At 43.5% G+C, this 57,671-nt stretch carries 51 protein-coding genes and 1 other annotated feature (3 of these 52 cut by a window edge); of the genes, 50 read left to right on the top strand and 1 reads right to left on the bottom strand.

Features of this window, described 5'->3' with window-relative positions:
• From lonB to MHH46_RS25435, 37 genes are all read left to right on the top strand, one after another.
• Positions 1-1,037 carry the 3' portion of an ATP-dependent protease LonB gene (lonB, locus tag MHH46_RS25615; RefSeq protein WP_038573063.1) on the top strand. 673 nt of this gene lie to the left of the window's left edge, so only the last 1,037 of its 1,710 coding nucleotides appear in the window; its start codon lies off the left edge, out of view; the stop codon is at positions 1,035-1,037.
• 234 nt (positions 1,038-1,271) lie between these two features.
• Positions 1,272-3,635, top strand: a complete 2,364-nt coding sequence (gene lon, locus MHH46_RS25610) for an endopeptidase La (protein ID WP_076129428.1) — start codon at positions 1,272-1,274, stop codon at positions 3,633-3,635.
• A 12-nt stretch (positions 3,636-3,647) separates the two neighbouring features.
• Positions 3,648-4,316, top strand: coding sequence for a ribosome biogenesis GTP-binding protein YihA/YsxC (gene yihA / locus MHH46_RS25605; protein ID WP_036685063.1), 669 nt, complete (start codon positions 3,648-3,650; stop codon positions 4,314-4,316).
• Between the two features lie 104 nt (positions 4,317-4,420).
• Positions 4,421-5,203, top strand: coding sequence for a tyrosine-protein phosphatase (locus tag MHH46_RS25600; RefSeq protein WP_076137818.1), 783 nt, complete (start codon positions 4,421-4,423; stop codon positions 5,201-5,203).
• 135 nt (positions 5,204-5,338) lie between these two features.
• A complete protein-coding gene (locus tag MHH46_RS25595) occupies positions 5,339-7,330 on the top strand; it encodes an S-layer homology domain-containing protein (protein WP_076194523.1) in 1,992 nt (663 codons plus the stop codon).
• 119 nt (positions 7,331-7,449) lie between these two features.
• Complete coding sequence (locus MHH46_RS25590; protein ID WP_036685072.1) at positions 7,450-8,229, top strand: YveK family protein; 780 nt, start codon at positions 7,450-7,452, stop codon at positions 8,227-8,229.
• The gene (locus tag MHH46_RS25585) at positions 8,210-8,896 is read left to right on the top strand and encodes a CpsD/CapB family tyrosine-protein kinase (RefSeq protein WP_036685074.1); all 687 of its coding nucleotides are present in this window, start codon (positions 8,210-8,212) and stop codon (positions 8,894-8,896) included. Before MHH46_RS25590 ends, MHH46_RS25585 begins: the two co-directional genes overlap by 20 nt.
• 41 nt (positions 8,897-8,937) lie before the next feature.
• Positions 8,938-10,770 carry a nucleoside-diphosphate sugar epimerase/dehydratase gene (locus MHH46_RS25580; protein WP_076194520.1) on the top strand — a complete coding sequence of 611 codons (1,833 nt, stop codon included), beginning with the start codon at positions 8,938-8,940 and terminating at the stop codon, positions 10,768-10,770.
• Between the two features lie 24 nt (positions 10,771-10,794).
• Entirely contained in the window at positions 10,795-11,481 is a 687-nt protein-coding gene (locus tag MHH46_RS25575; protein WP_076194518.1) for a hypothetical protein, read from the top strand.
• A gap of 2 nt (positions 11,482-11,483) precedes the next feature.
• Complete coding sequence (locus MHH46_RS25570; RefSeq protein WP_076194515.1) at positions 11,484-12,509, top strand: copper amine oxidase N-terminal domain-containing protein; 1,026 nt, start codon at positions 11,484-11,486, stop codon at positions 12,507-12,509.
• Between the two features lie 92 nt (positions 12,510-12,601).
• A complete protein-coding gene (locus tag MHH46_RS25565; RefSeq protein ID WP_076194513.1) occupies positions 12,602-13,267 on the top strand; it encodes a sugar transferase in 666 nt (221 codons plus the stop codon).
• Between the two features lie 38 nt (positions 13,268-13,305).
• Entirely contained in the window at positions 13,306-14,073 is a 768-nt protein-coding gene (locus tag MHH46_RS25560) for a glycosyltransferase family 2 protein (protein WP_076194511.1), read from the top strand.
• A 28-nt stretch (positions 14,074-14,101) separates the two neighbouring features.
• Complete coding sequence (locus MHH46_RS25555; protein ID WP_256717245.1) at positions 14,102-14,701, top strand: DapH/DapD/GlmU-related protein; 600 nt, start codon at positions 14,102-14,104, stop codon at positions 14,699-14,701.
• A 168-nt stretch (positions 14,702-14,869) separates the two neighbouring features.
• Positions 14,870-15,877, top strand: coding sequence for a glycosyltransferase family 2 protein (locus MHH46_RS25550; protein ID WP_076194508.1), 1,008 nt, complete (start codon positions 14,870-14,872; stop codon positions 15,875-15,877).
• A gap of 35 nt (positions 15,878-15,912) precedes the next feature.
• A complete protein-coding gene (locus tag MHH46_RS25545) occupies positions 15,913-17,058 on the top strand; it encodes a hypothetical protein (protein ID WP_076194505.1) in 1,146 nt (381 codons plus the stop codon).
• Positions 17,059-17,104: 46 nt separating this feature from the next.
• Positions 17,105-18,295 (top strand): CDP-glycerol glycerophosphotransferase family protein, encoded by a 1,191-nt coding sequence (locus MHH46_RS25540; protein ID WP_076194502.1) that lies wholly within the window; start codon positions 17,105-17,107, stop codon positions 18,293-18,295.
• A 30-nt stretch (positions 18,296-18,325) separates the two neighbouring features.
• Positions 18,326-19,582 (top strand): oligosaccharide flippase family protein, encoded by a 1,257-nt coding sequence (locus MHH46_RS25535; protein ID WP_076194500.1) that lies wholly within the window; start codon positions 18,326-18,328, stop codon positions 19,580-19,582.
• Positions 19,583-19,641: 59 nt separating this feature from the next.
• Positions 19,642-20,052 carry a glycerol-3-phosphate cytidylyltransferase gene (gene tagD, locus MHH46_RS25530; RefSeq protein ID WP_076194498.1) on the top strand — a complete coding sequence of 137 codons (411 nt, stop codon included), beginning with the start codon at positions 19,642-19,644 and terminating at the stop codon, positions 20,050-20,052.
• Between the two features lie 63 nt (positions 20,053-20,115).
• Entirely contained in the window at positions 20,116-20,994 is an 879-nt protein-coding gene (gene rfbA / locus MHH46_RS25525) for a glucose-1-phosphate thymidylyltransferase RfbA (protein WP_076179300.1), read from the top strand.
• Positions 20,995-21,014: 20 nt separating this feature from the next.
• Positions 21,015-21,575 (top strand): dTDP-4-dehydrorhamnose 3,5-epimerase, encoded by a 561-nt coding sequence (gene rfbC, locus MHH46_RS25520; RefSeq protein WP_076129409.1) that lies wholly within the window; start codon positions 21,015-21,017, stop codon positions 21,573-21,575.
• Between the two features lie 28 nt (positions 21,576-21,603).
• Complete coding sequence (rfbB, locus tag MHH46_RS25515) at positions 21,604-22,599, top strand: dTDP-glucose 4,6-dehydratase (protein ID WP_076194495.1); 996 nt, start codon at positions 21,604-21,606, stop codon at positions 22,597-22,599.
• A 78-nt stretch (positions 22,600-22,677) separates the two neighbouring features.
• Entirely contained in the window at positions 22,678-23,247 is a 570-nt protein-coding gene (locus MHH46_RS25510; RefSeq protein ID WP_405132529.1) for a YdcF family protein, read from the top strand.
• 650 nt (positions 23,248-23,897) lie between these two features.
• A complete protein-coding gene (hemA, locus tag MHH46_RS25505) occupies positions 23,898-25,295 on the top strand; it encodes a glutamyl-tRNA reductase (RefSeq protein ID WP_076194493.1) in 1,398 nt (465 codons plus the stop codon).
• A 5-nt stretch (positions 25,296-25,300) separates the two neighbouring features.
• Complete coding sequence (gene ccsA / locus MHH46_RS25500) at positions 25,301-26,128, top strand: cytochrome c biogenesis protein CcsA (RefSeq protein ID WP_076129405.1); 828 nt, start codon at positions 25,301-25,303, stop codon at positions 26,126-26,128.
• 5 nt (positions 26,129-26,133) lie between these two features.
• A complete protein-coding gene (locus tag MHH46_RS25495) occupies positions 26,134-26,781 on the top strand; it encodes a bifunctional precorrin-2 dehydrogenase/sirohydrochlorin ferrochelatase (protein ID WP_076194490.1) in 648 nt (215 codons plus the stop codon).
• A 702-nt stretch (positions 26,782-27,483) separates the two neighbouring features.
• On the top strand, positions 27,484-28,437 hold the full coding sequence (gene hemC / locus MHH46_RS25490; RefSeq protein WP_076129403.1) for a hydroxymethylbilane synthase: 954 nt from the start codon (positions 27,484-27,486) through the stop codon (positions 28,435-28,437).
• 5 nt (positions 28,438-28,442) lie between these two features.
• A complete protein-coding gene (cobA, locus tag MHH46_RS25485; RefSeq protein ID WP_076194557.1) occupies positions 28,443-29,990 on the top strand; it encodes a uroporphyrinogen-III C-methyltransferase in 1,548 nt (515 codons plus the stop codon).
• An 895-nt stretch (positions 29,991-30,885) separates the two neighbouring features.
• Positions 30,886-31,884, top strand: coding sequence for a porphobilinogen synthase (hemB, locus tag MHH46_RS25480; RefSeq protein WP_076129402.1), 999 nt, complete (start codon positions 30,886-30,888; stop codon positions 31,882-31,884).
• An 82-nt stretch (positions 31,885-31,966) separates the two neighbouring features.
• On the top strand, positions 31,967-33,268 hold the full coding sequence (gene hemL / locus MHH46_RS25475) for a glutamate-1-semialdehyde 2,1-aminomutase (RefSeq protein ID WP_370511266.1): 1,302 nt from the start codon (positions 31,967-31,969) through the stop codon (positions 33,266-33,268).
• On the top strand, positions 33,265-34,200 hold the full coding sequence (locus MHH46_RS25470; RefSeq protein ID WP_254857109.1) for an RluA family pseudouridine synthase: 936 nt from the start codon (positions 33,265-33,267) through the stop codon (positions 34,198-34,200). Before hemL ends, MHH46_RS25470 begins: the two co-directional genes overlap by 4 nt.
• 331 nt (positions 34,201-34,531) lie before the next feature.
• The gene (locus tag MHH46_RS25465) at positions 34,532-35,899 is read left to right on the top strand and encodes a LysM peptidoglycan-binding domain-containing protein (RefSeq protein ID WP_076194487.1); all 1,368 of its coding nucleotides are present in this window, start codon (positions 34,532-34,534) and stop codon (positions 35,897-35,899) included.
• 194 nt (positions 35,900-36,093) lie between these two features.
• Positions 36,094-36,377, top strand: a binding site (T-box leader).
• A gap of 103 nt (positions 36,378-36,480) precedes the next feature.
• On the top strand, positions 36,481-39,180 hold the full coding sequence (locus MHH46_RS25460; RefSeq protein ID WP_076129400.1) for a valine--tRNA ligase: 2,700 nt from the start codon (positions 36,481-36,483) through the stop codon (positions 39,178-39,180).
• Positions 39,181-39,185: 5 nt separating this feature from the next.
• Positions 39,186-40,562, top strand: a complete 1,377-nt coding sequence (locus MHH46_RS25455) for a folylpolyglutamate synthase/dihydrofolate synthase family protein (RefSeq protein WP_076129399.1) — start codon at positions 39,186-39,188, stop codon at positions 40,560-40,562.
• Positions 40,563-40,568: 6 nt separating this feature from the next.
• Positions 40,569-41,945, top strand: a complete 1,377-nt coding sequence (gene murC, locus MHH46_RS25450) for a UDP-N-acetylmuramate--L-alanine ligase (RefSeq protein ID WP_036685137.1) — start codon at positions 40,569-40,571, stop codon at positions 41,943-41,945.
• A gap of 209 nt (positions 41,946-42,154) precedes the next feature.
• Positions 42,155-43,321, top strand: a complete 1,167-nt coding sequence (locus tag MHH46_RS25445) for a diguanylate cyclase (RefSeq protein WP_076129397.1) — start codon at positions 42,155-42,157, stop codon at positions 43,319-43,321.
• Between the two features lie 33 nt (positions 43,322-43,354).
• A complete protein-coding gene (locus MHH46_RS25440; protein WP_076194484.1) occupies positions 43,355-44,512 on the top strand; it encodes a GGDEF domain-containing protein in 1,158 nt (385 codons plus the stop codon).
• Between the two features lie 337 nt (positions 44,513-44,849).
• Positions 44,850-46,037: a glycosyltransferase gene (locus MHH46_RS25435; protein ID WP_076194482.1), complete on the top strand. Its 1,188-nt coding sequence runs from the start codon at positions 44,850-44,852 to the stop codon at positions 46,035-46,037.
• Positions 46,038-46,129: 92 nt separating this feature from the next.
• On the opposite strand, the gene MHH46_RS25430 is transcribed toward MHH46_RS25435, so the two are convergent.
• On the bottom strand, positions 46,130-47,116 hold the full coding sequence (locus MHH46_RS25430) for a diaminopimelate dehydrogenase (protein ID WP_076194479.1): 987 nt from the start codon (positions 47,114-47,116) through the stop codon (positions 46,130-46,132).
• Between the two features lie 216 nt (positions 47,117-47,332).
• Between MHH46_RS25430 and MHH46_RS25425 the strand changes: the two genes are divergently transcribed.
• Entirely contained in the window at positions 47,333-48,571 is a 1,239-nt protein-coding gene (locus MHH46_RS25425) for an SPOR domain-containing protein (protein WP_076194477.1), read from the top strand.
• Between the two features lie 199 nt (positions 48,572-48,770).
• Complete coding sequence (locus tag MHH46_RS25420; protein WP_036685144.1) at positions 48,771-49,016, top strand: DUF4321 domain-containing protein; 246 nt, start codon at positions 48,771-48,773, stop codon at positions 49,014-49,016.
• 34 nt (positions 49,017-49,050) lie between these two features.
• Positions 49,051-49,647 (top strand): nucleoside triphosphate pyrophosphatase, encoded by a 597-nt coding sequence (locus MHH46_RS25415; protein WP_076186081.1) that lies wholly within the window; start codon positions 49,051-49,053, stop codon positions 49,645-49,647.
• A gap of 25 nt (positions 49,648-49,672) precedes the next feature.
• Positions 49,673-50,362 (top strand): DNA repair protein RadC, encoded by a 690-nt coding sequence (gene radC, locus MHH46_RS25410; protein WP_036685147.1) that lies wholly within the window; start codon positions 49,673-49,675, stop codon positions 50,360-50,362.
• A 38-nt stretch (positions 50,363-50,400) separates the two neighbouring features.
• Positions 50,401-51,435, top strand: a complete 1,035-nt coding sequence (locus MHH46_RS25405; RefSeq protein ID WP_036685150.1) for a rod shape-determining protein — start codon at positions 50,401-50,403, stop codon at positions 51,433-51,435.
• A gap of 62 nt (positions 51,436-51,497) precedes the next feature.
• Positions 51,498-52,376, top strand: coding sequence for a rod shape-determining protein MreC (mreC, locus tag MHH46_RS25400; protein ID WP_076129391.1), 879 nt, complete (start codon positions 51,498-51,500; stop codon positions 52,374-52,376).
• A complete protein-coding gene (gene mreD, locus MHH46_RS25395) occupies positions 52,376-52,906 on the top strand; it encodes a rod shape-determining protein MreD (protein WP_081386380.1) in 531 nt (176 codons plus the stop codon). Before mreC ends, mreD begins: the two co-directional genes overlap by 1 nt.
• Before the next feature lie 79 nt (positions 52,907-52,985).
• Entirely contained in the window at positions 52,986-53,645 is a 660-nt protein-coding gene (gene minC, locus MHH46_RS25390) for a septum site-determining protein MinC (RefSeq protein WP_036685154.1), read from the top strand.
• A 5-nt stretch (positions 53,646-53,650) separates the two neighbouring features.
• A complete protein-coding gene (minD, locus tag MHH46_RS25385) occupies positions 53,651-54,445 on the top strand; it encodes a septum site-determining protein MinD (protein WP_036685156.1) in 795 nt (264 codons plus the stop codon).
• Positions 54,446-54,646: 201 nt separating this feature from the next.
• Positions 54,647-55,543, top strand: coding sequence for a M23 family metallopeptidase (locus tag MHH46_RS25380; RefSeq protein ID WP_076194474.1), 897 nt, complete (start codon positions 54,647-54,649; stop codon positions 55,541-55,543).
• Positions 55,536-56,378 carry a M50 family metallopeptidase gene (locus MHH46_RS25375; RefSeq protein ID WP_036685160.1) on the top strand — a complete coding sequence of 281 codons (843 nt, stop codon included), beginning with the start codon at positions 55,536-55,538 and terminating at the stop codon, positions 56,376-56,378. Before MHH46_RS25380 ends, MHH46_RS25375 begins: the two co-directional genes overlap by 8 nt.
• Positions 56,379-56,432: 54 nt before the next feature.
• On the top strand, positions 56,433-57,671 hold the 5' portion of the coding sequence (locus tag MHH46_RS25370; protein ID WP_076129388.1) for an Rne/Rng family ribonuclease. The gene runs 3 nt beyond the window's last position; only the first 1,239 of its 1,242 coding nucleotides appear in the window; the start codon lies at positions 56,433-56,435; its stop codon lies beyond the right edge, outside the window.
• Positions 57,655-57,671, top strand: partial view of a hypothetical protein gene (locus MHH46_RS25365; protein WP_155288184.1) — the beginning only. Its footprint extends 151 nt past the window's final position; the window shows 17 of its 168 coding nt (coding positions 1-17); the start codon lies at positions 57,655-57,657; its stop codon lies off the right edge, out of view. Before MHH46_RS25370 ends, MHH46_RS25365 begins: the two co-directional genes overlap by 20 nt.

The following is a 57,671-nucleotide window of genomic DNA, read 5'->3' as shown; positions in this document are numbered from 1 at the left end:
ATATTCATGATATTTTTCAAAATGGATTGCCTGCTGATTTCCGGCTAGTTGGCGCTACTACGCGCTCTCCGGATGAGATTTCACCTGCGCTGCGTTCGCGCTGCATGGAGATTTATTTCCGCCCGCTGCTGCCGGATGAGATTGCCGTCATCGCGCGTGACGCGATACAGAAAATTGGGCTTAAACCAAGTCCGGAAGCAGTCACTGTGGTGCAACAGTATGCAACCAACGGCCGGGAGGCAGTTAACATGATCCAGCTGGCTGCTGGGTTAGCTTTAACTGAGCAGAGAGATACACTAAATGCTGCTGATGTGGAATGGGTGGCAGGCAGCAGCCAGCTTCCGCTGCGTACGGAACGCAAGATTCCTTCGGCACCACAGATTGGATTAGTGAACGGTCTTGCTGTGTATGGACCGGGTATGGGGACTTTGCTCGAAATCGAAGTTTCCGCAGCGCCTGCTGTGAACGGCCAAGGCAGATTGAACGTGACAGGTGTGGTGGATGAAGAAGAGATCGGTGGAGGCTCCCGCACAATTCGGCGAAAAAGTATGGCAAAGGGCTCAGTTGAGAATGTATTGACCGTACTGCGTACGATGAATCTGGAGCCCGATCGTTATGATCTACATGTGAATTTCCCAGGGGGTACACCGATTGACGGACCTTCTGCTGGAGTAGCGATGGCAGTAGCAATTGTCTCTGCTATTCGTGGACTTCCCGTGGATAACACGGTAGCGATCACAGGCGAGATAGGCATTCATGGTCGAGTTAAGCCAGTGGGTGGAGTAATTGCCAAAGTAGAAGCTGCTTTTCAAGCTGGAGCCACTACAGTGCTTATTCCAAAAGAAAACTGGCAGTCGCTCTTCGCTGACCTCGCACCATTACGCGTAATTCCAATGGAAACAGTAGAAGAGGTGTTCCGTCATCTGTTCGGTGCCGATACAGCTGATGTAAGGCTGCCTGCAGTTGCTGGAGAGCTGTTCTCCGCTGCACCTTCACTCCTAAAGGCCGATGCGGCTGGTGAATCTGCAAAGGGTTAAACTAAATTGATCTCTAATTCGAAGAATAAGGTGAGATTTGTCGCTGTAAAATAAAGGAGGCTGCAGGCAATTCTGCTGCTTCCTTTTTAAATGCTACAAGAAACGTTGTATCTATTTATGGAAAAGCAAGTCGGTTCTTCTTGAAATCTAAGGACTCTGTTGGTGTTTTGGGGCTGCTTTTGTTAGAATGAATGCATATGAGATTAATTGAGAGCCATGGGAGGTGCGAAAGCGATGATGACAAATAAAACAAAAGGTCGTCGTTTTCCTTTATTGCCGCTAAGAGGGCTTCTTGTGTACCCAAGCATGGTTCTTCACTTGGATGTGGGCCGTGAGAAGTCAGTTCGGGCGCTAGAGAAAGCTATGGTTGAAGATAATTTGATTCTTCTTTGTTCCCAGTCGGAAGTGAATATTGAAGAGCCAGGTCAGGACGATATTTTTCGGGTCGGTACTGTCGCCAATGTGCGGCAAATGCTGAAGCTTCCAAACGGTACGATACGTGTACTGGTTGAAGGTGTAGAACGGGCCGAAATTATTAATTATATCGATAATGATGAGTACTATGAGGTTATGGCGCGTGAGCTGCCGGAAGATGAAGATAGCGATCAAGAATGTGACGCGCTGATGCGTACAGTACTCAATCAGTTCGAACACTATATTACGTTATCCAAAAAAGTGACCCCAGAGACCCTCGCTGCTGTATCCGATATAGAAGAGCCTGGTCGACTTGCGGATGTCATTACGAGTCATTTATCGCTAAAGATTAAGGATAAGCAAGAAATTCTCGAGACGATTGATGTCAGTAAACGGCTGGAGAAGCTTCTTGATATTCTTAATAATGAGCGTGAAGTGCTGGAGCTTGAACGTAAGATCAATCAACGTGTCAAAAAGCAGATGGAAAAGACGCAGAAGGAATATTATTTGCGTGAGCAAATGAAAGCGATCCAGAAAGAACTCGGCGAGAAGGAAGGCCGGGTAGGAGAAGCGGAAGAGCTGCGGACGCTAATGGAAGAGAAAAATGTTCCAGAACGTGTGAAAGAAAAGATGGAGAAAGAAATCGATCGGCTGGAAAAAATGCCAGTCAGCTCTGCGGAAGGCGGCGTTATTCGCAACTATGTAGATTGGCTGCTCAGTCTCCCTTGGAGTGAACAGACAGAGGATGATCTTGACATCAAAAAGGCCGAGCAGGTACTTGATGAGGATCACTACGGTTTGGAAAAACCGAAGGAACGGGTATTGGAATATTTGGCCGTTCAGCAGCTGGTTAAGAAGCTTAAGGGTCCGATTTTATGTCTTGTAGGTCCTCCAGGGGTGGGGAAAACCTCACTGGCTCGTTCCATCGCCCGTTCGCTCAATCGCAAGTTCGTCCGTATCTCGTTAGGCGGTGTACGTGATGAGGCGGAGATTCGAGGTCATCGCCGGACTTATGTAGGTGCGATGCCGGGCCGGATTATCCAAGGCATGAAGACGGCGGGTACGATTAATCCGGTTATCCTATTGGATGAAATCGATAAGATGGCTGCGGATTTCCGTGGAGATCCATCTTCAGCGCTGCTTGAGGTGTTGGATCCAGAACAAAACAACACGTTTAGTGATCATTTTGTAGAGCTGCCGTTCGACTTGTCGAACGTAATGTTTGTAACAACAGCGAACGTAGTGCATAATATTCCGCGTCCTTTGCTGGATCGGATGGAAATGCTGTTCATTCCAGGTTATACGGAACTGGAGAAACTGCAAATCGGCAGCCGTTATCTATTGCCTAAGCAGAAGAAAAACCACGGTCTTGCAGAAGATCAACTGATTATCGAAGACGATAGCTTATTACGCATTGTCCGCGAATATACCCGTGAATCCGGTGTTCGTAATTTGGAACAGCAGATTGCAGCATTATGCCGCAAAGCTGCGAAACAAATCGTGTCTGAGGAAAAAGAGAAAGTGGTCATTCTTCCTGACGACATCAAGGATTATCTTGGGGCTTCTAAATATCGTTACGGTATGGCCGAGCTTGAAGATCAGATCGGTACGGTCACTGGGCTGGCTTGGACTGAGGTTGGCGGCGATACATTGCTGATCGAAGTTACGGTTGTGCAGGGAACAGGTAAACTAACCCTCACCGGACAGCTTGGCGATGTAATGAAGGAGTCGGCACAGGCCGCATTCAGCTATACTCGTTCGAAGGCGGAGGAGCTGGGGCTCCAGCCCGATTTTTATGAGAAGATTGATATTCATATCCATATTCCGGAAGGTGCAATTCCGAAGGACGGTCCGTCTGCAGGGATTACGATTGCAACCGCATTGATCTCCGCGCTCACGAAACGTTATGTTTCGAAGGATGTGGCGATGACAGGGGAAATCACCTTGCGGGGACGTGTACTGCCAATTGGTGGATTGAAAGAGAAATCCCTTGCGGCTCACCGAGCTGGATATAAAAAGATCCTTCTTCCCAAAGACAATGAACGGGATTTGAAAGATATTCCTGAGAGCGTACGTAATGATGTTGAGTTCGTACCGGTATCTAATATGGATCAGGTCTTGCATCATGCGTTAGTTGAGCATCATAATGAAATTAGCAGTGAGCCACCGAGTAGTGTGCATTAGAAAGGAAGTCCTATGAAAGTTAATATTGCCGAATTTATTATCAGTGCCGTTGGCCCTGATCAGTACCCTGATGATTCCTTGCCAGAGGTTGCTCTGGCAGGGCGTTCCAATGTGGGGAAGTCTTCCCTCATTAACCGAATGATTAACCGTAAGAATCTGGCTCGGACAAGCTCCACGCCTGGTAAGACACAACACATGAACTATTACCGTATCAATGAAGACAGCATGTATTTTGTTGACTTTCCAGGTTACGGGTATGCCAAGGTTTCCAAGACGCAACGCGCGGTATGGGGTAAAATGGTTGAAAAATACCTCTCTGAGCGCGATACGTTGAAGCTTGTTCTGCTTATTGTGGACCTGCGGCATTCGCCTACCAGCAATGATAAGATGATGTTCGACTGGTTGAAGCATTATGATCTTCCTATGTGCGTTGTAGCGACCAAAGCGGATAAAATTCCTAAGACACGCTGGCAAAAGCATATCAAGACCATGAAGCAGGAGCTGGGCGTGCTGCCAGGGGATAATTTTATTCCATTCTCCTCGGAAATTGGTCTCGGCAAAGACGAGCTTTGGGGCTTAATCGATGGGTATATTCGCCCTTCTGAGAATGAATCTCCGGATTCAGAGGATGCTGAAATGATAGCAAATGAATCTCAGCAAGAGGAGTCAACCGAAGCGTAAGATATGAACTCATTTACAATCAAGCAACCATTCCTGGTGGGAATGGTTGTATTTTTTTGTTGATAAAACTAAAATTTCTATGGAAAAGGACCGATAGATAACATATGATAGATATTCATTGCCACATCTTACCCTTTTTGGATGACGGAGCCTCTGATTGGGAAGCTGCTCTTGCCATGGCGCAAGACGCCCACAGAGAAGGGATTACTTCAGTCATCGCCACGCCACATCATGCCAACGGTCAATATATGAATAATGCCCCCAAGATTAAAGAAGCTGTGGAGATGATGAATGAGAGACTTCGTCAGGCTGGTAATCCACTGCTTGTTCTTCCAGGTCAAGAGATCCGTATCTACGGTGAACTTCTGAATGATCTGGAGCGGGGGGAACTGCTGAGTCTTGCAGATTCGCGGTATATTTTACTGGAAATGCCTTCTTCACGAGTACCACGTAACATGGAAGAAATCTGCCACGAGCTGATCATTCAAGGGTTCGTTCCGGTCATCGCCCATCCGGAGCGCAATGCTGAAATAGCTGCTGATCCTTCTAAACTAGAGAGACTGATAGAGCTAGGATCACTTGGGCAGGTAACCGCACAGAGTCTTGCAGGCGTTTTCGGGAATAAGCTACAGAAATTGTCGCTGGAGCTATGCCGTAGAAATGCAGTACATGTGTTGGCCTCTGATGCACATGACAGTGTTCATCGTCCTTTTGGATTAAACGCTGCTTATGTGGTTATGGAGAAAGAATTAGGCCCTGAGATGCGTGACTATGTTCGCGGCAATGCTCAGCAAATTATGACCAATGGCGAGGTTATTCATGGAAAACACGTACAAACAAGGGGAAACCGACAAAAATTGTTTGGATTTTTTTTCCGAAAGGGCTGACTAATCTACCTAATAGTGGTAGAATGGGTTTTATTGGGTGATTTAATGCTATACGTAATAGCGTAGCATTTGGGCGAATTGTTCTAGGTCTATGGTAGTACAGTATTTTAATACATAAGAAGAGGTGGATATTTAGTGACTTTGAAAAAGAAACTAGTAGTATCAACATTAGCAGCAAGTATGGTAGCAGCATCCGTAGCGGGTCTTCCGTTGGGAAGCCTTGTAGCAGTAGGCACAGCATCTGCGGCTACAGTTAGTAGCAGTACAGCAGTTAAGGATAAGGTTCTTGCTGTTTACAAACAATTGACCGCAACAGATGCAGTTTATCTCTACAATTTGAAGACTGAGGTTGCAGCACTGAATGAGAAAGAATTTACAGAAATTTTTGCTCCAGTACTGAACAAGCTTTCACTGGATGGAGAAGAAACAAAAACATCACTTAAATTGTTCCAAAGCGTTACTAGTGTAGTCTACGATGTCTATGGAAATGACTTCTCCGGAATCCAAGTGATCCGTAACGATGACAAAAACATTGCTTTGGTAAGCAAAATTGCAGCTAAAGCGGGTGTGTCTGGACTTACTGTTGATAGTGTTGCTGAATTCTTGAGCAGTATTGAAACAGAACTTCGTGATCTGGTAAGCAGCAAGTCAACTTCAGATTTGTTGGCAATTCTCACATCCGAATCTGGTTACGATACTTTGCTGAATGAAGCTATTGCGAAAGTATTGAGCCATACAACAGGAACAGGAGCACTCACAGTAAGTCAAGCGTTGGACAAGCTTGGAGTTACTGCTAGTGATGTGAAAGAAACACTGAAAAACCTGAACAATAATATTAAATCCGCGAAACCTGCGGCGAAATCACTTGCATTTGCTTATATTAAAGCCTACGGATTAGGCGATAATGGCAACGGTAATGGCAACGGCAACGGTAATGGTAGTAGTGGAAGCGGAAATGGAAGTGTTACAACGCCTGTAGCTCCTGTTCAAACTCCAGGAATCTATGACGTATCTAAGCTCGTAAGCATTGTTGACGGTAAAGCAACCTTGAAATTGGTTGATGCTGATGTAATTAAGGAATTTGATAAACTGGTTGCAGCGAACCCTGGTAAAACTGGTCTTACTTTGACCCTGAATCTGGGAACAGTAAACGCTACTACAGTTGAAGTTCCACTTTCCCAAGCCATTATTGAAGCTGCAAAAGCTAAAGGTATTGCGAATATCGCCGTTACTTTCAACGGTGTAACTGTAACGATTCCTGTAAGCCAATTCAGCACAGCGATTTCATTGACAGTAACTACAGCTAAACCAGAAGTTGTAACTTCCGTTACCAAGCTGAAATTGGCTTCGGATGTGTACGAATTCACACTTAGTGTGAACGGTGTAGTACAAAGCACATTTAAACAACCAATTACTATCAAACTGCCACTTAAGAATACTGATGGTCTTGATAAAGAATTGCTTTCCGTTGGTAAGCTTGTATACGGCGACCTGCAATTCCAAGGTGGAGTTCTTGATGGAGATTTCATCGTAGAACCACGTGATACATTCTCTTCTTACGCAGTACTTGAGAATAAAGTCTCCTTTAATGATATTGCTGCTGTACAAGCATGGGCTGGTAGACAAATTCAAGTCGTAGCTGCTAAAGGTGCAATTGAAGGAGTCGGAGCAGGTAAATTTGCACCGAAGAGCAACGTAACTCGTGCTGAGTTCTCCAAAATGTTGATTCGTGCGCTTAACCTGGAAAACAACTCTGCTGTACAAAGCTTTAGCGATGTAAGTTCAACTGCTTGGTATGCACCATATGTAGCAGTTGCAGCAGAAAAAGGGATTATTACTGGACGCAGTGCGGCCAAATTTGATCCTAATGCAACTATTACACGTGCAGAAATGGCAACAATGATCTCCCGTGCGTTGAAATCTATCAATCCTGATGCAAAAACAGATTCTACTGCAATCAGTAAATTCTCTGATGCTGCTAAGATCAGCGCATCCCTAAGAGATGGCGTAGCATTTGCAGCAAGCCACAACCTGGTTATCGGAAATGCTGGTAAGTTCAACCCGAACGATACAGCTACCCGTGCTGAAGCAGCAGTAATTATCTACCGTACTATTAACTTCAAGTAAATAAAACTTATAGTATACAGCCTCCTCTCATGTAGGTGAGAGGAGGCGATTTTTTTGCAAATAGGGAAGATTTGAACAGGCATCGAAATATTTCAGAAATAGCTTGGGGGTAATTTCACTTGTCATCACAAGAATTGGATCTTCGCGATTATTTTCAGATCGTCAGGAAGAGACTATGGCTCATTTTCAGCATAGTTGTATTGGTGTGCGGTATTGCTGGTGTATATAGTCTGTATATTAAAAACCCGGTATATGAGGCATCCACGAAGATTATCGTTAACCAAACACCGACGCAGTCAGCGGTGGGGCAGCTTGATTTAAACCAGATTAATACCAATATTCAATTAATTAATACGTATAAGGAAATTATTAAGACTCCGGCCATCCTTGATATTGTTACAAAGGATTATCCGCAATTCAATATTACTGCGGAAGAGCTATTAAAAAAGGTTAATGTGAGTTCCGTAAATAATACGCAGGTGATGACACTTGTCGTTCGAGATAATTCTTATCAGCGGGCTGCTGAAATCGTGAATGCCATTTCACTTGTGTTCAAGGAAGAAATTCCAAGTCTATTTAATGTGGAAAATGTATCGATTCTGAATGAAGCTAAAGTGAATCCAACTGTTGAGCCACGGCCGGTAGAACCGAATGTTTTACTGAACATGGCTATTGCTTTTATCGTCTCTTTGATGATTGGATTAGGGATTGCCTTCCTGCTGGAATATATGGATGACACCCTGAAGACAGAAGCTGATATTGAGAAGTATCTTGGTTTGCCTACCATAGCTATGATTACAAGATTGGGTCAAGATGAAAGCAAGCAAGGTGCCGCACAAACACAGAAACAATCATCCAGAAAGGCGGGGGACCTCGAACATGTCACAGCTTCCAAATAAACAACGCCATCTGATCACCGTTACGAACCCACGCTCTCCTGTCTCTGAAGCGTTTCGCGCATTGCGCACGAATATTGATTTTTCTTCTGTAGATCAGACTATTCAAGTGATTATGGTCACTTCCTCCGGGCCGGAAGAAGGTAAATCTACGGTATCTGCTAACCTGGCGGCAGCTTACGCACAAGCAGATAAAAGAGTATTGTTGATTGACGCCGATTTGCGGAAGCCAACGGCACATAAGACTTTTACACTAAGTAACCGTTTTGGTTTATCCTCTCTACTGTCTCAGCAGGCAGTTCTTGAGGACACTGTCCAAGATTCCGGTGTTAATAATCTTTCAATCATGACCTCTGGACCAATCCCGCCCAACCCGGCGGAAATGATGGCATCTAATCGGATGAGCACTCTTTTACAGGATTTGCGTCAGCGGTATGATGTCATTCTTATTGATACTCCACCATTATTAGCGGTTACGGATGCACAAATTGTGGCCTCGAAGAGTGATGGCGTTATTATGGTTGTCAGCTATGGTAAGGTGAAACGCGATATCGCAGTAAAAGCTAAAGCTAATCTTGATCGCGTTGGTGCAAAAATGCTTGGTGTTGTTCTCAATAATGTAAAACGTAAAGCTAGTGAAGGGTACTATTACTACTACTATGGAAATTGATTTATTCATAATTAAAAATGTTATTTTTGGAGGCACTGAAAATGACAGCGAAATCTAGAGTGGTTCTTTTATTCTTCATTGATCTTGCGATCATTTGGTTCAGTATTGTGACATCTTATTTGTTTCGGTACCCTAACCATGCTCTTCAGGAATACGTTGTACAGATGCTGCAATTTGGTTTGATTGCAACATTTGCATTTGGTGGAAGCCTGATATACTTCGGTCTTTACCGAAGAATGTGGCAATATGCCAGTATCGGTGAGATTATATCGGTTTCTAAAGCTATTGTAGTAGGGTCTTTATTTTCATTTGCACTGGCGTATCTAATTTTGCCGGATAGAGTACCTCTTGCCATAGAAGTTCGGTCCATGGAGACTATTCTTTTATTAGTAGGTGGAGTTCGATTTTTATGGAGAGTACTTCATAATGACCGAATCAATTACAAAGACACTAAGACCCATACACTAATTGTAGGTGCTGGTGATTGTGGGTTATTAATTGCTCGGGAAATGATGGGACCCTCTTTTGCACATACCAAATTAATCGGTTTCATTGATGATAATGCGAATAAATACCATATGTATATATTGGGTGTTCCTGTATTAGGTAATCGATATGCTATCCCAGCTATTGTGAAAGAAAGAGAAATTCATGAGATTATCATCGCCATGCCCTCTGTTTCACGTACTGAGATTTCTGAGATTATTAATCTTGCCAAAAAGACTGGAGCAAAGCTGAAGATTATACCGGCTCTTAATGATCTGATCGCTGGAAAAATATCAGTTAAGAAACTTCGGGATGTTAGCGTAGAAGATTTATTAGGTCGTGAACCGATCGTAGCTGATTTGAACAGTATTTTAGGTTATGTACATCATAAGACGGTGCTAGTTACGGGGGCTGGGGGCTCTATTGGTTCAGAGTTATGCCGGCAGATTGCTCCTTTTGGTCCGGACAAGCTAATGTTACTTGGACACGGTGAGAACAGTATTTACACAATTGAAATGGAGCTTCGTAAGAGTTTTCCGGAGTTGAACATTGTAACCGTGATAGCAGATGTGCAGGATCGCAGTCGGATGATGGATGTATTCAGTGGCCATAGACCGCATGTGGTCTTTCACGCAGCAGCACATAAACACGTTCCTTTAATGGAGCGTAATCCTTCGGAAGCCATTAAAAATAATGTTTTTGGGACCAAAAATGTTGCGGATTGTGCAGATAAATATGGTGCCGAGAGATTCGTAATGATCTCTTCTGATAAGGCGGTTAACCCAACCAGTGTAATGGGTGCCACTAAACGGATTGCGGAAATGTATGTGCAGAGCCTGCACACCACAAGTCAAACAAAGTTCTCTGCTGTGCGTTTTGGGAATGTTCTTGGCAGTCGTGGTAGTGTGATTCCAGCCTTTAAGCAGCAAATCGCTGCCGGAGGGCCAGTGACTGTCACTCATCCAGAAATGGTGCGTTATTTCATGACGATTCCGGAAGCTGTTCAGCTTGTCATCCAATCTGGTTCTTTCGCCAAAGGCGGAGAAGTGTTCATTCTGGATATGGGAGAGCCGGTTAAGATTCTAACGTTGGCGGAAGACTTAATTACGCTCTCTGGATATGAACCCTATAAGGACATTGATATTCATTTCTCCGGTATTCGTGAGGGTGAGAAGTTATATGAAGAGTTGCTTACAGATGAAGAAAATCTAGGTTCTACTGATCATGGAAGAATCTTTATCGGTAAACCTAATGTCATAAGTCTGAACCAGTTAGAACTGGAGTTTAAACGTTTGGAACGTGTTCTCGCTGAGGAACCAGAAGTCATCCGCGAAATAATCAATCAGATTGTACCGATGCAGCCCGTTGCCCAAGTTGCTATTAGCTAAGTAATTCATAAAGGAGGATATAAAGTGTTCAACAAACGATGGAAAAAGATCCTTTTATGGACGCTGTCAGTTATTGTAGTACTGGGTGTTGGTGGCTTGTTCGCCGCGAATTATGCTGTCGATAAGCTGATGAATTCAATGGTAGATGGTTTTGATCTGGAGTCTGAGGATAATGTTGGTGGTGGTCAGGATCACGGAACAGCGCCAACTGATACAGTTGATGATAGTAATGTCGATCCTGTAGAGTCCGCGGTGCCTACTACTCCACCAGCAAATGATGAGGGAAGTAGTAATCAAAGTAGTAAAAATAACGATAAACCTAGTGGAGAAACAACAGCTTCTACTACTAGTGAACCGACCAAAGCTCCATCATCAGAACAAAAAGATGGTTATACAGCACAGGTCTCCACGGATAAAGCTAAGCAAATTCAAGAGAATGTAACGATTAAGGATAAAGCTGATGTAGCTTCTATTGTGCTTGGTCAACTTAGCGTATCCGATATTAATCGTCTTAAAGATTTGGCAAAGGGTGGCTTAACACTTGATGAAAAGCGGGAAGCACGTAGCATAATTCTTGGTAAAGTATCCGAAGAGCAATACAATGAGCTTTCTCAAATTGCTAAGAAGTATGGTGTTAGTCAAGGGAAGTCACGTGACCAAATTATTGCTGAAGAAGAACAATTAAAAGCGAAAGAAAAGGGAAGTGAATAAATATGTCTAAAGCAACACTATCAGTCGTGGCTTTATCATTAATTGCTTCAATTGGTTTAGCACCCTTAACAGCATCCGCACCTATCTCAGTATCAGCAGCGTCAGTACCAAGTGCAACGACTAAGGCTGCAAATCCTACGATTAAAGTGCAAAGCATGAACGTGAATTTGATTTTTGATGGCGTGAGCATTCAACCACCCGTAGGTCAGTATGTATTCATGTACAACAATACAACGTATGTTCCATTGCGCTTTATGTCATATGCCTTGCAGAAGAGTGTAGCTTGGGATGCTAAAAACATTAAAGTTACAGTTGCAGAGCCTAGCAGCTCAGAGCTAGTTGTGATTAAAGAATATCTAATGAATGCAAAGAACGGGAATAGTACTTCAGCAGCAGCGAAGAATATTGTCCTCAATCAAGTTAAGGCAAGTTATGTATTTAACGATGCAACCAAGGCTTTGCCTACAGGTCAATCTAGCTTCATCCTGAATGGTTCCTTATATGTGCCTCTACGTTTTTTATCGGAATCTGTAGGTCATAACATTAGCTGGGATCAGAAGACGAAGACTATTACTGCAGCTTCCAAGGCTTATCAGGAACAAACCACTAATGGATCGACAAACAATGACAATGTTAAGGACCCATCTCCAGTAGCGACACCAGTGCCAACGGATACAACAGGTGCACCAGGTGGTGGTTCTGCAGGAACTGGAAAGGTTTCATATGAAACTATCACTAGTGACACAGAAGCTAAGCTTTCGGCGCTTAAAAATCAAAGCCAATCGACATTAATAAGTATTGGGTTTGAGTATCTTGGAGCGACAGATGAAGCGAGTAAGAAAAGCATTAAAGAAAAAGGGTTGCAACAGCTGGCCTCATTTACTGCTAGCTTCAATAGTATAGTTGCTGACACTGAACAAAAACTGAACAGCAACGGCTATAGCACGGAGATTATTAGTCAATATAAAAGTGAATTTGAGGCACAGCTTCAGGCGGGTAAAGATATAGCCGAGAAGATGGCGAATTAAGAGAGTAGTAAGAAGATCATCTCTATGCTCATTTGGCATAGAGATGATCTACATATATGGAGAAATAGTAACTAAAAGGATCAGGTGAACTTATGAGACCTTATGTTTACACGAAACAAACCATAGATTTTCTATTAGCTTTAATTGGGATGCTAGTGTTATGGCCAGTCTTTTTAATCATTGCGATCGCAATTAAGACAACTTCCAAGGGCCCTATATTATTTAAACAAAAACGTTTAGGTAAAAATAAATCGGAATTCTACATACTAAAATTTAGAACAATGCGTACAGACACACCACAAGACATGCCGACGCATCTACTGGAAGATCCTGATTTCTTTATTACTAAAATAGGCAAGTTTCTAAGAAAAACAAGCTTGGATGAATTACCTCAGATTATCAATATCCTAAAAGGTGAAATGAGTATCGTGGGACCTCGTCCTGCATTATGGAATCAATATGATTTGATTGCTGAACGTGATAAATATGGAGCTAATGATATTAAACCTGGATTGACTGGATGGGCTCAGATTAATGGCAGAGATGAACTTTCTATTGAGCGGAAAGCTAAACTGGATTGTGATTATGTAAAACAAATAAGCTTTGTAATGGATGTAAAATGCTTTTTTTTAACTATTGTTAGTGTAGTGAAAAGAGATGGTATTGTAGAAGGTGAAACTGGAAATTTAGGATTTAATGAAGTTACCATACGTAAAGAAAAAGGCACTGTAGAAAAATCAAATACTATAAGCTTTTGAATGACAATAAATAAGAAATGGGAGGATGAATTAAAAAAATGAGTTTGACAATCTCTGCTAGTATAGTTACTTATAATAGTGAATCTCAAATCAGGGGAGTTCTTTCTTCCTTAGCGAATAGTAATCTATCACATAAACTTGAGGTGTATGTGATAGATAACTCATCAAGTGATAAGACAGTTGATATTGTGAAAAACGAATATCCAAATGTCAATTTAATTACATTAGATTCGAACATTGGATTCGGAGCAGCTCATAATAAAGTATTATCTTTGATAACTTCCAATTATCATTTGATTGTAAATCCGGATATTTTCTTTTCTACAGATACACTAGAAGAAATGGTTAATTATCTTGATAATATGAAAGATATTAGTATGGTGTCGCCGAAAATTAAAAATGAAGATGGAACTGAGCAATATCTTCCTAAAGTCAATCCCAAGTTTAAATATTTTATTGGTGGAAGGTTTGAAAAATATGGTGGGATTTTTGCGAAGTGGAGAGCTGAGTATACTAGGAAAAATGAATTAATAATAGCTCCAGTTGATATAGATTTTTGTACAGGGTGCTTTATGCTTGTTCGTACAGATATATTGTGGGAAGTAAATGGATTCGATGAAAGATACTTTTTACACTTTGAAGATGCTGACTTAACACGCGAAGTTAAAGTGAAAGGGCGAGTTGTATTTAATCCGAATTTTGAAGTTACACATCTTTGGAAGAGAGATAACGTGAAGTCTTTAAAAGTATTCTGTATAGCACTAAATTCTATGTATAAGTATTTTAGAAAATGGGGACTTAATTAATTTAAACTTTATATAGGAGAGATTAATAGTGGGAGCTGACAGGACAAGTAATTATGGGTTTAGTGAACTAATAACCAATGGAATTTCATTTTTATATACCAAATTATTTTGGAAAAAGGCTAGACTTATACGACTACCTATTCGTGTGAGAGGTAAAAAATGCATGACATACGGATCTGGTTTTACTACAGGGTATAATTGTCGAATTGAAATGAATGGAATAAAGGTTAAGGACAAACTAGTTATAGGTTCTGACTGTGTAATTGGAGATTTAGCACATATTGTCGCTAACTATAAAGTGGAGATTGGAAACGGAGTTCTTATGGCTTCGAGAATATTTATTACGGATACAAATCATGGTGAATATAATCAAGGAAGTAATGTATCTGTACCAAATGTACCTCCTAATAAACGGCCTCTGCATTATAAGAAAGTTGTGATTGGAAATAATGTTTGGTTAGGTGAGAATATATCTATCTTACCAGGTGTTAATATAGGTCATGGGAGTATTATTGGAGCCAATTCTGTTGTAACAAAAAATGTTCCTGAAAATAGTATAGCTGTGGGCAATCCAGCCAGAGTCATAAAGCAATTTGATGAAAAAAAGCAATTATGGGTCTCAACATAGAGTGCATTTCCTAATATAATTTGATGAAAGCAAGGAACATCCATCTTTTTGGAAACTTCTTCACTTTTTTCTTTTTGGAAATGCCGACTTGATCTGCGTTAATGATGAGGAAGATAATCTTATTATAGATTGTATAAGATCTATATTTGCTAGGACGGAGAATTTAAGATGCCTAAAATTAGTATAATAGTTCCTGTTTATAAGGTAGAACCATATTTAGAACGTTGTGTAGAGTCCATCTTAGCTCAAACATTTCAAGATTTCGAACTAATTTTAGTAGATGATGGATCACCTGATAATTGTGGAGCTATTTGTGATGCTTTTGCGAGGCGGGACAATCGCGTGAGAGTAATTCATAAAGAAAATGGAGGTTTAAGTTCGGCAAGAAACATCGGAATAGATGTTGCAGAGGGGAAATATATAGGATTTGTGGATAGTGATGATTGGGTTACAAAGGATATGTTTGAATACCTCTTAAATATACTTGAAGAATATGATTGCGATATATCTTCTGTTACATATGTATTAACAAATGGAACTAGTAAATTCAATCAACCACCTATAGAGGTGAAACTTTATGAAGGTAATGAAAGTTTGCAATATTATTTATTTGAAGGGATGTCTAAGCGTATTGCTGATTACCCTGTATGGATTAAATTATATAAAAAAGAATTATTCTCCGATTTAAGATTTCCCACAGGACAATTATTTGAAGATGGAGCTACTAATTTCATACTGTTACAAAAAGCAAAACGTTATATTAAAAGCAACAAAATATCATATTTTTATTTTCAGGATGGCTCAAGCATTACAAGGAGTGGATTTAAGGAGAAGGATTTTGATATTTTAATTGTTGGAGATCAGTTAGTGGAGCTAGCTTTGTCTATACAAGATCCAACAATTTTAAAGCTTGCAAGAATGAAGCAAGCTAGGTCATACTTTTCTCTTTTATCAAAAATCGCAGTATATGGATTTGCTGATAATGTTTCAAATAAAGAGGAAATCATCGCAAAACTTACAAAAGATTTAAGAACTAGTTATTCATTATTAATTAAATCTCCAATGCCTGTGAATAGAAAACTGATAATGAACTTATTATGTATTCATATTAATTTATTGAGTTTCCCAATAAGTGTTTTTAAGAGGGTTAAAAGTCTTTTTTTCAGATTAAACTGATTTAGTAAGAGAAGTGACAAAGAAGGGGCATTATAATGTTATTACAAAAAACAGGAACTTCTTCTGTGGTTATTAAACTTTTGGTTTATATGATTTTTTTATGTTCATATATATTGCCTACATATTATTTTGAGAGTAATGGATATCCAATTATAAAATTTATTTATTTAGCTTTTATATGTATTCTTTATCTACTGATGTTGAAAAAAATTAATCTATTTGAGTTATTCTTTATCATTGCTATATTAGGATTGGCTCTTATAACAAAATCATTAGATTTCTTTCAATTCATTGGGATCGTAGTACTTTATAAAATAATTGAATATAAGAATGAGATAAAGAAAGTTCTTCAAACTTCAAAAATCATTTGGGTTGCTCTAATTGCAACTATAGTATATAGCCTGATGTATATAGGGGATGGAAGATTAATTCATACATCGATAAAAGAAATAAACCAATCTGGGTTAGCTATATTATTTCTGGCATTAATCATCCGAAAAAGGAATAAAAATGTTGGTAACTTAATTCTATTTCTTGGTCTCTTTACTTTATCGAGAACCTATTTATTGGCATTTCTTATCTTATTATTAATAAATTTTCCGATTATTAAATCTAAACTCATCACACATAAATTGATTATAAGGACATCGTTTATAAAAATATTAACGTTATCATCTGTTTTATTGTTATGTATCGCATTGGTATATGATTTTCTTTATAGAACTGGTAAATTGTATATTTATGATAGTAATTTTACAAGGTTATTTAATATTGCGGATATGTCAAATTATTTTAGATTTATAACTAATAAAAATCTTGTAATGATATTTAAGAGTGAACCGAAATTCTTATTAACAGGAATGACAGAGAATGACTTTTACATTTACAGCTTGAATCTGGCAAAAGAGTTAGGACAAGCCTATAGATATACTAATCCACATAATTTTGTTTTCTCATATTTGAAAATATATGGTGGATTTTCAGTTTTTGTTTTTTTATATATTTCAAGAATACTTAAGAAGATTGTTGATGAAGCTAATTATTCAATTTATCTTACTCTTATAGTCTATGCAGTTTTTTTAAGTGTTGGTTTTAATCACTACTGGTTGTATCTCTCCTCATTTGTTTTAATACTTTATGCAAAAGAAGATGTAATAGAAGGGAACGAAATCATCAACTAATAAAGGACATCGTTATAAAAAAGAAATATCAGAAAGTTGGATGGAGATGAAAAACAAAATAAAGAAGCTAATACCTTTTAAAATACAATTGCTTTTTTATCGCTTATTAAATGGAAATTTCAATTATTTATTTTGGCTTTTTCCTATTCAAAACAATAAAATAGTAGTTTGTAATTTTTTCGGAAAATCTTATGGGGATAATGGAAAATACATAGTCGAAAAATTATTAGAAGAAAATAAAATGGATTACGAGGTAGTTTGGTTACTTAATAATAAAAATCAATATCAATATCAATATGAAATACCTAACTATATTAAAGTTGTTGAATATAAATCTCTTAAAGGATTATATGAATTAGCAACAGCAAGGGTTTGGATTGATAATACAAGGAAGGTATTTTATCCTCCTAAAAAAAAGAATCAATTTTATATTCAAACTTGGCACGGAGGAATATCCTTGAAAAAAATAGAGCGAGATGTCGAGGATAAATTAAGTAATGCATACCTTCACTTATCAAAACATGACTCTAAGATGACGAATTTATTACTTTCAAACAGCGATTTTTGTACTGAGTTATACCGAACGGCTTTTTGGTATAAAGGAGATATATTAGAATGCGGTTCACCAAGATGCGATATATTAATGCATAATTCATTAGAAATAGAAGAAAAAGTTAAACGTCACTTTAATATTAATAGCTCATCACAAATTCTTACTTATGCTCCCACTTTTAGAGTGGATTCTAATACAGAGATATATAATATTGATTTTGAACAATTAATTAGTGTTCTGAAAAAAAAATTTGGTGGTGAATGGATTGTTTTAGTTAGATTACATCCTAATTTATCAGCGATGAGCAATTTTATGGAATATACATCTTCGATAATTGATGCGACAAATTATGCTGATATGTATGAAATATTGGCAGCAAGTGAGATTCTATTAACTGATTATTCAAGTACAATGTTTGAATTTTCTTTCATGAATAAACCAGTGGTATTATATGCTCCAGATATTAATTCTTACGTAGAGGATAGGGACTTTTATTTTGATATTCATACTTTACCGTATCCCTTAGCAGAAAATACGGATCAATTATTAAAAATAATAGAACGATATGATTCAAATAAATATAAAATACAAGTTAATGAGTTTTTGTTAAAGTTAGGAATAAAAGAAAATGGTGATGCTTCAAATCAGGTTGTAAAAAAAATCAAACAAATCATAATGAAATGATGAATTTCGTTAGAAAGCGTGACTAACTTTATGAGTAGTGAGAAAAATAAGACACTTATAAATAATACTATTATGCTCTATATTCTAACATTTTCAAATTATTTTTTTGGGTTTATTACTATTCCTTATCAAACCAGAATACTGGGTCCTGAATACTTTGGAAAATTAGGATTTGCAACGGCTGTTTCTATATATTTTCAATTAATATTAGATTTTGGATTTATTCTTTCAGCAACTGCAGATGTGGCTAAACATAAGGATAATAGAGAAAATTTATCTAAAATTATGACAGCAGTAACAATATCAAAGATATTTCTTGCAATTGTTTCTCTCCTATTGTTATTAATATTTTGCGCAATAGTTCCTCAGCTAAGAAATGACGTATGGTTGTATATTTTGTTTTTTATTTATGTTGTGATAAATTCAATGCTACCGGATTATTTATACAGAGGTTTAGAAAAAATGAAGATTATTACATATAGAACAGTGGCTGTGAAACTTTTCTTTACAATAATGATTTTTATTTTTTTGAAAGAAAGAAGTCAATATTATCTTGTGCCAATACTAAACATAATTGGCTCAGTAGGAGCTGTGTTTATTGTTTATTTTCATGTATTGAGAAAGTTGAAAATTAAGTTTATAAAGATTGACTTTACGTTTATATGGGAGACTTTTGTGAAATCAAGTTTTTATTTTCTCTCAAGAATTGCTACTTCTATATATGATGCATCTAATACATTTATTTTAGGTTTTATTTATCCTACTGGAAATATAGTTGGATACTTTACTTCTGCCAATAAATTAGTTGCAACGGCTCGTGGAGGATTTGCACCAATTGCTGATAGTTTATACCCATATATGATCAAAAATAAGAATTACAAATTACTTAATAAAATATTAGTATTATGTTTACCGTTAATTATAATTGGGTGTATTATAATTGGGATTTTCGCTGAATCTATTTGTGTTATGTTGTTTGGACAAGAATTTAGAGACGCAACACCAATACTAAGATTACTTTTACCACTTATAGTTCTAGCTTTACCAAATTATTTATTAGGATTTCCAACATTATCTCCATTAGGATTAGCAAAATACGCAAACATCTCTACTATATTTGGTGCAATTATACAAATCATGGGATTAACATGTATGTATTTATTTGGGATATTGAATGTTTATAATATATGCATATTAACCTGTATAACAGAATCTTGCGTTCTACTAATACGTTTGTGGGTTATTATAACTAAAGATAAGCTACTGGTGAATCAAAAAAATAATTAATCTATATGCTTTATAATTCTTTAGAACAAATATTAGATGAAATTTTGGGGGGATTCCTAATGAAAAAAGTTATTACTTATGGAACATTTGATTTACTACATTATGGACACATAAATATTTTAAAGGGAGCTAAGGAACAAGGGGATTATTTAATCGTTGCTTTATCGACTAACGAATTTAATGAGATTAAAGGAAAACAATGTTATTTTTCGTATGAGGAAAGAAAAAAACTTGTTGAATCAATTCGATATGTAGATTTGGTGATTCCTGAAAATAATTGGGAACAAAAATCTCTTGATATAACTGAATTCCAAGTAGATACTTTTGTTATGGGAGATGACTGGAAAGGAAAGTTTGATTATTTAAAAGATGTATGTGAAGTCATATATTTGAGTAGAACACCTGAAATTTCAACAACGAAAATAAAGAATGAACTGGGCTTAAAGAATGAAGTCTCATTGAAAATTTAAAACTACATTCCAGTGTAATTGTATGGCTAGAAAGAAAAAATATTTATAAAGGAGATTTAATTCATGAAAGGCATTATCCTAGCAGGCGGCAGCGGTACGCGCCTATACCCATTAACAATGGTCACAAGTAAGCAGCTTTTACCTATTTACGACAAACCAATGATTTACTATCCACTATCCACATTAATGCTAGCGGGTATTAAAGAGATTCTTATTATTTCCACTCCAGAGGACACGCCTAGGTTCGAGAGCTTATTAGGTGACGGTTCCCAATTTGGAATATCATTACAATATATAGTGCAACCTACACCTGACGGTTTAGCTCAGGCATTTATTCTGGGTGAGGATTTTATAGGTAGTGATTCAGTTGCCATGATCCTTGGAGATAATATCTACTATGGAAATGGAATGCGGAAGATGTTGCAACGTGCTTCTTCTAAACAACAAGGAGCAACGGTGTTCGGATATCACGTGCAAGATCCAGAGCGATTCGGTGTTGTAGAATTTAATGAAGAAGGTAAAGTATTGAGCGTAGAAGAAAAACCAACACAGCCAAAATCTAACTACGCAATTACTGGTCTATATTTTTATGATAACAGAGTTATTGAGATTGCTAAGAACGTTGAGGTCTCTTCACGTGGAGAATTGGAGATTACCTCCATTAATGAAGCTTACTTAAATCTTGGTGAGCTTGATGTGGAACTTCTAGGTCGGGGATTCACCTGGTTAGATACAGGAACTCATCAAAGTCTTGTCGACGCAACTAACTTTGTACGGACTATTGAAGATCATCAAGGAATCAAGATCGCCGCTCCGGAGGAAATTGCATATATTAATGGATGGATTACTAAAGAACATTTGTGGAATTGTGGAGAGAAGTTAAGTAAGACGGGGTATGGTCAGTATTTGATGAAAGTAGCTACAGGTAAAATACAATACTAATAACTGAAAGTGTGGCAGTGATGAAAATTACAGAAACCTTATTGCAAGGCGTATTAGTCGTTGAACCGGCTGTTTTTGGGGACCACCGCGGTTGGTTTATGGAGACGTATAGCGGAGCTAAGTTTAAAGAGCATGGAATAGATATGGAGTTTGTACAAGATAACCAATCCTACTCTGCGACTAAAGGAACATTACGTGGTTTGCACTATCAATTACATCCCAAGGCACAGACGAAATTGGTTCGTTGTACACGTGGTGCTATTTTTGATGTAGCCGTAGATATCAGAAAAGGTAGTCCTACCTATAGTAAATGGTTCGGCATTGAACTGAATGCTGAGAACAAAAAGCAACTGCTGATCCCAAAAGGATTCGCACATGGATTCATGACACTAACAGAAGACGTAGAGGTTCAGTATAAGTGCGATGAGCTTTATGCCCCGGAATGTGATGGGGGTATTCTGTGGAATGATCCTTCTATTGGCATCGAATGGCCTCTTCATATTACACCTGTATTATCTGCCAAGGATGAGAAGGCGCCTTTATTAAAAGATGCTAATTTGAATTTTTTTTACAATAACTAATAAAGCTAATAGATCGGGAGTGCGTTCATTGAGTAAGCAAAAGATGCTGGTTACGGGTGGTGCCGGATTTATTGGAGGCAACTTCGTACAGTATATGGTAGATAAATATCCGCATTATGATATTGTGAATTTGGATTTGCTAACTTATGCGGGTGATCTAACGAAACATAAGGATATTGAGTCCAAATCCAATTATCGGTTTGTTCAAGCTGATATTGCTGACCGGGAGGCAATATTGTCTCTTTTTGAGTTGGAGAAATTTGATTATGTTGTTCATTTTGCTGCGGAGAGTCATGTGGATCGCTCAATTAGTGATCCTGCGATATTCGTTCGTACGAATGTTATGGGGACACAGGTACTACTGGATGCAGCTAAAAAATTCGGCATTACTAAATTCCTCCATGTCTCTACGGATGAAGTGTATGGTGAACTCGATTTTGATCCTACTGTATTTTTTACCGAAGAAACACCTTTGCAGCCTAACAGTCCTTATAGTGCTAGTAAAACGGCGTCTGATTTACTAGTCCGTGCGTATTATGAGACCTTTGGTTTACCAATGAACATAACACGCTGCTCGAATAATTACGGACCGTATCATTTTCCTGAAAAACTGATTCCACTGACCATCTCAAGAGTATTAAATGAAGAGAAGGTTCCTGTATACGGAGACGGGAAAAATATTCGTGACTGGCTCCATGTCTGGGATCACTGTGCGGCCATTGACCTTGTCGTGCACGAAGGAGTAAGTGGTGAAGTTTATAATGTGGGTGGTCATAATGAGAGAACTAATCTTGAAGTAGTTAAGACGATTATCAGTACCTTGGGAAAATCTGAAGATTTGATTGAATTTGTAACAGATAGATTAGGACATGATAAACGCTACGCCATTGATCCAACGAAACTTGAGAATTTAGGTTGGAAGCCAACTTATACTTTTGAGACCGGAATTGCGCAGACGATCCAATGGTATATTGATAATGCTGAATGGTGGCAACAAATCCTTAGTAACGAATCGCATAAGTGATTTATGCACGACTTAACGGTTAAGAAAAGAAAAGGTAATTTAATGAATAAAAGATTTGTCCTTTTCGTTTGCTTGCTATTGTTAATTACTGGTTTATTCAGTGCAGGCCGTTTCTTAGCTCTATCTGAACCTCCCAAGCAAGCCGATGTCATCATTGTCCTAAGCGGAGGCCAAGGTCGTGTGGAAAAAGCAGCTGAGTTATATAAAGCAGGCTATGCTCCTTATATAATTCTTTCCAATGCTAAAGAGTCGACGAGTAAATCGGGTGACATGGTCCAAACCGCCCTAGCTTTAGGCATACCCCAGGACGTTATTTATACCGAGAACGCGGCGGATAGCACTTATCAGAATGCCGAGTACACTCTTCCTATAATGAAAGAATACGGTTTTAAATCTGCGATTGTTGTTTCCTCTGACTTTCACATGCGGAGGGTGAAATTTCTTTTTGGTCGTGTGTACAAAAAATCGGAGATTGAGCTGACATATGTGGGTTCTGCATCAGGATATAACGCTAAACGCTGGTGGAGTGACCGAAAAAGTAGAGAAACAACGTTCAACGAGTATGTGAAAATGATCGGCAACACCTTTGGTTACAATGGTCCGGAGGCAAAAAGTACTCTTGATCAGATTAAGAACTGGTTTCGCTAATCTGCTGTAGAATGTTCACTATAATCCGACAAAAACAGTTTTTTTCTTATCTTGGCTTAAGGCGCATTACGACAAACAATATTGTTTAATAGTTTTATACTTAGAACTATATCAATATTATTCTCGTGGGAGAGACGCCAAATGCCTAATTACTATTTTAAAGAAATATGGACGCCTTTAAAATTAGTGAATATTCGTTTTTATCTAGATGATGAAAATCGTGTTTGGGTTAAAGTTTGGTCTAAGCATCGGCGACTTCTAAAAAGAGTAGAGTCTACTATATAACTTCCGAGGTCTATCTCTTTTGGCTGAGAAGTTTTAAGTCACTGAGCAGTGACTTATTTTTTTGGAGAACGGAATTTTTGACGATTTTAAGAACTAGTAGGCCCTAATGTTTCCTTTTTGCTATCACAACCTTATAAATTAGCTAAAAATAACTCATCCTAACCGTAGCGAACCTACGGTTTTTTATTTATAATAATTATTATCTGGATTTCATAAAGCGTTCAAAAAATCTGTAAAAAGTCTTATTTTCGTGTGATATACTTAACACAGTGTTTTGAGATGTTGTGAAAGTGAACGGTATGTAAGATATTAATTTATATAATTGGATTTCAGCAACTTATAGAGACTAGGATGGTGAACTATCGATGCACATCGTCGTCGTTGGCCTGAATTATCGTACGGCTCCCGTGGAGGTTCGGGAACAGTTTGCTTTTGCGGAAAGTGATCTTCCGGCAGCGCTCCATCAACTGATGAAGACGAAGGGTGTGCTAGAAGGGGTCTTAGTAGCTACCTGCAACCGTACGGAAATTTATGTGGTGATGGACCGCCTTCATATGGCTGGTTATTTCATCCGCGGCTTTATGGAGCAATGGTTTGGTGTGAAAAGCGAGCAATTTGCTCAGCATATGTATATTTATGAAGACGAACAGGCGATTGCGCATTTGTTCCGCGTGACTTGCGGCCTGGATTCCATGGTGATTGGGGAGACGCAGATCCTGGGACAGGTGCGGAGTTCTTTTCTCACAGCTCAGGCTGAGGGTGTAACTGGAACTTGGTTCAATCGGTTGTTCAAGCAAGCGGTGACGCTCGGCAAAAGAGCACATAGTGAAACGTCAATCGGCGAGAGCGCAGTATCGGTCAGTTATGCGGCTGTGGAGCTGGGCAAGCGGATTTTTGGCATGTTCACTGGGAAAAAAGTGCTGATTCTCGGCGCCGGCAAAATGAGCGAGCTTACCGTGAAGCATCTATACAGTAGTGGTGCGGCAGAAGTGATTGTCGCTAACCGTACGCTGTCGCGTGCGATTGAATTGGCGGAGAAGTTCTCGGGTAAGCCGAGCACGATTGAAGATGCGTTAACAACTCTAAATGAAGTAGATATCGTGATCAGCTCGACAGGAGCAGACGGGTATGTGCTTACGGCTGATAAGGTAGCGCATGCTATGAAACGCCGCCCTTCGCGGCCGCTTTTTATGATTGATATTGCTGTACCACGTGATATTGATCCTGCGGCGGCAAGTGTGCCGGATGTTTTTTTGTATGATATTGACGATCTGGAGGGCATTGTGGAGAATAATCTGGAAATGCGCCGAAGTGAAGCTGCGAAGATTGAAGTGATGATCAGCGAAGAAATGGATGAGTTCCAACTGTGGCTCAAGACGCTTGGGGTAAGACCGGTGATCCGGGCGCTCCAGGATAAATCGAATACGATTCATGAAGAAACGATGGAGAGTCTGTTCAACAAGCTGCCCGAGCTGGACGAGCATCAGCGGAAAGTGATCCGCCGCCTGACTAAAAGTATCGTGAACCAGATGATGCATGATCCGATCAATGTAATTAAAGAGCTGTCCGGCGGTAAGCAAGGGAATGAAGCTCTTGATTATTTTTCCAAAATCTTTGCGTTGCAGGAACAGCTCAAATCCGATTCAGATGATGGAGACATTGCCCCGGTGAAGCAGTCTAGTTCTGGAGAACGTACGGCTGGCAGCGCTGATTTCTCTGTGCCTAAAACGGCGCTTGCTCCGGCAGGCTTGCTGGGTGGGTGAATAATATGCAACTGCTGAACGGAATATATGATGCCGCTCTGCTGGTCTATGCCCTGAGCCTGCTGTTTGTTTTCTCGGATTGCCTTAAAAGGAGTCCGGGTGGGAAGCGGTTAGGCACGGGGCTTCTTGTTGTTGTGGGTCTTTTGCAAGTTGCAGGACTTGGAATTCGTTTCTCTCAGGAGAAAGGCCTGCCTATTTTTACACCTTATGATTTCTTGTTTTGGTTTGCGTTTAGTATTGTGCTGACTTCGCTTGCGGTGGCGTTTACACGTGGTGGCGAGTTTACGATTTTGCTGCTCAGTATGGCCGGGTTTAGTGTTTTTCTGCTTAATCGGGTCTGGCTGACGGCGGGTGGGCATACGCTCGAGACTTGGAGTGCGGTGTATGGCTGGCTGACGATGCATGTGATTTTGGCAAATTTGAGTTTTGCAGCACTGACGTTAGGGACGGTTTTTGCAATATTATACTTGTTCCTGCACACCAGACTCAAAAGCAAGAAATGGAGCGACCGGATCCGTCGTTTGCCGAACCTGGAGACTACAGATAAATACTCTTATACCGCTATTTTGGTGGGCACTCCTTTGCTGGGAATATCGCTGGTGGTGGCGGGTTTATCTATAGTTTCTGAGGGACGGACGCTTTTATTGAAGGATTTAAAAGTATTAACGACTCTTATCGGTCTTGGGATTTACATATTTTATATTATCTTTAAGAAGTCCGGGCGGAAAAGTGGAGTAAGTATGGCTCGCTGGGCGATTTTAGGATATGCTTTTATTATCTTAAATTTTCTGTTGAATTCTTGGTCTGATTTTCACGGTTGGAGCGGGGAGTGAAGGGCATGACGCGTTATTTACCCATAATGCTGGATTGTGAAGGGCAGCCCTGTGTGGTTATTGGCGGTGGTGTCGTGGCTGAACGTAAGGTGAGCGGGCTGTTGGAAGCTGGAGCGGCGGTTAAGGTGATTAGTCCTTCTTTGACAGATCCGCTTGATTCTCTAGCTGAAAAAGGTCTTCTGATCTGGATGGACCGTACTTATGCTCCCGGAGATCTCCGTGGGGCCTTTCTCGTATATGCAGCCACTAACGATAGGGCGGTTAATGAAGAGGTTGCGCGGGAGTCTAGACGGCTTGGAATTCATGTGAATGTGGCCAGCCATGCGGAAGCGGGAAACTTTATCACGCCCGGAGTGGTTCGGAGGGGACGTTTGACGGTAGCTGTATCTACTTCGGGTGCTGGCCCGCTTGCGGCAACGAAGATCAAAAATGTGCTTGAAAAAGCGCTGGATGCGGCGTATGAGCCATATTTGGATTTTGTGCATGCCATGCGAACCCGGATTAAGGAAAAAGAACCTTCTGCTGAAGTTCGTGGAAGGCTTTTGAAGAAGCTTGGCACGCTGGATGTGTTGAACGAGATGAGTAAGGGTACCTTCATAGCGTGGAGCCCGGAGGATATGGACGCTTGGATTGCTCAGCAACGGGTGGAGTAAAAGTGCGCGTGGACACTGTAAAGATTAGAAAATTGGGTTAGATTAAGATATGAAGTGGATGAGCGGTTTTGAGTAACATGATATATGGCTGATTTGGCTCGTAGTAGCTTAGATGGCGGAATGTACGGTATAAATCCCGTTGAATGGAGCTTAAGTATCTGAGATGGTGAAATGTACGGTATAAATCCCGTTGAATTGAGCTTAAGTAGCTGAGATGGTGGAATGTACGGTATAAATCCCGTTGAATTGGGATGGAGTAGCTTAGAGGGTGGAATGTACGGTATAAATACTGTTGAATTGGGCTTAAGTAGCTGAGATGGCGGAATGTACGGTATAAATACTGTTGAATTGGGCTTAAGTAGCTGAGATGGCGGAATGTATAGTAACAATGCCCTCTAAATAAGCAACAGTCGTCGAAGGAGCTAAAAGAAAGGCAAAAATGCCTTTAAATTGAGCAACAACAGCCAATTTAGCAAAAAGAGAGGCAAAAATGCCCTATAAATGAGCAACAGTCGCCGAATGAGCTAAAAGAAAGGCAAAAATGCCTCAAATTTGGTGGGGATCATCCGAAGTAGCGAATTCAAAGGCAATAATGCCTTTTTTAGAGTGAGAGTAGTTAATTGGTTAGTTTGGGTTTGGATTTCTAGTGCAAGGTTCTGCGGTGAAGAGTAAGAGGCGAACGTTACCAGGAGGAATGGACAAATGCGTAAGGTTATAGTGGGGAGTAGACAGAGCGCGCTTGCGTTGACGCAAACGGGACATGTGATTGCTGATCTGGAGCGACTTAGCGAGGAGCATGGTTTTGGTTTTACTTTTGAAGTGAAAAAGATCGTCACCAAAGGTGACCGCATTCTTGACGTTACTTTATCGAAGGTAGGCGGCAAAGGGTTGTTCGTGAAAGAAATCGAGCAAGCGATGCTGGAAAAAGAAATCGACATGGCGGTGCACAGCATGAAGGATATGCCATCCGAGTTACCGGATGGGTTGATCAATGGTGCTGTGCCGAAGCGTGTCGATCCGCGTGATGTTTTGATCTCTAACGGAGGCGTCTCGCTAGACGAGCTGCCTCAGGGTGCACGCGTAGGCACAAGCAGCCTACGCCGATCTAGCCAGCTCGCTGCGCTGCGGCCTGATCTGGTCATTGAGCCTGTGCGCGGCAACATTGACTCGCGGCTGCGCAAGCTGGAGAGCGGCGAATACGACGCAATCCTGCTGGCAGCGGCGGGGCTGTCGCGCATGGGCTGGCAGGATCGCGTGAGCGCCTACCTGCCGCCGGAGGTTTGTCTGCCCGCTGTAGGGCAGGGCGCACTCGGCATCGAATGCCGCGCAGATGACGCTGACCTGCGGAAGCTGCTGGCATTATACAACGATGCCGATACGGCATTGACGGTAGCGGCGGAGCGCACGTTCCTTGGCGTGCTGAATGGCGGCTGCCAAGTGCCGATTGGTGCTCATGCGGTGCTTGACACAGCCGCCAAAGCTGCTACCGCTGAGCACAAAGTAATCTCGTTAACGGGGATGGTGGGAACACCGGACGGTTCAACGATTTTGAAAGAAACTTGCACGGGGATTGACCCGGTACAGCTCGGCGAAGAAGTCGCTAAAAAGCTGATTGCAAGAGGAGCGGAGAAGATACTGTCAGACGTTAGGGGATGAGTGGATTGACGGGGAAGGTTTATTTGGTAGGTGCAGGTCCCGGGGACGCAAAGCTGATTACTGTGAAAGGCCTCGAGTGTATCCAAAAAAGCGACGTGTTGGTGTATGATCGCTTGGCAAGTCCTAGATTGCTGAAATGCATGAAACCCGGCGGGGAGAAGATTTATGTAGGTAAGCTGCCGGATCGCCACACGATGAAGCAGGAAGAGATTAATCAATTGTTAGTTGATTTGGCTTTACAGGGGAAAACAGTGGTGCGGCTTAAGGGTGGGGACCCTACGATTTTTGGCCGGGTGGGTGAAGAAGCGGAGCTGCTGCGCAAAAATGGGATCTATTACGAAATCGTACCAGGCATCACGTCAGCGATCAGTGTACCTGCCTATGCGGGTATACCTGTTACGCACCGCGATCATGCCTCTTCCCTATCGATTATCACCGGGCATGAGAGCCCGGATAAACTGGATCATTCCATTCATTGGGATAAAGTAACGAATGCCACGGGAACGTTAGTGTTTCTGATGGGCGTAGCTAAAATAGGTTATATCAGCGCTCAGCTGATCAAGCACGGGCGGCCGCCAGAAACACCAGTGGCACTTGTGCGCTGGGGCACCCGCGCGGATCAGGAGACGCTGACGGGAACCCTCGCCGATATTGAGGCGAAGGTGAAGGCGGCGGATTTTCAGCCGCCGGCAGTCATCGTCGTCGGCGACGTGGTGCTGCAGCGTGAGCAGCTGAAGTGGGTCGAGGCGATGCCGTTATTCGGCAAACGCATCGTGGTGACACGGGCTCGCAGCCAAGCAAGCGAGCTGGTGGATAGAATTGAAGAACTCGGCGGGGAACCCTACGAGTTCCCGGTGATCGAGACGATCATGCCGGAAGGGGCAGAGAAGAAGGCGAAGATTGCAGAGGCGTTTGGCGCGCTGGAATCGTACGACTGGGTATTCTTCACTAGCCCGAACGGCGTGGAGTTTTTTTGGCGCCACTTGGCGGAGCTGGGGGCGGACATTCGCGGGCTACACCGCGCGCGTATTGCAGCGGTGGGGCCAGGCACAGCCGCCGCGCTGGCGCAGCGCGGGGTGATTGCTGAGGAACTTCCGGCGAAGTTTCAGGCGGAAGGTCTGATTGAGACGTTCGGTCCCCAGCTGCTGCCGGGGCAGAACGTGCTATTGCCGCGCGGCGATCTGGCGCGGGACTGGCTGCCGGACAAGCTGAGAGAGCTTGGCCTTCAGGTGACAGACGTGGATACCTATGAGACGGTTGTCACGGGTGAGGATGACGTCGAGCTGCTGAAGCTGCTAGAGGAAGGTCGCGTTCACGCGGTAACCTTCACCAGCTCGTCAACCGTGCGTAATTTCATACACATCCTGAAACGGATGGGGCTTGAAGATCCGCTCCCGCTGCTTGCAAACGTGAAAATCGCCTGCATCGGCCCGTTAACGGAGCAGACTGCGGTAGACGCGGGACTGACACCGGGACTCTTGTCTGAAGAGGCAACCATAGATGGTTTGGTGCAGGAGCTCTGCCGCTGGAATGCGGAGACTCAGCTGCAGTAGCGCTCGGATCGAGGATAGAACGAAGCAATAGTTTACTGGTGAGCTTAACTTACGTAGCTTACTTTCTGGTGGGAAGGTAAAAGCTGATTACTCCGCGGGGAGAGTAGTAGCTGTTCTACGGAGAAAGGCAGTGCCAGCTTAGAAATATAGCGCTCAGCTTATATTTAGTTAGATTATAGGCTAGAGTTTTGTTCGTAGTTACTAAATAGTTTGTAGTTACATGTGAGTTCGTGGTTACTAAATAGTTCGTGGTTACATGTGAGTTTAGAGTTTGTTCGTAGTTACTAAATAGTTCGTGGTTACATGTGAGTTTAGAGTTTGTTCGTAGTTACTAAATAGTTCGTGGTTACACGTGAGTTGGTAGTTATTAATGAGTTCGCGGTTACTTTTACTAACTAACATTTGTTAGTTTACTCGCCGTTATATCTACACTCAAAAGTGCCACATCGCTACCTTCAAGTAACATATAAATTGAACCCGAACGTAGTTACTTATGGAGTTCGGAGGATAATATTTGGTTGTAAACTAACTGGTATGTAGAGAATATGCAGTAGGTTAATGTGAGCAGATCTGCTTGAGGTTTAGGTTTAGTTGTACTTCATACAATTAAATTTTCTATATATCAGCTAAAGTGGAGTTTAGTTGTAGTATGTGCAATTAAATATCCGCTAAATGAGGAATCTTCGCACTTTTGTAATAAATAACTGTAGAGAATGCAACTAAAGCTTACAATTAGGACAAAACATCGAGATAGTTGCACAAACTACAACTATACGTAGTTAGCCAGTGGTCGGCGGTTTGGTTGTAGCTAATTTAGACTTGGCTGCGGCTAGTTGTAGTTTGCTGCCAGACACATAATTTGGTTTTATATTTTATTTTTCAGGAGGATGAACAAATGAGCTTTCCAATTACACGTCACCGCCGTTTGCGCGGTTCTGCTGGAATTCGTGGCATGGTGCGGGAGACGATACTGAATGTGCTGGATATGGTACAGCCTATTTTTGTGACTTATGGAACAGGTGTGAAGAATGAGATTAGCTCGATGCCGGGTGTGTATCATTTTTCGCTGGATACGTTAAAAGCAGAGGTGGACGAGATTGCCGCACTAGGCATCCCGGCTGTATTGTTGTTCGGGATTCCTGAGACGAAGGATGCTATCGGTTCTTCCGGTTTTGCAGAGGATGGAATTGTGCAAGAGGCTACTCGCTTGATCAAGCAGTGGTACCCAGAGCTGTTGGTCGTTGCAGATACCTGCCTTTGTGAATTTACGGATCACGGACATTGTGGAATGGTGCATACGCATACGGTGAATGGTGTGGTCCATGGCGATGTTATCAACGATGCCTCGCTGGAGCTTTTGACTCGTACGGCGGTATCCCAAGCAAAAGCTGGAGCAGATATTATCGCCCCTTCCAACATGATGGATGGATTCGTTCACGCAATTCGTGCGGGACTTGATGAGAACGGCTTTGAGCATGTGCCGATTATGTCGTATTCGGTCAAATATGCTTCGGCATTTTATGGCCCTTTCCGCGAAGCAGCGGATTCAGCACCACAGTTCGGGAATCGCAAAACATATCAAATGGACCCTGCCAATCTGCGCGAAGCACTCCGTGAAGCAGAATCCGATGTGCTGGAAGGCGCGGATATGTTAATGGTGAAGCCAGCTCTGGCTTACCTAGATGTGATTCGTACGATTCGTGATCAGTTTGATCTTCCTTTGGTGGCTTATAATGTGAGTGGAGAATATTCCATGGTAAAAGCAGCGGCATTGCAAGGCTGGATCGACGAGCAAGCCGTTGTGCTGGAAATGCTGACGGGCATGAAACGTGCTGGTGCGGACATTATTATTACTTATTTTGCAAAAGATGCAGCCCGCTGGCTGCGCGGCTAATCTTCATCACACCGACATCGCGGCAGCTAATATATGTTTGTACAAGCTTGTGTAACCAAGAAGAGAATAGGAGTGAAGATACATGAGTAATGTGCCAATGGCGCGTAAAGAGGAAGCGTCCCGGAAGGCTTTTGATGAAGCAAAACAATATATTCCCGGCGGGGTGAACAGCCCTGTACGGGCGTTTAAATCCGTAGGTCTGACTCCGATTTATGTGGATCATGGGATAGGTTCGCGTATTTTTGATATCGACGGCAACAGCTTTATCGACTATGTGCTCTCATGGGGTCCGCTGATTATGGGTCATGCGCATCCTGAGGTTGTGAAGGCATTGCAGGAGACAGCGGTAAAAGGGACAAGCTTTGGCGCTCCAACGCTACTGGAAACGGAAATGGCAAAAACCGTTGTTGAACGAGTGGCATCTGTAGATATCGTACGCATGGTTAACTCTGGAACGGAAGCTACGATGAGCGCGATTCGTTTGGCACGTGGTTACACTGGACGCAGCAAAATCTTGAAATTTGAAGGCTCCTACCACGGTCACGCGGATAGTCTGCTTATTAAGGCTGGCTCTGGTGTAGCTACATTGGGCTTGCCGGATAGCCCGGGTGTCCCAGAAGGCGTTGCAATGAATACCATTACGGTTCCTTACAATGATTTGGAGTCCACTCAGATTGCTTTCGAACGTTTTGGCAATGAGATTGCCGCAGTGATCGTAGAGCCGATTGCCGGCAACATGGGCGTGGTTCCACCGCTTCCAGGCTTCCTGGAAGGGCTTCGTAAATTAACTTCTGACAATGGTTCGCTGCTTATTTTTGATGAGGTTATGACAGGCTTCCGTGTTAATCGTGGCTGTGCTCAAGGCTTGTTCGGGATTACTCCGGATATTACTTGTTTTGGCAAAGTTATCGGCGGCGGACTTCCAGTGGGTGCTTATGGCGGCAAAAGAGAGATCATGGAGCAAATCGCTCCTACTGGACCGATTTATCAGGCGGGCACACTTAGTGGTAATCCTTTAGCGATGGCAGCCGGATATACTACGCTCAAGCTGTTGACCCCGGAAGTATATGATCGTCTGGAACAATTGGGTGCACGTCTGGAAGCGGGTTTGAAAAAGAATTCAATTGAGACTGGCATTCCGCTCACTATCAACCGGGTAGGATCAATGGTTTGCCCATTCTTTACTGAAGGACCTGTAATCAATTTTGAAACGGCTAAGTCCAGTGACACGGATCTTTTCCGTCGTTATTTTGGTCATATGGTAAACCAAGGCATCAGTGTGCCACCTTCACAGTTTGAGGGGATGTTCATATCGGCTGCACATAGTGAGCAAGATATTGATGATACCATTGAGGGCCATTATAATGCCCTGAAGGCCCTTTGAGCATCGGAGCCGGAGAAAGAACCGGTGGTGGCGCTTGGACCCGGCGTGGAGAGTGGCTGGAGGTAACACCCGGCAAAATCATTACTGGAGCCGAGGATACGCAGGCAACGATTGACAAGTGGCTGTTAGAAACTGTAGGCATGCCCGAGAAACTTCATCTGCGGTTACGCCGCGAGGGAGGCATTCAGTGGAAAGGCGACCGGCTTCGGCTGGCGCTTTTTCCCGATCGTGAAGCGGGGCTTGAACCGATATGGGAAGAGCTTGAGGTGCTGTATGAGGATGATTTTTGCCTGGTAGCTCATAAACCAGCTGGGCTGGCGGTACATCCCGATGGCAGTGGAACAGGTGTAACTCTGGATCACCTCGTAGCTGCGCATTATATCACTTCCGGCGAAAATGTGGCTGTGCGCCATATTCACCGCTTGGACAAAGATACAACGGGTCCGGTGATGTATGCGAAAAATGAGTTCGCACAGTTAGTCCTGGACGAGAATATGCGTGAAAAAAGCATCTCGCGGCACTACGCCGCGATCGTTGAAGGCATCGTGCCGCCCGCGCTTAAGGTGATCGATGCCCCGATTGGGCGCGATCGGCATCACGCTGCGCGCAGACGGGTCTCGCCCGGCGGACAATCTGCCGTGACGCGAATCATCGAGCGCGAGGCACTGCATGGCGGAAGCCTAGTGCATGTGCAGCTGGAGACTGGACGGACGCATCAGATTCGCGTTCATCTCAGCCATATGGGTCATCCCTTGTATGGGGATGAACTATATGGCGGTCCGATCTGGGCTTCCAGCGCTGCCGGCCGCCATGCCCTGCATGGCGAGGCATTGTCCTTCCGCCATCCTTGGAGCGGAGAACAGCTGGAAGTTAGCGATCCGTGGCCGGAGGATATGCTGCAGCTGCGAGAGCTGCTGTCTGAAGCACCCTGACAGATACGTAAGTGGCTAAGGAACAGTAGAATCAGCAAAAGCTGGTTCTGCTGTTCTTTTTCTATTTTTTCAGAAAAAAAACATCTATCCATGTCTTATTAATAAAAGCAGCATATAATACTTTGTTCTTACGAAGTAGTGCATCTATCAGCAGGCTGAGGGTTTGGTGAGCTCTTAAATTCATGAAATTTATTAGCATCCTGTCCGGTTAGTACTACCAAAGTTGTCATGCCTCTCTGTTTGAAGCATATACATGTGGGGAGTAACATTTTGGGCTTATGCTCTGGGCCTGTCTCAGGGTTAGATTATGCCAAGAAGGAGGACATATCCCGTGTTTGATCAGTCCCACGGCTTGCGGTTTGATATTTACGAACGCATTCACCTTTCGGAAGAGCTTCCGGGAATAGCTGAGCTGGAGGAGGTTGAACTACTTCCGGAAATTCAGGTGATTCAGCGGGAGGATCGGGCCGAGTTATATGGTCAGCTGTTGCTTACCGGGCTTTACCGGAGTGAAGATGACCGAACACAACGTCTGGAGCATGCCATTCCCGTGGAAATCACTGTTCCGCTTACACGCGTCAGCTCAATTGAAGATATTGGGGTAGAGATTGAGAATTTTGATATCGATCTGCTCACGATGCGCACTGTGAATATAACAGGTGTGTTATCGCTGCGGGGGATCGGTGGTGCGGACCCTCAACCTCAACCAGCCTGGCAGCAAGAGGAGTATACAGTCGCCTATTCTCCTGTGAATGATGACAGGGTAGAAGCTACTACGGAGCTACAAGAACAGGAAAATGATGCACTTTATGAAAATTCTCAGTGGACCTTCGGTGAGGATGCCTCACAGGTTGCTGTAGAAGAACATGAGCATGCCGAAGCGAATGAACAGGAAGCAGAAGAATCATTAGTCTCAAGTGGAGCCGCTCATACGTCCCCTGTAGTCAATTTCTCATCCGGTCAGGAGAAGGACAAGGGAGCTAAAGCACGGACACATAGTCTGGAGTCCCAAGTTGAGGATGCTAAAGCGGGTTTATCCGATTACTGGTTTAAAGCCGAGGCCCAGAACAAAGAGGTTGAGGTGTCTCAGCTGAATCAAGCAAGCTATGTGAGCGAAGAGAACCAACAGTCGGCAGAGGAATATTTTACTCCTAGAGAGACCGCTGTTCTAGCCGTTAGTGCAGATGCAATTCAGGATATCCCTGTGTTCGCTTCTGAAAATGAGGCTAATAATGAGCTTCCTAAGCAAGAAGAGAATACTGCGCCGATTAATGAGAATGCGAACGAAGTTTTTGTTTCACAAGAGAGTGTGGCTTCTCATGAGGAGAAACAAGATCTTAAGATCGCCTTGGGCAGTAAAAAAGAAGCAGAAATTCCGGAAAAAGAACATCTCACCTTCTCCTCTTTACTAAGCTCCAGTCGTGTCCGTAAAGAGCAGGAAGCTCTGCAGTCGGAAGGAAACACATCTGCAGCAGTGGACGTTCCAGAGGTTGGCAATAATACGGAATGGAAGAGCAGATTCATTGCCAGCGCGGATGGAGCTAACATGTTCCGCAAAGTTCGGCTGTGTATTGTGCAGCGTGAAGAAACACTGGATACCATAGCAGAGAAGTATCAGCTAAGTGCGCGGGAGCTGGTAATGTATAATCGCTTATCCGGGCAGAGTGTAGAGGAAGGTCAAGTGTTGTACATCCCGTAATCGAATCGTGATGCGTACACACATGAATAGGTGAATCCCGATCAGGTATTAGGATCGGGATTTTTGCTGTTTCATTGTTGGAAGGGATGCTTCAGAAGAAATAAGTCGAAATTCAGCCTAAAGTCCCGCTGCAAAGGCGTATCCAGGTTGACTAGGGGGGGCTCAAAATGTATTATGGAGTAAGCAATATCTAAGTAAAGACTGGGAACGGGAAGAGTAGGCGGTCAGCCCTTCAGAGAGCGGAATTGCAAGTGCTGTGACATTCCGTAGGAAACAGCCCCCGAAGTCGCCCCGGAGTCGCCCTTCTGAGCTTATCTTCATACCTGTGAAGGATAAGTTAGGTTGTGGCCGGTAGCAGCCGTTATCTGTACGAGTGTCGCGCTAAGCTTCTGAATCCGTAGGGTAAGAAGTGTAGTTTTATTTTTCATTGGCGCGAAACAAAGGTGGTACCGCGAAAGAATGACCTTTCGTCCTTTGAGACGAGGGGTCTTTTTGTTTTTTTCAGAGACCTGTGTGCTCTATACAGCAACTTTATTAACAACTATAAGCAACTACAAGTAAACTAGTGGAGGTATCAGAGAATGGCTGACCAAAACCATCTAACAGCGGCAGATGCTGCTGCTACGAATGAATCTAAAAACGAGATGCCAACAACGTATGATCCGAAGGCAGCAGAACAGAAATGGTATTCCTACTGGACAGAGGGCGGATATTTCCGTGCAGGCCAGCGTCCGGATGCTAAAGCCTATAGTATTGTGATCCCGCCGCCAAACGTAACAGGAATGCTGCACATCGGGCATGCGCTCGATTTCACATTACAGGATATCCTGATTCGTACTAAACGGATGCAGGGCTTCGATACGCTTTGGTTACCAGGTACGGACCACGCAGGTATTGCAACACAAACGAAGGTAGAGCAGAAGCTGCGCGAGCAGGGGATTTCTAGACATGACCTCGGACGTGAGAAGTTCCTGGAGCAGGTGTGGGATTGGAAAGATAAATACGCGAACACCATTCATGAGCAGTGGGCTAAAATGGGACTTTCCCTTGACTACTCCCGCGAGCGTTTTACCCTCGATGAGGGTTTGTCGAAGGGAGTTCGCGAGGTATTTGTTAAGCTTTATAATAAAGGCTTGATCTATCGCGGTAAACGTATCATCAACTGGGACCCGGCGGCTCGTACGGCGTTGTCGGATATCGAGGTTGAATATAAGGAAGTTAACGGTCATCTGTACCACCTGCGTTACCCCCTTAAAGATGGCAGCGGACATATCACTGTAGCGACCACACGTCCGGAGACGATGTTGGGTGATACGGCAGTTGCTGTTCATCCTGAGGATGATCGTTATAAAGATCTGATTGGTAAAACCCTGATCCTGCCGATTATCGGCCGGGAGATTCCAATTATCGCTGACGAGTATGTAGATAAAGAGTTTGGTAGCGGTGCGGTTAAGATCACGCCAGCTCATGATCCAAATGACTTCGAGGTAGGTCAACGGCACAATTTGCCGCAGATCAACGTAATGGATGAGAGCGGTACGATGAACGAAGAAGCAGGACCTTACCAAGGTCAAGACCGGAGTGAATGCCGTAAGGCCATCACGGCGGATCTGAAGGAGCAAGGCGTTCTGATCTCTATTGAAGATCATGTGCATCAAGTTGGACACAGTGAACGTTCAGGAGCGGTTGTTGAGCCGTACCTGTCCACACAATGGTTCGTGAAGATGCAGCCGCTCGCCGAAGCTGCCATCAATGCACAGAAGGATGGTAATGGGGTTAACTTTGTACCTGAACGGTTCGAGAGAACCTACCTGAACTGGATTGAAAACGTACGCGACTGGTGTATTTCCCGTCAGCTTTGGTGGGGGCATCGTATTCCGGCTTGGTATTCTGAATCTACCGGTGAGCTGGTTGTGGCGAATGACGAGGAAGAAGCGCGCCGGATCAGCGGCTTAACCGACCTGAAACAGGACGAGGATGTGCTGGATACTTGGTTTAGCTCCAACCTCTGGCCGTTTGCAACCCTAGGCTGGCCGAATGAAGACAGTGCAGATTTCAAACGTTACTATCCGAACGATGTGCTCGTAACGGGCTACGATATTATTTATTTCTGGGTAGCGCGGATGATCTTCTCGGCACTGGAATTCACCGGAGAGAAACCATTCTCGGACGTATTGATGCATGGTTTGGTACGGGATGCTGAAGGACAAAAAATGTCCAAATCACTCGGCAACGGTGTAGATCCGCTTGAGGTTATCGAGAAGTATGGCGCAGATGCTATGCGTTATATGATTTCTACCGGCAGCACAGCGGGTCAGGATTTACGCTTCCGCTGGGAAAAGGTAGAGCAGGCGCGTAATTTCGCTAATAAGATCTGGAATGCGTCACGCTTCGCCCTCATGAATCTTGAAGGAGTTAGCTTCGAGAATATTGACATTACTGGGGAGCTAACTACGGCTGACCGTTGGATTTTACACCGTCTGAACGAAACTTCTCGTGAAATTACGCGTCTAATTGACTCGTACGAGTTCGGCGAGACCGGCCGCCAGCTGTACAACTTCATTTGGGACGATTTGTGTGACTGGTATATTGAGTTCGCGAAGCTGTCGCTTTACGGAACGGATGCCGCAGCCAAAGCGAAGACACAGTCCGTACTTGCTTATGTACTCGACCGCACGATGCGCTTGATCCATCCGTTTATGCCGTTTATTTCGGAGGAAATCTGGCAGCATCTGCCGCATGAAGGAGAGACAATCACTTTGGCTGCTTGGCCTGAGTATGATGCTGCTCTGGAGAACCCGCAAGCGGTAGCGGAAATGAACCTGCTGATGGATGTAATCCGGGCAGTTCGTAATATCCGTGCTGAAGTAAATGTACCGATGAGCAAAAAGGTTGATTTGATTATTAAAGCGAGCAATGAGGAAACACTGAGCATCATTACTCGTAACGACAACTACATCGGACGTTTCTGCAATACCTCTTCTTTCGAAGCTGGCCTGAATCCGGAAACGCCAGACAAGGTAATGTCCGCTGTAGTAACGGGAGCGGAACTGCTTCTGCCTTTGTCGGGGCTGATTGATATTGAACAAGAAATCGCTCGTCTGGAAAAAGAAGTGCAGACGCTGAACAGCGAAGTAGAACGCGTAGAGAAAAAGTTGAGCAATCAGGGCTTCGTGGCCAAAGCTCCCGCAAAAGTTATCGAAGAGGAGCAGGCGAAGCAGGCAGATTATTCTGCCAAACGTGAGAAAGTACTTGCCCGCATAGCAGAGCTGAGAGGATAAGAGACATGGATGACCTAAATCGGGGCGGGAGCACCGCCCCTCTTGCGACATATACCGAAGCGGTTAACTGGATCAAGGGCCTGATTCCTTTTGGAATCCGGCCAGGTTTAGACAGAATTGAGATGTTGATGGACAAGCTGGGAAACCCGCACCGTCGGCTGAAATTTATTCATGTGGCGGGTACCAACGGCAAAGGCTCCACCTGTGCTTTTTTGACAAGCGCACTTTTGCAAAGCGGCTATTCTGTCGGCACCTTCACGTCTCCGTATATTACGAAGTTCACGAACAGGTTCCAATATAATAATACGGACATTCCTGAAGAAACTCTTCTTGAGCTAGTGAATACCCTTCGTCCTTTGGTAGATGAGATTGCAGAAACGGAATTTGGCTCACCAACGATGTTTGAGGTAACTACAGCTGTGGCCATTCTATTTTTTGCGGGTGTTTCTTGTCCGGATGTTGTCGTATGGGAGACTGGGCTTGGGGGAAGGCTGGATGTAACGAACATCGTTACTCCGATCGTGTCGGTGATTACAAATGTCGGCCATGACCATATGGATATTCTGGGAGATACGCTTGAGAAGGTTGCAATGGAGAAAGCCGGGATTATCAAACCCGGTGTGCCTGTTGTTAGCTGCGTAAATCAACCGGAAGTCGTGGCTGTACTCAAGGAGAAAGCGGCGGCTTGCCGCTCTACTCTTTATCTTGCCGGAGAAGATTTTAGCTATGAAGCTACTGGAATCCATGGGGATGTGCAGACCTTTAACTTTAAGGGTCCCTTCCGTTCGCTTGAACTTGGGATTGTGATGAAAGGCGAACACCAGATTAGCAATGCGGCGGGAGCCATGATGGTTCTTGAAGTTTTGCGCCAGTATATGGCGTTCATGCTAGAGGATGAAGATGTTCTGGAAGGATTGCGTCATGCATTTTGGGCTGGAAGGCTGGAAGAGGTAAGTAAATCTCCGAGGATCGTACTGGATGGAGCACATAATCCGGAAGGCGCGGAGAGCCTTGCCAAAAGCCTGCCACAGCTCTATAAATACGGTAAATTAAATTTACTTATGGGAATGATGGCAAATAAGCATCATGAATCCTACTTTAAGCATATACTGCCTATAGTGGATACGCTCATCCTGACCGAACCGGATTTCCAGAACAAAATGGACGCGGAGCATCTGCAGGTTATCGCAGAAAGTCTGCGGGATAAATATGCCAAGGAAAACTTGGTAATCATAGTAGAACATAATTGGGGAAAAGCGCTGCAACAACTGAAGTCGATTACAGCGGAGGATGACCTTGCCGTCGTATCTGGTACGCTGTATTTGATTTCTGACGTGCGCGGTACACTTTTGCAGCAACCCGATACTGAAAAAGGCTGGTGACGACTGTTGGATACTACTGAACGTGTGCATTTTATAGGGATCGGCGGCTACGGTATGAGCGCGATTGCCCGAGTAATGCTAGAAATGGGATATACGGTTACGGGCTCCGATGTGGCTGCCCAAGAATTGACGGATAAATTGATTGCTAAAGGTGCCAAGATTTATATTGGGCATACAGCAGAACAAGTAAAAGGTGCGGATCTGGTCGTGTACTCTACGGCTTTGTCCAGCGATAATGTGGAATGGGTGGAAGCAGAGCGTCTTAAGATTCCAATTCTGCACCGCTCACAAATGTTAGCCCGTTTATTGAACGAACGTAAAGGGGTAGCTGTTGCCGGAGCGCATGGTAAAACAACTACATCCTCTATGATCGCACTTGTAATGGAAGAGTGTGAAGTTGATCCTACGTATATTATTGGCGGAGAGATTATGAACGTCGGTACGAATGCAAAGGCAGGACAAGGCGATTATGTAGTGGCGGAAGCGGATGAGAGCGATGGCTCTTTCTTGCACTATCACCCTTGGCTTGGAATTGTCACGAATGTGGAAGCAGATCACTTGGAGAATTATGGCGGAGATTTTAACCGTCTCAAGGCTGCTTATGTACAGTTTATGAACCAGACCCGTGAAGACGGCACTGCGATTGTGTGTGCAGATGACGAGAACGTGATTTCTTTATTGCCTGAAGTGTCAGGTAAGGTGATTACTTACGGCATCAAGTCGAAGACTGCAGATTATATTGCCACAGACATCGTTCTTGGGGACCGTCAGGTTTCGTATACGATGAACCATAATGGCGTAGTATTGGGACAAATTGAACTATCCGTGCCAGGCCAGTACAATCTGTATAATTCAATGGCTGCGGTTATCGCTTGTTTGAAATCAGGAATCTCTTTTGAAAAAATCGCTGAGGCGATTGTGAAATTCCATGGTGCGAAGCGCCGTTTTCAAGTGCTCGGAGAAGTCGATGACATTCTGGTCATCGATGATTATGCGCATCACCCAACTGAAATTCAGGCGACAATCAGTGCTGCTAAGGCAACGGGGAAACGGATTATTGCCGTATTCCAGCCTCAGCGGTATACACGTACGTTCTTCCTGCTAGATGCCTTCAGCCGCGCCTTTAGCGAAGCAGATGAGGTGATCATCACCGACATCTACTCTCCGGCAGGTGAGAAGCAGATTGAGGGGGTTACATCTGCGAAGCTGGTTGAGCTTATTGTGCAGAACAGTAACGCTGGTGCAAGACATCTGCCAACCAAAGAAGATGTGCTTGCTGATCTGAAACCTCGTATTGCCCCAGGTGACCTAGTGATTACGATGGGCGCAGGCGATATCTGGAAGGTTGGATACGCATTGGCGGACGGCTTGAAGAAGCGTTAATACAAACACAGGCCTACACGAGAATATTCATATTCTCTTGACCATAGCACTTCCCCCCGAGCTCCGTGCAGGGGGAAGTGCTTTTTTGTATACTTAAGCGGTGTATGTACATTCTAAAAAATGAAATAAATAGGGTATTTGCTGAACCAGCCATTGAGTGCTATAGTGCTGTCAGTAGAGGATCAATTTTTCCGTGTAGGTGGTGACTCATGGACTCCCAGCTTGATATCAAAACGTTAGTGTATTTATTTATTTTTGGAAATCTATTTATATTGCTGCTGATAACCAATTACCGGAGGAGCGCTCCTAAAGACAGGGCATCCACCTTATTCATACGCTCAAAGGCGGTGCAGCTGCTCTTCTGGTGTTCATTATTATTATGGGGTCATATCCCCCGCGCTTTATCCATTCCACTTAGCAACGCTTTGATTCTTTTAGGCTGCTGTCTGGAGATTATTGCTTTATTGCTGATGATGGGAATCCTTGGTCAGCGGATAAAGTTGTATTACATAACGCTTTCCATACTTAGTTCGATTACTTTTAGTATTGTTGCGATCTTCTTTCATCATTCCAGCTGGCGCATAGCCTGTACCTCATTATGGTCGATACTGTTTATTGTCTATCCAGCTTACCACCTCACGGTGAACCCCAAAGGCACCCCTCTTCAGAAGATACTCGGAATATTGTTTTACGCTTTTGCAGGGATTATGCTGCTCCGCGCGATTGTTGCATTGATCTGGGAGCCAGAGATGAACGTGTTCACAACTAATCTTTCGCAGTATTTATATTACTTGGGGATGTATTTATTGTTGATTGTGGGAGCCGCAGGCTTTATTCTACTTTCTAACGAGCATTCCTTTGTAAAACTGAAACGAATCGCTAGCTACGATGATTTGACTGGAATCCTTAACCGTGGAGCATTTCTTGAGGAAGCTGAGGTACGGCTTGAGAAGGCAGTTGCTGAGCAAGAGTACTTTTCTTTTATGCTGCTGGATTTGGATCATTTCAAAGAAATCAATGATACATACGGCCATGATACCGGCGATGTTGTTCTGGAAGAATTCGCATTGACGATTAAGGACAACCTCGAAAACAGCGATTTATTTGGCAGGCTGGGCGGCGAGGAATTTGCAGTTATCCTTTGCGGGCTGGATGAAGCTAGCTGTGACCGGAAAGCTGAAGTGTTACGAAAGGCAGTAATGAAGACGCCTACACAAAAACTTTTACAAGGCTATACAGTTAGTATAGGTGTAATTACAATCATACCGGATCAGGAGATTTGGATAAATAAGCTGTACAAGCTGAGCGATAAAGCGTTATACCAAGCCAAACAAGAAGGAAGAAACCGAGTGGTCAGATACAATTATATTTATTGAGCTTAGAGAATACAGGGGGTGAAATTCACTAACATGCATCTGGATCTCAAGACACTGCTGGTCTGCCTCTTTATGTGGCAATCCTTTACGGTATTGCTTATTGTCGTCTATCGTTTGCGTTACGCGCAGGAACGGACTTCTACCTTGTTTGTCACGGCAAAATATTTGCAGCTGGCAGCTTTAATTCTCCTTTTGCTGAATGATTTCACAGACTCACGACTTCCCATTCCAATCAGTATGCTGCTTGCTTTAGCTGGAGGTACGCTGGAAAGCTTAGCGCTTCTGATGCTTCTCAGAGTTTTTGGGAGTAGGATTGAACGATATTATACGATCCTGTTCGGAGTATCCATTGTCATCGTAGTGCTACTGCATATAATTATGCCAGATGAGCGGTTGGTTATGGCTGCAACTTGTCTATTTGGGATTATGATCTTAGCGTTGCCAGCTTATATATTAGCTGTGAAGATTAGAGAGACCTCTCTCCAGCGAACCATAGGATTGTTGTACTTTGTTGTAATTTTAGCGCTGGTTAGCAAGGGACTTGAACCGTTTTATTCGATGTTAGGATGGAATGCACAGACCTCTCACTGGCTGCAGATATTTTTTTATCTGGGGATTTATTTGCTTATGTTCTTAGGAACTGCAGGAATCATGCTGCTTTATAGGGAGGATTCCTTTACAGAATTGGAACGGGTGGCCACTTATGATGTGTTGACAGGTATTTTGAATCGCAGATCCTTTGTACAGCGCGCCCGGCCTTTAATAGCTGCCTCAGCAATGAAGAAGCTGCCGTATTCTTTTTTACTGCTGGATGTGGATCACTTTAAACGCATAAACGATACCTACGGCCACAATACCGGCGACCACGTTCTAAAAGATCTGTCTCATAAAATAAAACAGCAGCTTGGCAATGGTGATCTGTTCGGAAGATTCGGTGGTGAGGAGTTCACTGTGCTGCTGCATAGAGCCGATGAACAAAACAGTGATATGATTGCAGAGCGGATGCGCACAGCGGTTACAGGGGCGGTCATTCATGGTGTGCCCTTGCATTACACGATAAGTGTTGGCATCATCACGGTGGATTCAGGTGAACGATACGCATTGAACACTCTTTACAAACTTAGTGACACTGCATTGTATCAGGCTAAGAAAAAGGGCCGGAACTGTGTAGTTAGAAGCTATGACAACTAAAGTGTCTTCCTTTCGACATTAAGCGAGGGAGATGCTTTTTTTGTATGCAAAGAGGCGTAGTACATATTACCTAAAGATTACGATTTCTATCCATAGAGCAATTCATGATTATGTATGGCGTAAAAAAAGGGGTTTTAGTCTATATTTTAGAAAATGTGGCGTTTTATAAGGGTAAATCGTGATAGAATTTTGGAAACTCAGAAAAAAACTTAAAAAATTTTAGACTTCTCCTATAAATCGACAAAACTTTTAATTGAAATGAGTTACTATTGAACTGCATCTAAAGTTTCAGTTAGTAGATGGGGGTTTTTATTACAAAATACAAGGAGCCAGAGTCATGCGAGAAAGAATGCTGTTCCTATCAGCCCAGAATCAAAGCGCAGAGGATCTAGAAGGAGAAATGAGAACAGGGAGTATTCTCGAGATTTTGCTTGGGAAATTTGATATAGATTTGCTGACGTACGGCAGTGCCAACCAAACCGTGTCTATAAATGAGCGGACGGCACTTACGGTTCATAACATTAATGAAGATTATACGACCTGGAGGCCAATGCTGCGCCCCTTACATAAACTGCGGAATTTCTCAAATTTAAGTCATATAGATAAAGATATGAAGAACACTATTTTGGAGCTTTGCCGTTCGAATAATTACAAGCATGTATTTATATCGCATGTCCTATTGGGTAAATGCATTGATATGGTGCGGAACTTGCTTCCAGAAGCCAGTGTGATCACAGATACCTATAGTTTTGCAAACGGAAGCGGAGGATCTGCCGGAGAGGCAGGAAAGTTAAGCAGGAAGAATCCATATAATAAACTCAATGCTGCATGGGATCGTAGGAATAAACGGCGATTAATGAATAAGACGGGACTACTTTTAGCAACCTCGGAATGGGATGCACTAGCGTTCAAATCTCTATCATTTGCCGATGCTCGTAAGGTTCATGTTGTCCCCCATTTCATCAAGATGAATGAGTATGAGACTTTTGCAGAGCCTGTGACTAAAGAAAATTCAATTGTGCTGCACTGGAATATGAATATGAGACTGGGAATAGATGCAGCCCGAGTATTCTTTAAAAAAACCTATCCCATGATTAAAGAACAAGTGCCTGATATCAAAAGTTACATTATCAGCTCAGAGGTTCACCCAGAGGTCATGACTTTGATTAAGGAAGATGAATCGGTCATAGTCACTGGACCAGTAAATTCCTCTACTGAATACATACGACGGTCTAAAGCTGTTCTGGTGCCTATCCTTGAAGGCTGCGAAGTTTCTAGAAATATACTGGAATCCTGGGCGCTAAAAACCCCGGTGGTTACTAGCTCAATCATGTGTGAGAAGCTGAATTGTGAGCATAACCGAAATATTTTGCTGGCTAATACCTCAGTTGAGGTTGTTGGAAGTGTACTGAATTTACTGAAAAATCCTGAGCTTGGCGCCATTATTGCGGATCGTGCGCATGAGACTTTGTTGAAGAATTACGAAATGAATCATGTTAAGAGTAAGATTCTTAGTCTTGTATAGAGGGTTGTCAGACATGATGCTTGCCCCTCTGGACAACAAATAACCCGCGAGGACCATTAAAAGTCCTACGCGGGTTATTTGTCGACAGGATTTTAGAGTAAGTTGCGGCGCAGTTCTTCTGGTGATTTCGGAGACAACATCCCAAGTGGAATATCGAATACAGTACGCGCTCCGCTTTGACCTTCTTGACTCATACGCTGAGCAGCTCTGGCATAAGCCACAAGCACACTAGCTGTAAATTCAGGATTGCTCTCCAGCTTCAGGCCAAATTCAACAATTTGTTTCGTGCCTTCTCCTGTTACCCCACTGCGAATAACAAACCCGCCGTGCGGAATACCGCTATGCTGAGCTGCCAGTTCTTCTTCAGTGATGAAAGTAACCGTAGTATCATAATCTGCAAAATAGTTCGGCATATTCACAATTTCTTCGCGAATGCGCTCTTGATCTGCACCTGTCTCAGCTACTACAAAACACTCTCTAAGATGTTTTTCACGAGTAGTGAGTTCTGGTGTTTCACCCGCACGGATGGCCTCGATAACCTCTTGTACTGGAACAGTATACTGTACGCCACCTTTAACGCCTTCTACTCTGCGAATGGCATCAGAGTGACCTTGGCTGACGCCTTTACCCCAGAAAGTATATTCTTTACCTTGTGGAAGAATAGCTTCAGCTAGCAGACGGTTCATGGAGAACAGGCCTGGATCCCAGCCCGTAGAAATTACGCTGAGTGTTCCGCCTTGTTTAGCTGCGGCATCAACGGTCGCAAAGAACTCAGGGATTTTGGCATGAGTGTCAAAGCTGTCCACGGTATTAAACATCCGGGCAATAGCTGGTGTCTGTTCTGGCAGATCGGTAGCCGATCCTCCGCACAGAATCATAACATCTACTTTTCCCTTATATTGTTCGACGGCAGAGATATGCTCGAATTTCACACCGGTTTTACCGGCTTCCAGTTGTCCAGGCTCTCTGCGCGTAAAGATCGCAACCAACTCGATATCTTCACTTTGGTTAATAGCCTTACGTACACCTTTTCCTAAATTACCGTAGCCCACAATTGCTGCTTGAATTTTTTGTTTCAGAAAAAGCCCTCCTAAACTGTAATGAACTAAAATCCTATTTCTAGCTTAACTAGTATAGTGCACACTTTTAGCTCTTTTTATATAGTATATAAAAGTTACATGTAATGTAAACTGAATCCGTATAACTTTCATTATTCATTTGGCTATAAAAATAGCATATCTCTCTATTGTCTATCATATATTTCCATATAGATTAGATGAGGTGAGGTGTTACTGTTGAATAACGGAAGAATGACATTCCGATTTGACGTGAATAAGGACGAGCCTAAGCCAAAACCGCAGGTAGTGGAGCGCTGGTCCAGTGGCGGACTGGGTACAGCTGAAGAATATGCAGAGGAGTTGCGCAAGGAGGTCGGTCCAGCACAGCAGCATACTTGGGTGCAAGAACCTGATCTACGCTCTACGCGTGAGGCACCGCCGGAGGATGCTTACGACTATTACTCAGGAACTGTAGATCCACGCCAGCAAGAATGGGACGAACAGGATAGAGATTTCAGAAATACGCAGCAATCGTATCTGCTCTCAGATTTGGTACTAGATGACAGAGATAAATCAGCAGAGGTTTACACGGGAGGTTATGGGGGCTCATATCATACTCGTCGCCCATCGTATTGGTGGAAATTATCCCTGTCTGTGGTGGGGGCCATCGGCACAGGTCTACTGCTTGGGTATGCGGCGCTTTCCTTTTTTTATGGAGGAAACATGGATAGTAGTTCAGGAACCGGGATAACAGATACATTGGCTACTTCAGGGCAGACTTCCGGAGCTAATGATCCAGCAGGTGTAGGAACCTCGGGATTGCCGGTTACGGGCACAGATGATGCCGGCAAAAACAGTATTCCTGTTCAAGTGGCTGCGCAAAGCTACTACCTGCTGCAGTATGGCGTATTCAGTACGCCGGCAGGCGCGGAACAAGCTAGACAAGAGCTGTTGGACGCTGGCTTGGCTGCGGGCTTGGACCCTGCTGACGGAAATCGTGTATATGCCGGAATGTCCTCTGACCGTGAACAAGCTAAGCTGCTCAGCAGTGGACTGAAGAATCAAGGGATTGAGCTTTATGTAAGAGAGGTGGATCTTCCCGGAGTGGAACGATTAGGATTTGCCGGAAATGCGGAGGCTGTGAATAGTTATTTTGCGGTGAGTGGACAGTTGCTCAGTGAACTAAGCAGTCAATCCGCTTCTTTACTCAGTGGCGGACAAACGGATGCGGCAGCTAATACCTCAGCTGTGAGTGATCTTCATCTCCAATGGAGTGAAGCTGTTAAAGCTCTGGAGCAAGGCATAACGCCTGAAGCCAAAAGCATTTGCGCAGCGCTAGAGAAATCTATGAGCCAAGGAATTTCAGCACTGAGTGAATATAACAAGAACAAGGCGCAAGCCCTGCTTTGGGAAGTGCAGGAATCCATGCTGAGCTTCTTGACCAGCCAAAAACAGCTGCTGTCTGCTATGAATTGAATGCTTGGATTGCGGATTCAAAATAACAACAAGTCTCCGGGGAATTGGGGGCTTGTTGTTTTTTTCGGAGAAGGGTATCGTTCCGCAACTTTTAGGGCAAAAGGTGGTAAACATTACCGTAGGGGATTTTACGTTTGTATTGATCACCGTTTCACCGTATAATAATTAGGGTGTCAAAAAATGGCGAGGGAAGACTGAGATGAAGAAGAAAAATGTAGGAACACTGCTGTTATTTCTAATTCTAGGCTGGCTGGCTGGAGCCTGGATCGCCAAGCTGCTGCAGCCCGTAAAGGCTCTGTCTTTTCTAACAACATCGACTGTGCTCAAATGGTCTCCGCGAGCCGATTTAGACATCATAACCTATGACATCACTATTCATTTGAAATTGTGCATGCTTAGTCTCGCCGGTATTATTACAGCTGTATGGCTGTACCGCAGACTGTAACTCTCGTTACTGAGCAAGAAGGGACGTTTACAACGTGGACAACTCACCACTCATTATTCTAGCCTCAGGTTCACCGCGTCGACGTGAGCTGTTATCCTTACTGGGTTTACCCTTTGAGGTCATTACCAGCGAAGCTGATGAGAGCACACCGCCGGATTGGACGCCGGAGAGAATCGTGCGCAGTCTAGCTTTGCGAAAAGCAGAAGCCGTAGTAGCTACAGCCGGAGAGCGTAACGCAGTCATTATAGGAAGCGACACAATTGTTGTACTAGATAATACTGTGCTAGGCAAACCGGTGGACAAGCTGGACAGCAAAGCGATGCTTACCAGACTTCAGGGCCGAACTCATAAGGTATACACGGGTGTAGCCTGCCTCGGACTCCCGAATGGGAAGACTATAGTGGAGCACCGTGTTACTTCCGTAACGATGAGGGCAATGACTGAAGAGGAAATTGCTGCTTATATAGCTACGGGAGAGCCCGCTGATAAGGCTGGCTCTTATGCGATACAAGGGCTTGGGTCCATTTTGGTGGAACGAATTGAAGGCTGTTATTTCAATGTAGTCGGATTGCCTTTGTCGCTTCTTGGCGAAATGCTATCCGAGTTCGGTATAACTGTATTGAGCCGGTAGGAAGCCTGGGGAAAGAGGGATAGGGATGGAGTCGCAACCAATTATGCTGCGGGACCTCCCCCATGAAGAACGACCTAGAGAGCGCATGATGCATTATGGGGCGGAATCATTAAGTCAAGCGGAGTTGTTAGCCATTCTGCTGCGTACGGGAACACGCCGCGAGTCGGCTATTCATATTGCACAGCAGATGCTGGGGAAGATCGGTGGCCTGCGTGGGCTAGTTGACCTTAGCATCGAAGAACTGACCAAAATCAACGGTATCGGTCCTGCCAAGGCCGTACAACTAAAAGCAGGCATCGAACTGGGAAGGCGCCTTGCGAATTCCAGGTTCAATATGCCGGTCATTATCCGCTGTCCTGGGGACGCTGCTGAGATTCTGACTGAGCAATTGCGTTATTTGCAAAAGGAGCATTTTGTCTGTCTGTTTCTGAACACGAAGAATCATGTGATTGGACAAGAAACATTGTCCATGGGCAGCCTGAATGCTTCGATCGTTCATCCTCGTGAGGTATTCAGAGCAGCTATAAAATGCAGTAGCGCCTCTATTATATGCGCGCACAATCATCCTAGTGGTGATCCAACACCTAGTCCAGAAGATATTTCCCTAACTGCTAGATTGCTTCAGGCAGGTGAGATTATCGGAATAGATGTGCTGGACCATCTAATTATCGGAGATAGCAGTTTCGTAAGCTTGAAAGAAAAAGGACATATGTAATATAAATGTAGATTTACTTAGGAAAAGGAGAAATTAGCATGTTGGGTGGTTTCACAAAAGATTTAGGAATTGACTTGGGGACAGCGAATACGCTTGTCTACGTACGCGGTAAGGGTGTTGTTGTAAGAGAGCCTTCCGTTGTAGCCATTAACACTGATACTAAGACGATTGAAGCTGTGGGTGAATCCGCCAAAAAAATGATCGGTCGTACACCTGGAAATATCCGTGCGATCCGTCCGATGAAAGATGGCGTTATCGCTGATTTTGATACAACGGCTACGATGATTAAATATTTTATTCGTCAAGCACAGAAACAGCGTTCTATGTTCCAGCGTCACCCTAATGTAATGGTCTGCGTGCCATCTGGCATTACTGCTGTAGAGCAACGTGCGGTAGAAGATGCTACCAAACAAGCTGGAGCTCGTGAAGCTTACATTATCGAAGAGCCTTTTGCTGCTGCTATCGGCGCGGATCTGCCAGTATGGGAGCCTACAGGTAGTATGGTTGTAGATATCGGTGGAGGTACAACTGAAGTTGCTGTAATCTCGCTCGGCGGTATTGTTACTAGCCGTTCAGTGCGTGTTGCAGGTGATGAAGCGGATGAGTCCATCATTCAATACATCAAACGTCAATACAATCTGATGATCGGTGAACGTACTTCGGAGCAGCTCAAAATGGATGTTGGCTCTGCCCTTCCTCTTGAAAAGGCTGAAACCATGGAAATTCGCGGCCGTGATCTCGTAACAGGTCTGCCAAAAACACTTACAATTACTTCTGATGAAATCTGTGAAGCTTTGTCTGACACAGTGAATGCTATTATTGAAGCTGTTAAAGTAACGTTGGAAAAATGTCCGCCAGAGCTTGCAGCAGATATTATGGATCGTGGAATTGTTTTGACAGGTGGGGGAGCTTTGCTTCGCAACTTGGATAAGCTGCTTGCACGTGAGACGGGAATGCCGGTTATTGTTGCTGAGAATCCACTGGACTGTGTAGCTATTGGAACCGGTAAGGCACTTGAGAACATTCATTTGTTCAAGAGCCGCAGCGGATCCAGTCTTCGTTCGAAGAGATAAGATGATGTTCTACCACTTGTGTAAGTCAACCCCTGTTATGGGAGAAATACTGTTGTTAGAGGGTGTTGAAACTGTTTAAACTCTTAAGCAATAAACGTCTGTTTATTCTGTTGATTACACTGGTGCTGTTCATTGTGGTAATGGGCTTCAGCTTGGCAACAAGGAAAGGCTTGTCCTGGCCGGAGAACTTTCTCAGAGATTCGACTGGTTTCGTGCAAAAAATGTTCTACAAGCCCGCTGGATATGTAGCGGGCTTGTTTGAAGATATTGGAAATCTGAGTGATCTTGCTAAAGAAAATGAACAGCTTAAAATTATGGCTGCCCAGTATGCACGTGATAAAGCCCAGTATAATTTTATTAAAGCACAGAATGAAGACTTGGAAAAAAAATGGCAATTCACTAAAGAACAGAAGAATTTGTATAAGTATGAATATCGTATTGCGCAAGTAATTAGCCAGACTACAGAACCAAGCAACAGCACCATTGTAATTGATTTAGGCTCCAAAGATGGTGTCAGACCTAATATGTCTGTTATTTCAACCGATGGTCTGGTAGGTGTTATCAGTCAAGTTAGCAATTTCACTTCTACTGTGAAACTGATGACCATGATGGACACTAATGATCCTAATTCCCAGCCGCCTATTGCGGCAACTGCCTTTAATAAAGAGGGTAAGTCCTTTGGGATGATTGAGAGTTATAATCCAGAGACGAACAGACTGCTGATGACCAAGATTCCACCGGGTGATCCTATTGCAGCGGAGGATACTATTCTGTCTTCCGGTATTGGAGGCTTGTATCCAAGGGGGTTGACAATAGGCACAGTTGAAAGCGTCGATGTTGGTGAATTTGGATTAACCTCCACAGCAGTGATAAAGCCTTCAGCAGAATTTCAGGACTGGAAGCATTTGATTGTTGTGTTTACGGAGGAGCGTGCTGAATAGTGAATATGCGCAGATCAGTTCTTATTCTGATACTGTTCCTCTTATTTATTGTGGAGGGAACCATCTTACCTTGGCTGATTCCAGATGTGTGGCAGATGCGAATCATTCCGAATTTGGTTTTTGTAGTGTTATTGTTCGTGACTATATATCATCATCGGCATACAGCACTTATATTGGGATTATGTTTTGGAATGCTGCATGATGTCGTTTTTTACGGCAGAATTCTTGGAGCACACTCTTTTGCGATGGGATTGTCGGCTTATTTAATCGGCCTTTTATTTCAGATTCCACGTGCTCCGCTGCCCCTTATGATGACTGTGGTTCTGCTTGGAAGTCTACTTGGGGATAGTATACTATTTGGTATCTATAGTGTATTTAATCTTAATCAAGAACCTTATAGCTGGGCGATTTTGAATCACATGCTGCCGACGATGCTTTTTCATTTTGCCATCGGGCTACTCTTCTACATACCGGTTCGGCGCCAGCTTGAGCTAATCAAGAAAGAAACGAATAAGGAAGAAGCGGCTTAAAGAGCTTCTATTTTCTTTCTATACAAAGCAGGAATTTAAGGGGCCCGGCACGAATGAATGAGGATAGGGGGCCAGGCATATGACAGTAAAATCCAAGCATGTAAGGATTAAGGGCATCAAGGATGGCCTGATATTCCTGCTAGACGACAAATGTCCCTTTGAAGATCTTCTGAGCGAGCTTCGCTATAAGCTGGAGCACAGCCATCAAAATATTTTAACTGGACCGATTGTACATGTGGACATAAAGCTGGGCAATCGTACCGTAACTGAGGAAGACAAGGAAGCTGTGCTGGAGATTCTTAAGGGACAGGGAAATCTGTTGATTCGATCTATAGAGGCGCTTCCAGCGCCCGGCAGTGAGGATAATGACGCATTGTTTCTGATGAGCGGAATTCTACGTTCCGGTCAGGTGCTGCACCATAACGGAAATCTTCTATATCTGGGGGATGTGAACCCTGGGGGGACCATAACCTGTTCAGGCGATATTTATATACTAGGTTCGCTAAGAGGGATGGCGCATGCTGGAGTAGACGGGAATGAGGAAGCGATTATAGCTGCTTCTTTAATGTCTCCAACGCAGCTGCGAATTGCCGATATTATTAGTCGTCCGCCCGATGAATGGGAAACCCGAGAAAGCAGTATGGAATTTGCATATTTAACAAACGGAGCTATGCAGATCGATAAGATTCATAATTTGGTCAAATTACGTCAGGATTTAAATGTGTTTAAAGGGGTGTAGCCTCCATGGGAGAAGCGATAGTCGTAACCTCGGGCAAAGGCGGAGTTGGCAAAACAACCACAACAGCCAACATTGGAACCGCACTTGCACTGCAGGGCAAAAAAGTATGTCTCGTCGATACCGACATTGGACTGCGTAATCTGGATGTAGTTATGGGGCTTGAGAATCGTATTATTTATGATCTTGTGGATGTAGCGGAAGGACGTTGCCGCCTTAATCAAGCGCTCGTTAAAGACAAGCGCTTTGATGAATTGTATATGCTGCCTGCAGCTCAAACAAAGGATAAAACGGCTGTCTCTCCTGAACAAGTAAGAGATATCATTCTTGAACTAAAGAAGGAATATGAGTATGTTCTGATCGATTGTCCGGCAGGAATCGAGCACGGCTTCCGCAATGCGATTGCCGGTGCGGATAAAGCGATTGTGGTTACCACACCAGAGCATGCCGCTGTGCGGGATGCCGATCGTATTATCGGACTATTAGAACAGTCGAGTGTGGAATCGCCGAAATTGGTGGTAAACCGTATTCGTCCAGGTCTTGTGAAGTCTGGGGATATGCTTGATATTGAGGATATATTACAGGTGCTGAACATTGATCTTATCGGAATTGTTCCGGATGATGAACTAGTCATTAAAGCCGCAAATAACGGAGAACCTACAGTTATGAATCCCGATTCTTCAGCTGCTATTGCCTATCGCAATATTGCACGCCGAATTTTAGGTGATGCTGTACCCCTGATGCAGCTTGACCGCAAACCGGGAGCATTTAAGAAACTTAAGAAATTTTTCGGCATGGCTTAATTTTTACTAAGCAATCCTATGATAAGAAGCATACACGGGTCCCACCAGTAGAGAAATCTATGGTGGGGCTTATTTTTTTGAATAAATATGAATGTATGGCATTTCCGGGATTTAAATGGTCTGTCTTGGAGGGGCTTGTTCTAAAGAGACTTCCGTGCTTCATAAAATGGAAGTAAAACAAGCCCGTCCGGAGGGATAAATATGGATCAGAAATCAGATATCAAGAATCGCCGCAAGGAGCGTATTCGTAGTTTATTGGAGGAACTCCCGGAAGTCTCAGCAGTCTCAGGAGTTTCGGAAGTCCCGGAACTTGAAATAGCGGAGGCTCCCCCTTTATTTATTATGCCGGATAAGAGTACGAGCTTTAAGGAATGGGGAACAGGATTTAAGAATGCGGATCAATCCTCTGTAGAGCCCGATCCAGAGGTGATGTGGAAAAAGAGTCGTGGAGGCTGGGAGGATAACGGCGGTGGAGGCTCAAATTTCACTGCCGGTTTTATTCGGCGCTTTGTTGCTAGTGTTCTTGTGTTTGGAGCAGTGTGGGGGATTTTTGCGGTACATCAGCCATGGTCCTATAAGATGCAAGCTTTTATTAGTGATGCGTTAAGCAATGACATGGATTTCACGGCTGTGAGAGTCTGGTATGAGGAGAACTTTAACGGAGCTCCAGCGTTCATTCCGATATTTGGGGATAAAGATGAGCCTGCTCAAAAAGTAGCCGCTCATCATCAACTCACTGCCCCGATAGCTGGGAGCATTGTCCAGCCTTTTGCATCTACGCTAAAAGGGGTGGAAATTATGCCTCAAATCGATTCAACCTTAAATGTGACGGTGAAAAGTATAGACATGGGACGTATTCTCTCCATCTCTAAAGAGCTGGAAGGGGGCATTCGAATTGCTGTTCAGCATTCAGGCGGTGTCACTGCAGAATACGGACATTTGAGCGGCACTAAGCTGGAGGTTGATGACTGGGTGCAGAGCGGGGATTCACTCGGTTGGATGATGGAGAAGGACGTATCCTCAGCTTCAACACTATTTTTCGCAGTGATAAAAGACAAGACTTATATTGATCCTACAGAAGTGGTATCGTTTGATTAGGATCTTTGGTATCGAACTGTCACTACATCCACTGTTCGTGATCATTATGTTATTCTCCGTGGTCACGGGACAATTTCTAGAGCTGCTCACCTTATTTACGATTGTCTTCATTCATGAAATGGGACATGTCGTTGCGGCTCTTTTGGCTGGTGTTACAGTTAAGTCGGTTCAGCTTCTTCCGTTTGGCGGAGTGGCTGTTATTGAAGATCATGGGCGGCTTACAGCCAGTCGTGAGATCGGAATAGCCCTTGCCGGTCCACTGCAAAATGGAATTATGATCGTTATTGCTTTTGGACTTCAACAAGCCGGTTATGGCAATCAGGAATTTCTTACCTATTTTATTCATGCCAATGCCATTATTGGGCTTTTTAATCTAGTGCCAGTGCTGCCGCTTGACGGAGGTAAAGTGCTTCAGGCCACTATTAGTTTAGTACTTCCTTATTACTACACTTTGTTATGGACTGGACGGGTGAGTGTAGCCGCAAGTGTCCTTGTGATTATATATGCGCTGCTGCCTCTTGGAGCGGGTGGAGGCCTTAGGCTTAATATGGTCATGATCGGAGCTTTTCTGCTGTATTCGAATTTCACCGACCATCGTAATTTACCGTACCGGTTTGTTGCTTTTTTGATGAATCGGGAGGCTGTTTATGAGTATCATTTGCGAACAGGAAGCGTAGCTCGTCCAATAGTTGCATTATCTGCGAAACCTTTAGATGATATATTGCGTCTATTTAAACGTAATCAATATCATTTTATCTATGTGTTAAACGGTAAAGGAAATGTTGTTGCTGTTGTGCCGGAACAGCGCTTAATATCAACCTACTTCGGAATATAGTGTATTTATGCAGAGAATGTGAAGGAATGAACGAACGAAACCAGAGGTGAAGCCATGAAACAGATGATCGTTCACTGCACGCAGCACATTACCCGAATGGCTCTTCTGGAAAACGGAAGGCTGGTGGAGTACGCGGCTGAACGCGATCAGCAGCAAGGGTTGGTCGGCAGTTATTACAAGGGCCGTGTGATTAACGTACTTCCAGGTATGCAGGCTGCTTTTGTTGATATCGGACAGAAGAAGAATGCTTTTTTATATGTTGATGATGTATTGCATCCTAATTTGGATAAACAGCCTGATGTGAAGCCCTCTATCGAGACGCTTTTGCAGCCGGGACAGGATATTGTTGTTCAAGTGCGGAAAGAGCCGAGCGGCGGAAAAGGCGCGCGTGTAACGACTCATTATACGTTGCCCGGGCGCTGGATGGTGTACATGCCCTTTGCAGAATACGTCGGTGTCTCCAAAAAAATAAGCCGGGATGCAGAGCGCAGTCGTCTCAAAGGAATCGGAGAACGTCTGCGAATGAAAGAAGAAGGGCTTATTATGCGGACGGTTTCTCAGGACGAGCCACATGAAGCTGTGGAGGGTGATCTTTCTTTTTTGCGTGCCCAATGGGAGAATATTACACGTAAGGCACAAACGGTAGAGGCTCCCGCTTTACTACATCGTGATCTTAGTATTGTCCAACGCTTTATAAGAGATGCCTTTAATCCGCAACGGGATCAGTTGATTATTGATTCATCTGCCGCAGCTAGAGAAGCAACAGCCTTTCTGGACGACATGGCTCCTGAAGGGTACAAGCCAGTCTGTCTTTATAATGGAGCGGAGTCTATTTTCGCTGCTTATGGTATTCAGGATCAATTGCTCAAGAGCTTCAGCCGCAAAATCACGCTGGAGGGCGGAGCAACAATGATCTGGGATGAGACAGAGGCGTTAACCGTAATTGATGTCAACACCGCTCAATACATTGGCGGAGCATCGCTTGAAGAAACGGTTACTAATACGAATTTGCTCGCAGCTGAGGAGATCGGTCGTTTGATCCGGTTACGCGATACTGGTGGAATCATTATTGTCGATTTTATTGATATGGAACAAGAGCTTCACCGCAAGATGGTCACAGAGCGATTAGAGAAAGTGATCTGCAAGGATCGCACCAAAACACATATTTTGGGGTGGACAAGACTCGGGCTGCTCGAGATGACCAGAAAGAAGGCAAGGCATGATTCAGCCAGCTTTGCGCCTGTGATTTGCCAGTGCTGCGGGGGAACCGGAAAAGTTGGAGAATGGCTGGAA

Origin of the sequence: Paenibacillus sp. FSL H8-0175 (assembly GCF_045040615.1) — a bacterium.
GTDB classification, from domain to species: Bacteria; Bacillota; Bacilli; order Paenibacillales; family Paenibacillaceae; genus Paenibacillus_AQ; species Paenibacillus_AQ odorifer.
This window is presented reverse-complemented; position numbering and strand designations above follow the sequence as displayed.

What these genes read in the sequence shown, in the direction of transcription:
- rfbA (WP_076179300.1), top strand. Translation starts at nt 20,116, where the DNA reads ATGAAAGGCATTATCCTAGCAGGCGGCAGCGGTACGCGCCTATACCCA.
- MHH46_RS25405 (WP_036685150.1), top strand. Translation starts at nt 50,401, where the DNA reads ATGTTGGGTGGTTTCACAAAAGATTTAGGAATTGACTTGGGGACAGCG.
- MHH46_RS25580 (WP_076194520.1), top strand. Translation starts at nt 8,938, where the DNA reads ATGACAGCGAAATCTAGAGTGGTTCTTTTATTCTTCATTGATCTTGCG.
- MHH46_RS25460 (WP_076129400.1), top strand. Translation starts at nt 36,481, where the DNA reads ATGGCTGACCAAAACCATCTAACAGCGGCAGATGCTGCTGCTACGAAT.
- rfbC (WP_076129409.1), top strand. Translation starts at nt 21,015, where the DNA reads ATGAAAATTACAGAAACCTTATTGCAAGGCGTATTAGTCGTTGAACCG.
- MHH46_RS25540 (WP_076194502.1), top strand. Translation starts at nt 17,105, where the DNA reads ATGAAAAACAAAATAAAGAAGCTAATACCTTTTAAAATACAATTGCTT.
- MHH46_RS25455 (WP_076129399.1), top strand. Translation starts at nt 39,186, where the DNA reads ATGGATGACCTAAATCGGGGCGGGAGCACCGCCCCTCTTGCGACATAT.
- MHH46_RS25585 (WP_036685074.1), top strand. Translation starts at nt 8,210, where the DNA reads ATGTCACAGCTTCCAAATAAACAACGCCATCTGATCACCGTTACGAAC.
- MHH46_RS25550 (WP_076194508.1), top strand. Translation starts at nt 14,870, where the DNA reads ATGCCTAAAATTAGTATAATAGTTCCTGTTTATAAGGTAGAACCATAT.
- MHH46_RS25445 (WP_076129397.1), top strand. Translation starts at nt 42,155, where the DNA reads ATGGACTCCCAGCTTGATATCAAAACGTTAGTGTATTTATTTATTTTT.
- hemC (WP_076129403.1), top strand. Translation starts at nt 27,484, where the DNA reads ATGCGTAAGGTTATAGTGGGGAGTAGACAGAGCGCGCTTGCGTTGACG.
- MHH46_RS25495 (WP_076194490.1), top strand. Translation starts at nt 26,134, where the DNA reads ATGACGCGTTATTTACCCATAATGCTGGATTGTGAAGGGCAGCCCTGT.
- minD (WP_036685156.1), top strand. Translation starts at nt 53,651, where the DNA reads ATGGGAGAAGCGATAGTCGTAACCTCGGGCAAAGGCGGAGTTGGCAAA.
- MHH46_RS25545 (WP_076194505.1), top strand. Translation starts at nt 15,913, where the DNA reads ATGTTATTACAAAAAACAGGAACTTCTTCTGTGGTTATTAAACTTTTG.
- lon (WP_076129428.1), top strand. Translation starts at nt 1,272, where the DNA reads ATGATGACAAATAAAACAAAAGGTCGTCGTTTTCCTTTATTGCCGCTA.
- radC (WP_036685147.1), top strand. Translation starts at nt 49,673, where the DNA reads ATGGAGTCGCAACCAATTATGCTGCGGGACCTCCCCCATGAAGAACGA.
- MHH46_RS25560 (WP_076194511.1), top strand. Translation starts at nt 13,306, where the DNA reads ATGAGTTTGACAATCTCTGCTAGTATAGTTACTTATAATAGTGAATCT.
- hemA (WP_076194493.1), top strand. Translation starts at nt 23,898, where the DNA reads ATGCACATCGTCGTCGTTGGCCTGAATTATCGTACGGCTCCCGTGGAG.
- minC (WP_036685154.1), top strand. Translation starts at nt 52,986, where the DNA reads ATGACAGTAAAATCCAAGCATGTAAGGATTAAGGGCATCAAGGATGGC.
- MHH46_RS25535 (WP_076194500.1), top strand. Translation starts at nt 18,326, where the DNA reads ATGAGTAGTGAGAAAAATAAGACACTTATAAATAATACTATTATGCTC.
- tagD (WP_076194498.1), top strand. Translation starts at nt 19,642, where the DNA reads ATGAAAAAAGTTATTACTTATGGAACATTTGATTTACTACATTATGGA.
- MHH46_RS25600 (WP_076137818.1), top strand. Translation starts at nt 4,421, where the DNA reads ATGATAGATATTCATTGCCACATCTTACCCTTTTTGGATGACGGAGCC.
- MHH46_RS25440 (WP_076194484.1), top strand. Translation starts at nt 43,355, where the DNA reads ATGCATCTGGATCTCAAGACACTGCTGGTCTGCCTCTTTATGTGGCAA.
- MHH46_RS25565 (WP_076194513.1), top strand. Translation starts at nt 12,602, where the DNA reads ATGAGACCTTATGTTTACACGAAACAAACCATAGATTTTCTATTAGCT.
- hemL (WP_370511266.1), top strand. Translation starts at nt 31,967, where the DNA reads ATGAGTAATGTGCCAATGGCGCGTAAAGAGGAAGCGTCCCGGAAGGCT.
- hemB (WP_076129402.1), top strand. Translation starts at nt 30,886, where the DNA reads ATGAGCTTTCCAATTACACGTCACCGCCGTTTGCGCGGTTCTGCTGGA.
- ccsA (WP_076129405.1), top strand. Translation starts at nt 25,301, where the DNA reads ATGCAACTGCTGAACGGAATATATGATGCCGCTCTGCTGGTCTATGCC.
- MHH46_RS25570 (WP_076194515.1), top strand. Translation starts at nt 11,484, where the DNA reads ATGTCTAAAGCAACACTATCAGTCGTGGCTTTATCATTAATTGCTTCA.
- MHH46_RS25435 (WP_076194482.1), top strand. Translation starts at nt 44,850, where the DNA reads ATGCGAGAAAGAATGCTGTTCCTATCAGCCCAGAATCAAAGCGCAGAG.
- yihA (WP_036685063.1), top strand. Translation starts at nt 3,648, where the DNA reads ATGAAAGTTAATATTGCCGAATTTATTATCAGTGCCGTTGGCCCTGAT.
- MHH46_RS25420 (WP_036685144.1), top strand. Translation starts at nt 48,771, where the DNA reads ATGAAGAAGAAAAATGTAGGAACACTGCTGTTATTTCTAATTCTAGGC.
- MHH46_RS25380 (WP_076194474.1), top strand. Translation starts at nt 54,647, where the DNA reads ATGGATCAGAAATCAGATATCAAGAATCGCCGCAAGGAGCGTATTCGT.